The organism is Pseudomonadota bacterium (assembly GCA_016195085.1).
Lineage (GTDB): Bacteria > Pseudomonadota > Alphaproteobacteria > SHVZ01 > SHVZ01 > JACQAG01.
Window position 1 is genome coordinate 1 of the sequence record JACQAG010000038.1, and the last position, 55,102, is coordinate 55,102.

A 55,102-nucleotide genomic window follows, 5' to 3' on the forward strand; every position below is an offset into this window, starting at 1 on the left:
GCAGACCCGCAAAGATGCTATCGAGGTGGCGCATGCCCGGCTTCCCTTCTGAGTCTCGACAACCAGAAGGTACCCGGCAATCGCAGGGTTTGCCGGGCATGCGCCTGCGACCAATCGACTCATTCCCCGGACACCCGTGCACGCGTCGCGTGGGGGAGGGTCGGGGTGGGGGCAATCATCCCTTGGGCACGATCCCCTGCTGGATCAGCTTTGTCTTCATGCGCTCGCAGGCGCCGGTCAGCGCCGCCGCCAGCACCGGCTCGATGCTCTTGTGGCCGGCCTCGAGCACGCTCACGAACTCGGCCTCGGGCCACGCCTGAGAGAGCTTCCAGGCAATGAGCGGCCGGGTGGTCACATCGTAGCGGCCCTGTACGATGATGCCGGGAAGCGCTCTGAGCTTGTCGATGCCCGCCATGATCCAACCCGGGGGCACGAAGAACTTGTTGACGCCGTAATGGGTCCAGAAACGACCCAGCGGCATGCATGCGGCGGGCTCCAGCATGGCGGCGAGCGCGCTTGGATCCTCGCGGAAGGGGGTGGTGAAGCAGCTGTAGGTGGCGAGCGTGATTGCGGCCGGCATATGCACGGCCGGATCGGGAGAGATGAGCCGCTTGTGATAGGCCGTCAGCAGGTCGCCCTGCTCGGCTTGCGGAATGAAGGCAGCCAGCGCATGCCAGCGCTCGGGGAAGAAGTTCTTTTGCCCCCGCCACCACCAGTCGACCTCGTCATCGCCCCCGGTGAAGATGCCCCTGACAATGATGCCGTAGCAGCGCTCGGGGTGCGCCTGACCATAGGCGAGCGAGGTGAAGCTGCTCCAGGAGCCGCCGGTGATGAGCCATTTCTCGATGCCGAGATGGCGCCGCAAGGCCTCGTAGTCGGCCAGCACGTGCTGGGTGGTGTTGTTCTTGAGCTCGGCATTGGGCGTGGATTTGCCCGCGCCGCGCTGGTCGAACATGATGATGTCGAAAAACGCCGGATCGAAGGTGCGCCGATTGGCCGGGGCGGTTCGCCCGCCGGGCCCGCCATGGGTGTAGATGACCGGCACGCCCTTTGGATTGCCGGAGCGCTCCCAGTAGAGCGTGTGGATGTCGTCCACCTTCAGCATGCCGGTCGTGTGCGGTTCGATCTCGGGAAAGATCGACGGCGTGGTCATCTACTTCCTCACAGGCTGGTCATGCGCATATGAAAACCCTCACCCGCCTCGCTTTCGCTCGGCACCCTCTCCCGCATTGCGGGAGAGGGGTGGGGTGAGGGTCCTGGGTTCTCTGATCCTGCCGTCTAGCGTCAGTCCTTGGCGATGTTCCAGAGCACGAGCTTGCTGGTGGGGAGCACGCCGCTGATGTTCTTCCGCCAGGCATAGGGCGAGTCGAACATGCCGGTCGGCACGTAGGGAACGACGTCCCAAAGCCGCTTGTGCAAGACCTCCGCGACCTTGAGGCGGGTCGGCATGTCGGGGGCGCGGATGAATTCGTTGCGCAGCTTCTCCACCTCCTCGTCCGCCGCCCAGCCGCCCCAGGCGGACGCGTCGGTCGCCATGTTGGTGCCGAGATTGGTCAAGGGGTTGTGCCAGGTCGACCACGATCCGGTGGCACCCCACACGCTCCAGCCGCCCTCGGCGACCGGCTTCTTGTTTTGCAGCGCCTTCGTCAGCATGGTGCCCCAGTCGGTAGTCTCGAGCTCGGCGTTGACGCCGGCCAGCTTGAGCGCGGCCGCGGTCGCCAACATGATGGCGCCGATTTGCGGGACCTCGGTCGAATTGAGCACGACCACCTTCTCGCCGTTGTAGCCCGCCTCCTTGAAGAGCCGCTTCGCCTTCTCGATGTCGCGCTTCTGGTAGGCCTCCGAGCCCAACTCGGTGCCGTAGGTGGCGCCGCAGAGATAGAAGGCATAGCAGGGCTTGCCCCAGCTCGGATCCGGGCCGGCGAAGACCTGCAGGAACTCCTTCTGGTCGACCACCAGCGCCAAGGCCTGGCGCGCCTTGATGTTGTTGAAGGGCGGCTGCAGCGCGTTCGGGCGGATGAAGCCGAAATTGGCAACCGGCGGCACCTTGGCCACCACGATATCCGGCTGCTTCTGCAGAAGCGGAATGAGATCGCCCGAGAACATGTCGAGCATGTCGACCTCGCCGCGGATGATCGCCTGCATCTGCGTCTGCTGGTCGGTGATGATCTTGTATTCGAGGCGGTCGACCTTGACGATCTTGGCGCCGGCCATGCCGTTGGGCGGATCGGAGCGCGGCACATAGTCGGTGTTCTTGAGATAGACCACCTTCGAGCCCGGCTGCCATTCATCCTTCGCGAACTTGTACGGTCCGGAGCCGATGCTCTCAGTGAGGACGGTGAACGGATCGGTCGAGGCTTCCTTCTCGCGCATGATCGCCGGGAAGTTTCCGGCGTGATTGCCCAGCGAATATTCGACCCAGCTATAGGCCTCCTTCAGGCGGATGGTGAAGGTCTTGTCGTCGACCGGCTTCATCTCCTGGGTGAACTCGGCCAGCTTGCGGCCGATGAGGTCGCGCTTCATCCAGCGGTCGAGAGACTTGATCACGTCTTTGGTCGTCACCGCTTCGCCGGTGTGGAACTTGAGGCCGGGGCGAAGGGTGAAGGTGTAGGTGAGCTTGTCGCCGGAGATGGTGTAGCTCTCCACCATCTGCGGCTTCGGCGCCAAGGTGGGGTCCCATCCGAACAACGAGTCGTAGATGTTGGTGGAATGCATGATGGTGATGGTCGCTGCGGCCGCCAGCGGGTCGAGGAACTTCAGGTCCGCATGCGGCACCAGGATGAGCGTCTTCGGCTCGGCCGCCGCCGCACCTCCCGAGGCGAGACCGCCCAAGCCCATGCCCAGCAGCGGCAGCGCCGCCCAGAGCGTGCGTTTCCAACTCGATGCCAGCATCGGTTTCCTCCCGTTCGTGTCTTGGCCGACGATCGTCAGCTCTTGGAGATATTCCAGAACACCAGCACCGCCCCGCGCAGCACGCCCTCGACGTTCTTGCGCCAAGCGAAGGGAGGTTCGAACTGGCCGAGGAGCGTATAGGGCTGCATCTCCATCAGGCGCTTGTGCAGGACCTCCATCGCCGCCTTGCGGCCGGCGTCGTCGGACGCGGCGACGAAGGCGGCGCGCAGCTTCTCCGTCTCCTCATCGCAAGGCCAGCCGACCCAGTTGCTCTGGTCGCAAGACATGTTGGAGCCGATATTGGTCAGGGGATGATGGAAGGTCGTGCCCGTCCCCCAGCTGGTGAACATGTTCCAGCCGCCCTGCGCCGGCGGGTCCTTCTTGGTCATGCGGGTGACGACGCTGCCCCAATCGTTCACCTGCATGTCGACGTCGACGCCCATCTCCTTCAGGCGCCCGGCCGCCACCAGCGCCATTTGGCCGATCTGCGGAATCTCGTTGGTGGTGATCAGGAGGAGCTTCTCGCCCTTGTAGCCGGCCTCGGCCATCAGCTGCTTGGCCTTGGCCAGATCGGCATGCCGATAGGGCTCGGACCCGACCTCGGTCGCCCAGGGCGCGTCGCAGACGAAATAGGCGTAGCAGACCTTCCACCATTTCTGGTCCCCATAGGCCGTGCGCATGAAGTCGCGCTGGTCGAAGGCGACCGCGAGCGCTTGGCGCGCCTTCACGTTGTTGAACGGCGGATACAGGCTGTTGACCCGGAGAAAGCCGAAATTGCCGAAAGGCGGCAGGGTCTTCACCACGATGTCCGGATTCTTCTCCAAGGTGCCGAGCATGTCGTTCGAGGGCGAATCCCAGAGATCGACCTCGCCCTTGGCGAGGGCCGCTGCGACGGTGCCGGCATCGGGAATGACGTTGAACTCGACCCTGTCCACCTTCGCCACCTTGCCGCCGGCAAGCCCGTCGGGCGGCTCCGAGCGGGGCACGTAGTCGGTGTTCTTGTCGTAGATCACCTTGTCGCCGGGGCGCCATTCCGCCCGGTTGAACTTGAACGGTCCAGAGCCGATCGCCTCGGTGATCGGCTGGAACGGATCGGTCATCGCTACCCGCTCGGGATAGATGGCCGGCATCTGTCCGCCGCCGGAGCCGAGCGTGAACTCGACGAAGCCATAGGGCTGCTTCATGGTGATGGTGAAGGTCTTGTCGTCCACCGCCTCCATCGAGGCGATGCTTTTGCCCAGACTTGCACCCATGACATCGCGCTTCATCCAGCGCGTGAGCGAGGCGATCGCGTCCTTGGTGGTGACCGGTTGGCCGTCATGCCACTTCTGTCCGGGCCTGAGCGTCAACGTGTATTTGAGCTTGTCCGGCGAGACCGTGTAGTCGCTCACCATCTGCGGCTTGGCCGCGAGCTTGAAGTCCCAAGAGAAGAGCGTGTCGTAGATGAGCAGCGCGTGCATCTTGGTGATCTGCACCGAGACCACATGGGTATCCAGCACCTTGACGTCGGCCTGCGGGACGACGCGCAGCACCTTCTGCTGCGCGTCGGCTTGCGAGGGGCCAAGCGCCAGCGCGCCGGCGACGGGAAGGGCGGCGCTCAGCCGCAAGAAGGTCTTCGATCGGTTCGCCATGATGTCCCTCGTCTCCTCTGTCATTGTCGACCGGGCGCGCGGGCAACCGCGCCTTCCGACCCAGCCCAATTCCGAGAACCCGAACGCCGCTGTTCGATGGCGCGGGCTTCCCCGCGCTCCTTTGCATTTCCTATAGGGAGCATGGCAGAAAGCGTCGGGCTAGGGAAGCAGCCGGCGCTACCCTTGGCGGTTGTTTCGCATACGACAGGGCGGTAGTCTCGTAGGCATTGACGCCCGCCTTAGCTCCCCTCCCGCAACGTCCCCAGTCTTCCCATCGGCTGCAGCATGCGCGACCGCGACGGTAATCTCGCCCTCCGCCTCGATCCGACCCGGCTCGAGCTCGCTCGGGAATTCCGGAAGAAGCCGTTCGGCGGCCACACCCCGGCGCTGCAGGAGCTCTTGAACCTCATGCGCTCCGCCCCGATCGAAGGAAAGCACTTCCTCTATATGACCAAGGCGCACCGGGAATGGACCTTGGCCCGCATGTCCGAGACCCTGCCCTTGCGCCCGATCCTCCTCGGTCCGGTCTTCACCCGCATCGAAGACGCGGAATGGCACGTCTTCAAGCTGCGCTGGCACGCGATGACCGGCCAGGCGCTGGCGATCGACTGAGACGATGGCGGCCGTCCTTGGATATGCCGATCGTCAGAGCTTGCGCGCCGGCGAGGCCATCGCCTTCAAGGTCTGCTGCGATGGCGCCTCCACCTACCGCGCCGAGATCGTGCGCCTCATTGCGCCAGAGGTCTTGCCCGGCCCCGATGCGCCCGAGTTCCGCTTTGAGGCCATGGCGAGCCCGGCCGACGGCGAATACGAGGCACGCCATCAGGACACGCCGGTCGGCTCCTATGGGCTGATCCAAGCATCACCGAGCTTCGCCGCGATCGGCAGCTTCACGCTCGCGGCCTTTCTGTGGCCGACCACACCGGGCAAGGGCGAGCAGGCCGTTCTCGGCACCTGGTCGCGCGCGTCCGGCCGGGGCATCGGCCTCCATCTCGATGGCGACGGCGCGCCGATGCTGGTGCTGGGCGGCGGCGAGACGATCTCCTTGGGTGCCGCTCTGCCGGCGCGCCGCTGGTCCTTCATCGCCGCCACCTACCGAGCGCGCGACCGCACGGTCACCCTCTATCAGAGGCAGGTCGAGACCCACCACCTGGATGCTGCCGATCCCATGGGCCGCACCGTCACGGCGGCGAGCAAGCCCTTGCATGGGACGGGCCCCCTGCTCATCGCCGCCGCCGCCGGCGGACATTGGCCGGATGGGCGCATGCGCACGGTCCGCCACTACAACGGCAAGATCGAGCGCCCGACCCTGCTCGAGGGGGCGCTCACCCTCACCCAGCTTGAAGCCCTTGCCAAAGCCGGACCGGCCCGGCCGGCGCAGAGGGCGGCGATCAGCGACTGGGATTTTTCGCGCGGCATCGACGGCGAACGCCTCGTCGACCGCGGCCGCCATCGCCGCCATGGCAAGACCGTCAATCTTCCCACCCGTGCCGTCACCGGATCGAATTGGCAGGGAACCCGCCATGACTGGCAAGCCGCGCCGGAAGAATATGGCGCGATCCATTTCCACGACGACGACCTCTACGACGCAGGATGGCAGACCTCGTTCCGCCTGAGCGTGCCCAAGACCTGGAAGAGCGGCGCCTACGCCGCGAGGCTGACGGCCGGAGCGTCGGAATTCTGGGTGCCGTTCTTCTTGCGCCCGGCGCGCGGCGCCGCCAAGGCCAAGACGGCGTTCCTGGCACCCACCTGCACCTACGCCGCTTACGCGAATTTTCGCGCGCGCGTGAGCGGCCGTTGGAGCGAGCTCTACCACGGTCGGCTGACGGTGCTGGATTCGACCGACTGGCTGATGCAGGACTACCCGGAGATCGGCTCCTCTACCTACGACGTGCATTCCGACGGCAGCCTCGTCATCTATTCCTCGATGCTGCGCCCGGTCACCAACTTCCGTCCGACCGGCCGGATCTACAAGTTCAACCAGGATATGCTGATTTTGGCCTGGCTCGAACGTCAGGGCATCGCCTATGACGTGGTCGCCGACGACGATCTGCACCGCGAGGGTATCGCGGCCCTCGCCGACTACAGATGCATCATCACCGGATCCCACCCGGAGTACTACACGACGGCCATGCTGGATGGGCTGGAGGCATTCCTCGGCCAAGGCGGCAGGCTCATCTATCTCGGCGGCAACGGCTTCTATTGGCGGACCGCCTATCACAATACGCTGCGCGGCGTGGTCGAGGTACGCCGGGCCGGACAAGGCTTCCTCGGCAACAACACCGAAGCCGAGAGCCATATGAGCTTCACCGGCGAGGTCGCCGGCACCTGGACCCGGGTCGGCCGGCCGCCGCAGCTCATCGCCGGTGTGGGCTTCATCACCCAAGGCTTCGATGCCTGCGAAGGCTACCGGCTGAAACGGGCGAGCCGCGACCCCAGAGCCGCTTTCGTCTTCGCCGGCGTCGAAGGCGAGATCGTCGGCGATTTCGGCATGCTGCAGAACGGCGCCGCCGGCTACGAAGTCGACCGTGCCGATGCCGCTCTCGGCACGCCCGTCCATGCGCTGGTGCTGGCATCCTCCGAGAACCATTCGAACGTCTACGAGATCTCGGTGCCGTCCTTCATGGATCTGGTGCCGAAGCGGGCAGAGACCGCACCCGATCCGATCCGCGCCGATATGGTGTTCTTCGAGATCCCAGGAGGGGGGGCGGTGTTTTCCACCGGCTCGATCGCCTGGTGCGGTAGCCTGTCCGCCCGCGGCTACGATAACAATGTCGAGCGGATCACCCGCAACGTGCTCATGCGCTTCGTCGATGCCAAACCGTTCATCATGCCGAAACCGCCAAGCCCATAGAAGGAGAGGCACCATGGCACCGATCATCTTCGCCTTGCAGTACGCCGGCCCGGTCAAGCCGATCGCCAAGGTTCCCGGCGTCTTGCGCGTCAAGCTCACGGCATCGAGCTGCCGGATCGAGACCGCGATCGGCCCGAAGGGCGTTGCCTCGTCGATCGCGAAGATCCCGGGCGGCAAGGCCGTGCTGGATTCGATCGTCACCGTGACCGGAGAGGCGACCTTCATCGAGTCCGGCACGCTGACATTCGGCCGCGGCGGCACCACCCTCACCTTCTCTACCGTCGGCCAGGCGGCGATCGGGCCCAGCGCCGATCCGAAGCTGACGAGCGGTGCGGCCATCTGGAAGGTGACCGGCGGCACCGGACAGTTCAAAGGGGCGACCGGCTACGTCATCGGCAACTTCTTCGCCACCGACAAGGGGGAGGCGACCGACACCCAGGTGGCGGTGATCTTCCCGGCCAAGAAGTAGGCCTCCCAGGCGCGGCAGTCTCGTGGGCTGGGTCGCTTGAGGTCGCGTCTGGATTGAGGAAGGCTTCCAGATGATCGCCTACCAAGGCGATCGCTGGCTGTTGGGCGGCGCGCTCAAGGCTGGAATCGACGGCATGCGCGATGCCCGTCCGCGCCGTCGACGCATACAAGCTTGCGACAGGCAACGTTTAGTTGCAACAAGACCCTCGCAATGCGGCAATTTTCCGGGTAATTTACGCAAATGTCGACCAGGGCCAATCGCCTGTTGCTGGCCGCCCTCGAGGAAGTCCTCGGGCCGGGCACCGATGCGGCGCGCTATCTGGAAAAGGCGATCGCCTCCAACGACACCCTCGACCTCCTGCTGGCGCAGGCCTCCTTCGACGAGCTCACCGGCGAGGAGCGCCGGGAGATCGCCGAAGTCGTCGACCGGCTGGTCGGCCAAGAGCTGGTCAACACCCGCAACCGCCAGATCGCCTGACCCCGCCCTCCTCCTCCGGCCTCGTGTCGTATAAGAAAAATGTTAGCATCGCGGCCGGTCCCGTGGTCATCTCTTCGTCCGCAACCAAGCAGCCATAGAGGGAGCGCCATGAAGCTGAATCCAACCGCCGTCACCGGGCTCGCATCGATGTCGCTGGCGCTCGGGCTTGCGAGCGCTCCGGCCCTTTCAGAGACCCCGAAGAATACGCTGGTGGTGGTGCCGCACGCCGATCTGCGCATCCTCGATCCGCTGCAGGCGGCGGCGACGATCACCATCATGCACGCCTCCAACATCTATGACGAGCTGTTCGCCTGGGACAAGGAACTGCAGCCGAAGCCGCAGATGGTGGGCGACTACCAGGTCTCGGCCGACAAGCTCACCTACACCATGAGCTTGCGCCCCGGCCTCAAATTCCACGACGGCACGGCGGTCACCACCAAGGACGTGGTCGCCTCGGTCGATCGCTGGATGAAGCGCGATGGCGTCGGCAAGAAGCTGGCGGAGGTCACGGCCTCGTTCACAGCCACCGACGACAAGACCTTCGTCTTCAAGCTGAAGCAGCCCTATTCCTGGGTCGAATACTCGCTCGGCAACCACGCCGGCAACTATCCCGCGATCATGCGCGAGAAAGAGGCGAAGACCGACCCGATGACGGCGGTGACCGAGACCATCGGCTCCGGCCCGTACAAATTTTCCAAGGAAGAATGGAAGCCCGGCGCCGAGGTCGTCTACACCAAGAACACCGACTACGTGCCGCGCTCCGATCCGCCCGATGCGATGGCCGGCGCCAAGCTGGTCAAGGTCGACAAGATGATCTGGAAGATCATCCCCGACGCGCAGACCTCGGCCTCGGCGCTGATCGCCGGCGAAGTCGACCTGATCGATTCCGTCAACGCCGACGTCGTACCGCTCCTGGAGAAGAACAAGGACGTGGTGGTCTCGAAGATTCCGCCGGTCGGCGGCTTCGGCGCGATCCGGCCGAACGCGCTCAACCCGCCCTTCAACAATGCGAAGGCGCGCCAGGCGCTGTGGATCCTGACCGACCAGGAAGACTACATGCGCGCTTCCTTCGGCGAGCAGAAGTGGTGGAACAAGTGCTTCTCCTACTTCGTCTGCGGCTCGATCTACGGCACCACGGCCGGCTCGGAAGGCTTCCAGAAGGCCGACCCGGCCAGGGCGAAGAAGATGTTCGAGGAGGCCGGCTACAAGGGCGAGAAGATCATCATCACCTCGACCAAGGAGATTCAGAATATCGGGACCCAGGCCGAGGTGCTGGCCGGCGCCTTGCGCAACATCGGCGCCAATGTCGACATCGAATGGGCGGATTGGGGCACCACCTTGACCCGCTTCCTCACCAACAAGAACCCGGTCGGCCAGAGTGGCGGCTGGAGCATTTTCACCACCACCAACTCCTGGTCGACCTGGCACAATCCCCTGACCAATGTCGGCGTCATCCTGACGCCGGAGGGGAGCTGGGCCGGCTGGCCGAGCGACGAGCTGGGCGAGAAGCTCCGAACCGAGTTCATCCAGGCCCAAGACAAGGCGTCCCGCATGGCAGCGCTCGACAAGCTGTCCAAGCGCATGTGGGAAGTGGCCCCCTATGTGGTGACCGGACAGTTCGATGGACCTTATGCCTGGCGGAAGAACGTCGTGGGCGTGCTGCCGACCTCGAAGCTGGCGCTCTGGAACATCGGCAAGGAATAGTCCGCGGAGCCTTTTGACTACGCTACCGGCCAAAATACGACCCTCACCCCGCCCCTCTCCCGCGATGCGGGACAGGGAGTAAGACTCTTGCCGCGATTGCCCCCTCTCCCGCACCGCGGGAGAGGGATGGGGTGAGGATCTTCTCGTGGCGATCATTCAACCGTCGAGGAAGCCCACCCATGCCGCACTACGCGAAATCGGTCGCGCTCCATGAGCGGGCGCGCAAGGTCATGGCCGGCGGCGTCAGCAGCGGCTTTCGCGCCCAGGGCAAGCCGGTGCCGCTCTTCTTCGAGCGCGGCCAGGGCGCGGTTCTGACCGATGTCGACGGCAACACCTATATCGACTACGTGCTGGGCCTGGGGCCGGCGATCCTGGGCCACGCGCCCAAGCGGGTGCTGGAGCGGGTGGCATCCACCTTGGCCGAGGGGCAGGTCTACGCCGCCCAGAACTTGCATGAGCTGAAGCTCGCCGAGCGACTGACCAAGCTCATCCCGGCGGCCGAGATGGTGCGCTTTGCCTCCTCGGGCACCGAGGCGGTGCAGGCGGCCTTGCGGCTGGCGCGCGCCTATACCGGTCGAGCCAAGATCGTGAAGTTCGAGGGCCACTATCACGGCTGGCTCGACAACATCGCCATCAGCGTCAAGCCGGCCTTGAACGCCGCCGGCCCGGCGAGCCAGCCGGTCCCGGTGCCCGAAAGCGCCGGCCAGCCGGAGAGTGCCTTCGCCGAGGTGATCGTGCTGCCCTGGAACGACCTCGCCATGGTCAAGAAGACCATGGAGGAGCGCTGCGGCGAGATCGCCGGCGTCATCATGGAGCCGATCCTCTGCAACACCTCGGTCGTCACCCCGCGCGCGGGCTATCTCGAAGGCGTGCGCGCGCTGACCCAGCGCCATGGCAGCCTGCTCATCTTCGATGAGGTGATCACCGGCTTCCGGGTGGGCTTGGGCGGCGCCCAGAAGCGCCTCGGCATCACCCCCGACCTCGCCACCTTCGCCAAGGCGGTCGCCGCCGGCTTCCCCTTGAGCTGCCTCGTCGGACGAGCGGAGATCATGGAGCGGCTCTTTACCCATGGCGTGCTCCATGGCGGCACCTACAACGCCAATGTCGTCAGCACCAGCGCCGCGCTCGCGGCTCTAGATGAACTCGAGGCCGATGACGGTGCCGTCTACGCCGCCATGGAGAAGAAAGGTGCCCGCCTGATGGAGGGCTTGAAGCAGCTCGCACGCAAGCACGGGCTGCCGCTCCTGGTGCAGGGCCTGGGCGCAGTCTTCAACACGGCCTTCACCGATCAGCCCGCCATCAGCGACTACCGCAGCGCCGCGCGCGCCGACGCCGCGCTGCTGACCCGCTTCGTCGACCTCCTGCAGGAGGAGGGCGTCAGGATCACCACGCGCGGCACCTGGTTCCTTTCGACCGCCCACACCGACCAGCAGATCGAGGCGAGCATCGCCGCCACCGACAAGGCGCTGGCCAAGCTGAAGCCGTAGGGCCGTCGCCTTCTAACGACGCCGGCGATGATCACATCGGCTCGCCGCCGATCAGGGGATTGACCACCGAGAGCTCGGCGAAACGGCCCAAGTCGCGGTCCGCCGACCACAGTTCGCGCACGCCGTGCTGCCGGCATAGCGCGGCGACGCGAGCGTCATGGACCTGCGCGCCGGCAACACGGCCATCTACGATGAGCGCGCGCAACGTCGGCCAGTGCTCCGCTGACTCGGCCAAGAGCGCCAGCGTCGGCGACTCAAGCCAAGCATCCACCTGGTCTAGCGCTCGGGCCAACGGAGTGGGCGGCGCATATATGCGCGGATGCGTAACGATCGCCAGAAATTCATGCAGACATGGCCAGGGAATGGCCCAAGTCGCAGGCCCTTCTGCAAGTTCCGCGACGAGCCGGCTGGCGGCTTGGTAAAATGGCGAGTCCTCGCGATGCGCGTAGACGAGAATGTTGGTGTCGACGGCGATCAAGCGCCGCGACCCTCATAGGCTAGGTCGCGTAGCCGTTCCCACGTTGCCTCGCGGAGATCCGGTCGCAGCCCCTTACCCTTGAAGCTTGCGCGCCGCAGCTTGAACGGCACGCCATGCTTTGTCTCGGCCATGACGCGATGAAGCCCGCGCTCCACCAGCGTCCGCAGAGTGACGCCTTCGCGTGCCGCGAGCTTGCGGACTTCGCGCAGCAACGAATCGGAAATCTCAACTGTCGTCTTCACCCTGCCCATCCTTATGGGAACATGAATATGGGTACCCATATTCTAGGGTCAGGACCATCTTGAGACAAGCCCGCCATGCGCCGATGCCCTAGCTCGCGTAGTCCGGCTCTTCGCGGTCGAGGGTGCGCTTGATCGCGACGAGATAGGTGTCGGCGTATTCCGGCCAGGTCTGCACCTCCTTGACCACGCTTTCCGCGATCTTCGGCTGGATCGGCTTCATCGGCCGGTTGGCGGACATGGCGATGAGCTGCACCTTGCAGGCTTCCTCGAGGAAGTAGAGGTTGCCGAAGGCTTGGGCGATGCTGGGGCCGGACACCATCGGTCCGTGATTGCGCATCATCACGATGTCCTTGTCGCCGAGGATATTGCCGACGCGCACGCCCTCCTCCGGCTCCATCGCCAAGCCGAGATAGTTCTCGTCATAGGCGATGCGATCCCAGAAGACGACAGCGGTCTGGTTGGTGGGCTCGAGGCGACCGCCATCGAGGAGGCAGAGCGCGGTCGCATAGGGCATGTGCGTGTGCAGGAGTGCACGCGCCTTCGGGTTCATGCGATGGATCGGCGCATGCAGGCAATAGGCAGTGCGCTCGAGCTTGCCTTCGCCCTCGATCACCTTGCCGTCGAGATCGCACAAGAGGAGGCTGCTGGCGGTGATCTCCGACCAGAAGAGACCTTCGGGATTGACGAGGAAGCGATCATCACTGCCCGGCACCATCAGGCTGTAGTGGTTGCAGGTGCCGGTCTGGTAGCCGAGCCGCGCCGACCAGCGGAACACCGCCGCGAAATCGACTCGCGCCTGCCAAAGGTCGTTTCTCATGGACTCTCGCGCTCCTGGATTTGTCTGGGATGAATGTTAGCATGGGGCTCTGCCGTCGAGCCGCGCCGGTTCCTAGGGTTGACCCGCCCGGAGATTGCCGTAAGCTCTCCCTTTCTTATCCGAAAAACCGGCCATGTATCAAATCGACCCCTCCCGGCTGGAGCTGGCGCGCGAGTTCAAGAAGAAGCCCTTCGGCGAGCACAGTCCGGACCTGCAATATCTCTTGCACCGCATGCGCAGCTACGATGCGAGCGGGCACCACGTCCTGGTGATGACCCGGCCGCACGCGCAATGGACCCTGGCCCGCATGCAAGCGGGCGGCCGCCAGGCCCCCACTCTCACCAACACCACCTTCACCAGCCTGGAAGAGGCCGAATGGCATGTCTTCAAGCTCCGGTGGAAGGATCTGACCGGCCAGGACCTGCCGATCGACTGACGCCTCCAGGACCACTCCATTCATGACCCGATTGCTGGGATACGCCGACAAGAACGCGCGGGCGCCGGGCGAACCGCTCGCCGTCATGGTGAGCTGTGTGGGTGCGGAGCGCTACCAGGCCGATCTCGTGCGCCTGCTGAGCCCCAACGCCGGGCCGACCGCCCCGCCCTTTCGCGAGGCGGTGGTGCCGAGCCCGATCAACGGCGAGCATCGCGGACGCCGGCAAGACATGCATGGCGGCTCCTGGGCCGTCATCAGGGCGCATCGGCGCTTGGCCGCGATCCGAAGCTTCACGATCCAGGCGATGGTTTGGCCGACCACCCCCGAGAAAGGACCGCAGGCGATCCTCGGCACCTGGTCGGAGACGGCCCAATCCGGCTATGGGCTCGGCCTGGACGAGACCGGCCAGCTCGAGCTGACGCTCGGCGACGGCACCGGCACATTCCGGCTCAAATCCGGACAGAAGCTCTTCAGGCGGAAATGGTACTTGGTGGCGGCCAGCTTCGAAGCCGAGACCGGCGAGGCCGTCCTCTATCAGGAACCGCTCGCCGACAAGGGCTTCGCTCCGGGCGCGCCGATCCGCGTTGCCGCCAAGAGCAAGATCCGGCCCAGCACCGGCGCGGGCTCGTTCCTCTTCGCCGCCTGGCTGAAAGGCGAAGCCGACGCACCCACATCATGGGAAAAGATGCTGGTCGGCGGGCATTTCAACGGCAAGATCGATCGGCCGCGGCTCGCAAGCATTGCCCTTGATCGGGCCGGTATCGTCGCCCTTGCCGGCAATGTCATCCCCGCCGGACTTGGCGAGGCGGTGGTGGCCCTGTGGGATTTCTCCCGCGACATTCATGGGATCGCCATCCACGACATCTCGGCCAATCGCCTCTCCGGCGAGACCGTCAATCTGCCGGCCCGCGCCATGACCGGCTTCAACTGGGACGGCTCGGAGATGAACTGGCGGAATGCGCCGGAGCAATACGGCGCTATCCACTTCCACGACGACGATTTGTACGATGCGCGCTGGCAGCCGGACTTCACCCTCGACCTTCCCCAGGATCTCAAAAGCGGCGTCTACGCCATCCGCTTGACCCAGGATGAGGCCTATTTCCATATCCCGTTCTTCGTCACGTCCAAACGGGATCATGCCAAGGCCAAGATCGCTTACCTCGCCTCGACCGCCACATACACGGTCTATGCCAACAACCGCGGCCGCTTCAGCGCGCCCTTGACCGAGCTCTATCAGGGCCGGCTCACCGTCTTCGATGAAGTCGACATGCTGCAATACGAATTCCCCGATATGGGGCTCTCGACCTATGACCGGCATTCCGACGGCAGCGGCGTCTGCTATTCATCGCGGCTCCGGCCGATCACCAACATCAAGCCGGGCGGGCGGATGTGGAATTTCGGCTGCGATCTCTTCCTCGTCGATTGGCTGGAGCGAACCGGGCTCGGCTACGACGTCATCACCGACGATGATTTGCATCGCGAAGGCATCGATCTCTTGAAGCCCTATGCGGTCGTGGTGACCGGCAGCCACCCGGAATACGACTCCCTCGAGATGCTGGAGGCCCTCGACGGGTATCTGAGGCAGGGCGGCCGTTTCATGTATATGGGCGGCAACGGCTTCTATTGGCGCATCGCCTATCATCCGAGCTTGCCTGGCGTCATCGAGGTCCGGCGCAGCGAGGACGGGACGCGCGCATGGGATGCCGAGGTGGGCGAGTACTATCACAGCTTCACCGGCGAATATGGCGGGCTGTGGCGCCGCCAGCTACGGGCGCCGAACCTCTTGGCCGGCGTCGGCTTCATCAGCCAAGGCTTCGATGCCTGCTCCTACTACCGGCTGACCGAAGCGGCAACGGATTCCAGGGTTTCCTTCGCCTTCGCCGGCGTCGAAGGTCCGATCGTGGGCAATCACGGCGTGCTGCAAGGCGGGGCGGCGGGATTGGAGATCGACTCCTACGACCCGCTTCTTGGTTCGCCGCCGCATGCCTTGGTGGTGGCGCGCTCGGAGAACCACTCCAACACCTATGAGCTGGTGAACGAGGAGGTCCGCGTTGCCCACGGCATGACCGACGGCATCATCAGCCCGCTCATTCATGCCGACATGGTTTTCTTCGAGACCCCGAACGGAGGTGCGGTGTTCTCCACCGGCTCGATCGCCTTTGCCGGCAGCCTCGGCACCAACGGCTTCAAGAACGACGTCGCGATCCTGTCGACGAATGTGCTGAAGCGCTTCATCGACCCGACACCATTCAAGATGCCGACGCTCTAGATGCCCCCACCCCGGCCCTCCCCCGCCGAGGACGGCGAGGGAGGGAGCAAGAAATGTCCCTCTCTATTCCCTCCCCCACGCATGTGGGGGAGGGTTAGGGTGGGGGCACGCGACCAGATATGATTTCGATCTTGCACTGACTGCACTATCCTAGAGGCATCACCCCATGAAAGCCTTCATCGCCGGCATGGCGCATGAGACCAATAGCTTCTCGCCGCTGCCGACGAGTCGTCGCAGCTTCGAGGAGCTGCTGGTGCGCCCGAAGACCGGCGAGGACAAGGACCGTCTCGCCGATACCTGGGGTTATGGGCGCTTCATCAAATTGGCGACCGAGCATCAAATCGCCGTGGCGTCCAGCCTGTTTTGCGCGACACAGCCGAGCGCGCCCACGATCAAGGCCGACTACGAGAGCTTGCGCGACGAGATCCTGGCCGATCTTGAGGCCGCCATGCCGGTCGACATGGTGCTCTTGATGCTGCACGGCGCCCAGACCGCAGAGGGCTATGACGATTGCGAAGGCGATATTCTGGAGCGCATGCGCCGGATCGTCGGGCCGGACGTGCCGATCGGCGCCGAGCTCGATCTCCATGCCAATGTCACGAGCAAGATGCTGGCCAACGCCACCGTCCTCATGGCCTGCAAAGAATATCCCCATATCGATTTCGTCGAGCGCGCCGACGATCTGTTTTCGCTGATCCGGCGGGCGCGGCTGGGCGAGATCAAGCCGGTCATGGCCAAGTTCGACGTGCCGATGCTGGGAAGCTTTCCCACCACCCGCGAGCCGATGCGGAGCTTCGTCGATGAGACCCACGGGATGGAGGGCAAGGATGGCATCTTGTCGGTCTCGCTGGTGCACGGCTTCGCCTGGGCGGATTTTCCGGAGATGGGCGCCAGCGTCGTGGTGGTGACCGACGGCGACAAGGCCAAGGCCGGCAAGATCGCCGGCGCGCTCGGCCGGCGCTTCTTCAAGATGCGCAAGGAGATCGACAGTCCGCTCGTCTCCCTGGAGACCGCGCTCGACCGCGCGGTGGCGGCGCCGGCGGGGCCGATCGTGCTCGCCGATCGCTCGGACAATCCCGGCGGTGGCGCCCCGGGGGATTCGACCTACATGCTGCAGGCCATGCTCGATCGCGGCATCGCCGATGCGGCGTTGGCCATGATCTGGGACCCGGTCGCGGTCAAGATCGCGTTTGACGCCGGCGTCGGCGCCACCTTGGCGATGCGCATCGGCGGCAAGCTTGGCCCGTTCTCCGGACTGCCTGTCGACCTTGAGGCGACGGTGACGCAGGTCAGGCGCGATGGCAAGCAATGGGCCTTGGGCGGCTATGCGCCCCTGGGAGATGCCGCTTCCATTCGCGCTTCGGGCATCGACATCGTGCTAAACTCCATCCGCCAGCAGACCTTCAGCGAGCATTGCTTCACCGAGCTCGGCATCGATCCCAAAGAGAAGAAGATCCTCGTGGTGAAATCCACCCAGCACTTCCATGCGCGCTTCGCCCCGATCGCCAAGGAGATCATCTACGTCAGCGCGCCGGGAACGCTGTCGACCAACTATCTGCAATTCCCGTTCAAACGCATGCGCCGGCCGATGGCGCCGCTCGACCCGGTAGAACTCTAGGTACAAGATGACCGACCACGCTCGTATTCGCCCGGCCCGAGCCGAGGATCTGCCGGCGATCTTGGCGCTCAACGACGCCGCCATTCCCCATGTGAGCGCCATCAAACAGAGCCCGCTCGACGGACCCAAGGCCGGGGAGAACATCTTCTTGGCGGCGATCCGCGACGAGCGTCCCGTCGGCTTTCTCCTCGCCATGACGCCGGACGCCGACTACGACAGCCCGAATTTCCTGTGGTTTCGCGAACGGGGCCGCGACCTGCTCTATGTCGACCGCATCGTCGTCGAGCCGGGCCTGCGCGGCTCGGGCATCGGTCGACGGCTCTATGCGTGCGCTGCGGCGATGGCGCCCAAGCATCTCGTCAGGATCGGCTGCGAGGTCAATCTGCAGCCGCCCAACCCGGAGTCCCTGCGCTTTCATACGCGCATCGGCTTCCGCGAGGTCGGGCGCCAAGCCTTCGTGCCGGGCGAGAAGGAGGTGGTCTACCTCGCCTGCGAGGGCGAACGCCTCGTAGCCCTGAAGACGGCGGCGGATTCGACGCCCTGACGTCTCGCCGTCAGGGCGCTGACATCAGGCGGCCGCGTCGTCCTTGCTGCGATAGGCAACCGAGCAGTGCTCGATGCAGTAAGGTCGCCCCGCATCGGAGGGCTGGCCACAGAAGTGGAAGCCGTTCTCGCCGGGATGGCCGATGGGCCAGCGGCAGCCGCGCTCGGCGAAGATCGGCGCGCTTGCCGTCCTTGGCTTCATCCGGGTCGGGCTCGGCTGGGACAATCCCAGGCGATGGGCCTTGCCGATGACGGCATTGCGCGTGACCCCGCCGAGCTGCTCGGCGATCTGCCTTGCGCTGAGACCGGTAGCCCAAAGCCGCTTGAGCTCCGCGACCCGCTCCTCACTCCAGTCCATGGGACCCCCTACCACCGCTTGTGTAGTGAAAATGTAGCGCAGCAATATGGTGTGGTTCAATCCGCCCCCCCGCTTCGCCCGAGACTCCCTGGGTTCCAGGCCCCCGCCGGAGTCCGGGCAGGACCACCAGGAATGACCGAATCGCCTCAAAGGCATCGGCCCACCGGCGGGCCCCATCATGGATGGCCAGTGGTATCGCGCGCCGTGGGGACCGCGATCAAGGAGGCCATTCAGTGAACGGGCGCTTATGTCGTCGAGGTGTTGCCGGAACGCAATGAAAGGGACGCTTTACCGTAAAAGATCGAGCGCTTTTCCGGTTCCTCGGTCCTCGCCCTGGATCGCGCTCTTGAGGAAGCGCTCGAGATTGCCGCCGGCGAAGCGAAGGCTGCGCATGCCGCAGTATGCAGCCGCTTCGAGATCGCTCGTCTTGTCGCCGACCATGAAGCAGTCCTTCGCGTCGAGAGCGAAATGCGCCAGGGCGGCGCGCAGCATGCCCGGTGCCGGTTTCCTGCAGCCGCAGGCAACCCGGTAGGAGCCTTCTGCCTCGGTCGGGTGATGCGGGCAGAAGAACGTCGCATCCAGCCACGCGCCGTGCTCGCCGAGACGAGCCTCGATCCAGCGGGTGAAGCCGACGAACTCCGCCTCGCTGTAATAGCCGCGACCGATACCGGACTGGTTGGTGACGACGATCACCAGCCAGCCCGCGCGGTTGAGCCAAGCGACCGCCTCCGCGGCCCCGGGCATGAAGCTGAAGTCCTCGGGGCGGTGGGTATAGCCGCGGTCCTCATTGAGGACACCGTCGCGGTCGAGGAGCACCGCCCGGCGCGGCGGCGGCAAGGTCGGCGCGGTCTGCTCGGGAAAGACCGCCCCCGGCGTGGTGGCGCCCGATAGTCTCATCGCCTGAGCGCCCGGTGGTTCTTGACCCAATCCTCGGCGCGGCGGTTCGCCTCGGCCAGCTCTTCGGCATTGAGTTCGGAGCCGAGCTCGGCGATCAGCTCCGTGGCGGCGTCGAACCCGCCCCGGCGCGCCAGCGCCAGCCATTTGTAGGCCTCGACCGGATCGCGTGCGGTGCCCTCGCCGGCGAGGATGAGCGCTGCCAGGTTGAATTGCGCTTCCGGCAGTCCGGCGCCGGCCGCCACCTCATAGAGGCGCGCCGCCTCCCCGGTCTCGCGCGGACCGCCGATCCCGGTCTCCAGAAGATAGGCGAGGTTGTACTGGGCCTCGGCCAGGTTCTGGTCGGCGGCGCGACGGTACCAGCGGCGTGCTTCGATCGGATCCAACGCCAGGCCGCGGCCCTGCTGATAGGCGGTGCCGAGCTTGAACTGGGCGATGGCGAGGCCACCCTCGGCGGCGCGGCGAAACCAGAGGACCGCCTGGCCGTCGTTGACCTGGCCCAGAACGCCGGACTCGAGCTGGATGCCGAATAGGAACTGCGCCTGCGGGTCGCCCCGCTCGGCGGCGGCGCGATAGAAGCGCATCGCTCCGGCAAAGCCGTCGGAACTCGTCTGGCTCAGCGCCTCGCCGCCGCAACCAAGCGCCAAGAGCGCCAAGCCCAGGGCGAAGAGCGGGCGGACGACTAGAGCCAGGCCGTTTGCCTCAGGAGGGCGGCGGTGCCGGGGGGGTCCCGCCCCGGGGCAGCGGCTGCGCGTCCACCGGCGTGCGGGGCTGCGGCTGCGGCGGCATCGCCGGGCGGTTGGCCGGGGCCACGCCCATGGGCATGGGCTGCGGCGTGGCCGCATAGTAGGCGGCCGGCGGCTGGCCAACATAGCCAACGATGCGATCGTGCTGATTGGGCGGTAGAGGAACGGCATAGCACGTGGCTTCCGCCAGGCTTCGATAGCAGTAGATCGGTGGCGGCTCGAACTGCACGAGCCGATCGAAGTTCTCCACCTCGTGGCGATGACAGCCGGCGAGAGCAAGGCCTGCCAGCAGGATTGCCGGTGCGTGACGCATGGGTCGTGCCCCTTCTGGGCGGTTTTCCTATTCTGCTAAATAGTATACCGCCAAATTGGTTATGCTGCCAGGTGCCGGGCCGTGGCTGATTTCCCAGCAAGAACGGCGGTTTGGAGAGCCCCATGCTGATTGCCCAGATCACCGACCTGCATATCCGCCGACTGGGCGAGCGGGCCTATTCGGGCGAGATCGACACCGCCGAGCGTCTGGCAAGCACGGTTGTCTTCCTCAACGACTTCCAGCCTCGTCCGGACCTCGTGCTAGCGACCGGCGATCTCGTCGATTATGGGCGGGCCGAGGAATACGCCAATCTCAGGCGCGTGCTCGATCCGCTGCAGATGCCGCTCTACCTCATCCCCGGCAATCACGACGACCGCGCCGCTTTGCGCGCCGCCTTTCCCGATCACGGCTACCTGCCGCCGGAGGGCTTCCTCCACTACACCATCGAGGATCGGCCGCTGCGCCTCATTGGTCTCGATACCATCGATCCCGGCAAGGGCAGCGGCCTCATGTGCACCGAGCGGATCGCCTGGCTCGACGCCAGGCTCGCCGAAGCCCCGGGGCGCCCGACGCTCATCTTCATGCACCATCCGCCGTTCATGACCGGCATCAAGGAGATGGATGACCTCTGGTGCTTCGGCGGCGATCGCATGGGCGAAGTCGTCCAGCGCCATCCCCAGGTCGAGCGGGTGATTTGCGGCCATTTGCACCGGGCCACGCAGATGCGCTGGTACGGCACCATCGCCCTCTCGACGCCGGCGACCGCGCCCGAGGTGGCGCTCACGCTCCGAGGCCATGGCACCCATGGTTGGGAGCTGGCCCCACCCCATGTGGGATTTCATCTCTGGCAGGATAAGGCGGGGCTGGTGAGCCATGTCGCCGCCGTGCGCGAGGCGGCGGTCAGGCCTTTCCGCTATTGACCGGCTTCGCCGATGCCTGGCGAGTGAACCAGGCGAGCGCCACCAGGGTCACCGCATAGAACGCCAGCTGGATGCCTGAGGGCTGTGCCGTGTAGCCGATGAGGCCGTGCAGGAAGCGGCCGGCGAGGCTGTCTTCGGAGAGGAGCGCCGAGCTGTCCCAGACGGCATCGCCCAAGGCCGGCAGCAGGTCGGCCGCCACCAGGAACTGCGCCCCTTGCGCCGCCATGCCCGCCGCGAGGAAGGCGATCAGCCAGGTCGTCACCCGGAAAAACAGCCGTTGCGGCACGCGGGTGAGCCCGAAGAAGAGCGCAAAGCCGATCGCCGCTCCGGCGAGAACACCGATGGCGCTGCCAAGCACGATCGGCATCGCCTGGCCGCCTTCCGCAGCCGCCACGCCGAAGAGAAACAGCACAACCTCGGAGCCTTCGCGCATGACCGCGAGCCCGACGATGATCGCCAGCGCCGCCAGCGAGCGCCTGCCGGCGGCGACATCGCGTCCGACGAGGGAGAGACGCTGAGCGATCTCTTTGCCGTGGCGGCTCATCCAGATGTTGTGCCAGGCCAGCATGACGACCGCGGCGAACAGCACGCTCGCATTGAACAGCTCCTGGCCGACGCCGGCAAAGGACGCGGAGAGCTGGCCGGCGAAGAAGGCGAGCAGAACGGCAACGCCAAGTCCGCCTGCGACCCCGGCCGCGACGAAGCGACCCCTGAGCGCCAGCCCTCGGGTGCTCGCCATGACGATGCCGATCACCAAGGCCGCTTCCATCACCTCGCGGCAGACGATCAAGGCCGATGCGAACATGGGCGGGAATGTTTCCGGCGTATTGCCGCGAGATTGCTAGTCGCTCATCGGCACCGGCAGGCGACGACGGCTCGGCTCAATTCAGCGTCTTCAGCACGCTGGTGATGGTGCCGAAGATCTCGTCGATGTGCTTCTTCTCGACGATGAGCGGCGGCGACAAGGCCATGATGTCGCCGGTGGTGCGGGTCAAGACACCCTTCTCGTAGCATCTGAGGAAGGCATCGAAGGCACGCTGGCTGGGCTTGCCGGCCCTGGGCTCCAGCTCGATGCCGGCGATGATGCCGAGATTGCGCAGATCAATGACCGGGCCGACGCCCTTCAGGGAATGCACCGCATCCTCCCAGTAGCCGAGGAGGCCGTTGGCGCGCTCGAACAAGCCTTCGTCGCGGTAGATGTCGAGGGTGGCGAGAGCCGCCGCAGAGGCGACGGGGTGGCCCGAATAGGTATAGCCGTGGAACAGCTCGACGGAGTTGTCCGGCGCGTTCATGAACGCATCGTAGATGCCCTTGCGGGCAAACACCGCCCCCATGGGGATGGTGCCGTTGGTCAGCCCCTTGGCGGTGGTGATCAGGTCCGGCTTCACCTTGAAATACTCGGTGGCGAAGCTCTGGCCCAGCCGCCCGAAGCCGGTGATCACCTCGTCGAAGATGAGGAGGATGCCGTGCTTGTCGCAGATGGCGCGGAGCTTCTCCAGATAGCCCTTGGGCGGCACCAGCACGCCGGTCGAGCAGGCTACCGGCTCGACGATGACAGCGGCGATGGTGGAGGCATCGTGGAGGGCGACGATGCGCTCGAGCTCGTCCGCCAAATGCGCGCCCCATGCCGGCTGGCCGCGGGAGTAGGCGTTCTTCTCGAGATTGTGCGTGTGCGGCAGATGATCGACGCCGGGCAGCAACGGGCCGAAGGTACGGCGATTGACGCCGATGCCGCCCACCGAGATGCCGCCGAAGCCCACGCCGTGATAGCCGCGCTCGCGGCCGATCAGCCTGACCCGCGTGCCCTGGCCGACGGCGCGATGGTAGGCGATGGCGATCTTGAGCGCGGTGTCGACCGACTCGGAGCCGGAATTGGTGAAGAACACATGGTCGAAGCCCGGCAGCATGTGCGTGAGCCGCGCCGCCAGCTCGAAGGTCAAGGGATGGCCCATCTGGAAGGCGGGCGCATAGTCCATGGTCTCGACCTGCTTCGCCACCGCCTCGATGATCGGCTTGCGGCGGTGGCCGGCATTGACGCACCACAGGCCCGCGGTGCCGTCGATGATCCGCCGCCCGTCGCCGGTGGTGTAGTGCATGCCCTCGGCGGCGACCAGCATGCGCGGGTTCGCCTTGAATTGCCGATTGGCCGTGAACGGCATCCAATGCGGCTCGAGGTCATTGGGCATCTTGATGTCGGCGGAGGTGACGGCGGCCATGGGAACTCCTTCGATACAGGCGGCGATCATGCCGCGTAAGTCTCGTTGCCCGCAGCATAGCAGCCGCCCTTCCATTGCGGAACGCTCCCCTTCGACGCTACCTTGTGCACGGAACGGGATGGGCCGGCGGTCGGTCGGCACCCGGCATTGGCGAAGGAGCTAAAGGCGCATGACGACCGGCGAGCTCGTGGCGATCGGGATTGCAGTCCTCATCGTGATCGGGGCGATCATGATCTACAACGGCCTGGTCTCCGGCTATCAGCAGGTGAAGAACGCCTGGTCGCAGATCGACATCCAGCTGAAGCGTCGCCACGACCTCATCCCCAACCTGGTGAATACGGTCAAGGGTGCCATGCAGACGGAGCAGGCGCAGCTCACCGCAGTGATGCAGGCGCGCAATCAGGCGATGAGCGCCACCTCTCCGGCGCAAGCGATTCCAGCGGAGAACGCGCTGACCGGTGCCTTGCGCGGGCTGATGGCGGTGGTCGAGGCCTATCCGCAGCTCCGCTCCCAGGAGAACGTTCGCCCTCTCATGGAAGAGCTATCGAGCACCGAGAACAAGATCGCCTTCGCCCGCCAGCACTACAACGACTCCGTGCAGGCGCAGAACATCCGCGTCGCGACCTTTCCGAGCCTGATGTTCGCTAGGCTGTTCGGCTTCGCAGCGGAGACCATGTTCCAGGTTCCTGAATCCGAGCAGGCGGCCATCAACGCCGTTCCCGAGGTGAAGCTCTAAGACGGTTTCCTCGCCGATGAGCGCTGCCGAGCTCACCAACACCGATTTTGACCGCGCGATTGCGCGCAACAAGCGCAACACCATCATCCTGATCGGCGGGCTGGCGCTGATCTCGGGCGTGCTCGGCTACGTGCTGGGTTGGGCGTGGGGCGCCATCGACGATCTCATGAGCATGTCCAACGCCGATTACGTGAGGCTGACCGCCGCGGAAATCGCGCTCGACCTATTCCGGTTGCCGCCGCGCAGCCAAGCGCTGGTCGGGGCCGCCATCCTGATCGCCTTCGGCGTCGGCTGGGGCTTGATCACGCTCATTGCCGGGGCGTGGATGCTGGCGGCTTTCGTCGGCGCGCGGCCGGCCGATCCCAACAACCCGGCCGAGCGGCAATTCATCAATGTGGTCGAGGAGATGGCCATTGCCGCCGGCCTGCCCATGCCGCGCGCCATGATCGTCGATACGCCGGCGCTGAATGCCTTCGCATCCGGCGCTTCGCCGGCACGCGCCGTCATCACCGCGACCGCTGGGCTCATCACCGCCTTGACCCGCGAGGAGCTGCAAGGTGTGATCGGCCATGAGATGGGCCATGTCGCCGACTACGATGTGCGCTACAGCACGGTGACGGCGGCGATGGCGGGGATCGCCGTGCTGGTGCAGCACACCTTGCTTGACCTCATGCGCTGGTCGCCGGTGCCGTCGCGGCGCCGCGACCGCGACTCGCGCGGCGGCCTTATCTTGGTGGTGATGGCGATTGTGGTCGTGGTCGCGGTGCTGGCGGCACTCGCAGCCAAGCTGGTGCAGTTCGCGATCTCGCGGCAACGCGAGTATCTCGCCGATGCGACGTCGGTCAAGTTCACTCGCAATCCAGTGGGGCTGATCCACGCGCTCGAGCGGCTGCAGCAAAGCGATACCGCATTGGCGCGGCCGGACTCGCCGGTCGCGGCACTCTGCATCGCCGGGCCCAGCCGAATGGCCCTGGTCGAAGCGTTTGCCACGCATCCGCCCATCGAGGACCGGATCCAGCGCTTGAGGAATCTCGGCGGCGCCGCGGAGGTGCCGCCGCACGCGGGCGGCTCCGTGCCGCCGTCGCCGCCGCCCAGGCACGGTCCCTGGGGTTGACCGGGCGGCGCAAGGATCAGCGCGTGATCTCTCGGAAAAACGCCTGATAGCTCTGGACCACGGCGGCTTCGGTGAACTCGGCCCGGAAACGCCGGTAGCCGGCCTCGATGAGGCGCCGGCGCAGTTCGGGTTCGGCCAAAGTGCGACGGATCGCCGATGCCAGCGCCGCGGCGTCGTCAATGGGGACCAGGAGCCCGTCTTCGCCGTTGCGGATGAGGTCGGCCGGGCCGACGGATGCCGCGGCCACCAGCGCCACCCGGTTCGCCCAGGCCTCGATGGAGACGATGCCGAAGGGCTCGTAGCGCGAGGGAAATACGCAGAGATCGGCGGCGGCCAGCAGGCTCGCGCGGTCGTTGCGCCAACCGAGAAAGCGGACGCGATCGATCAGGCCGAGCGTGGCGGCGAGCTGCTCCAGCGCCCCCCGCAGCGGCCCCTCGCCGGCAATCCAGAGATAGACGCCGGGCAGATCGGTCAGCGCCGCCAGCAGCACATCGAATGCCTTAGCCTCGTGCAGCCGGCCGAGCGCCAGCAGGAGCGGCGCCTCCTCCGGTGTCGCGTGCGCGGCCCGCGGCACCGGCGGGGCGCTCTCCTCGCGCGCGAGCGCACGGAGCACATGGGCGTGCTCCGCAGGGATGCCGCCAGCCTGGATGTGCCGGCGCATGGCTTCGCTCATGCCGACGAGATGCTGGCAGCGCCGATAATGCTTGAGGTCATAGAAGCCACCGAGCCAGCCGACGGCGACGAAATCGCCCTTGGGCACGAAGGCGGCGGCGCGCTGCATCCAGGCCATGACGATGTCGGGCCGATAGTCGTGGATCAGGCGGGCGATGCCGCGCTTGGTGAGGAAGTCGAGCCAAAGGTTGCCGAAGCCGAGCTCGAGCGTCGGCACGCCGCCCAAACGAAGAGCGCTGGCACGCTCGCCCTGGGCGCGGATCGCTGCCTGCTGATCGAGACCGCAGCGGGCGAGCGCCAGCGCCGTGTCTTGAAAGCAGGTCTCGGCTCCACCATGGCGGGCGCCGGCCATGAGATGCAGCACCTTCATGGGATGAGCCTCTCAAATGCGGCGGCCGCCTCGTCCCAACCCCAATGGCGCTGGGTCAAGAGCGCGGCCACATGCTGGCGCCGCCACAGCTCATCATCCTGGAGAAGAGTCACGGCGGCTTCGGCGAAGCTGGTCTCGCGATCGGTGACGAAGCCGGTGGTGCCGTCGATGACCCGCTCCGGCACCGAGCCCAGGCGCCCGACCACGGCAGGCACGCCGGCGGCCTGGGCTTCGGCGACGGCCAGGCAGAAAGTCTCGCTGGGATCGCCGCGATAGAGCAGCACACGGGTGCTCCGCATCTCGTCGGCGAGCATCGTCTTCGACACCGGGGCGCGCAAGACCACGCCCCAGTTGCCGAGCTGGCGGGCGTATTCGAGGATCGGCTCCATCGCCTGCGCTTTCGCCAGGCCAAAGGATCCGTAGGTGGTCGGCCCGGAGAAGACATGCAGCTCGGCCAGCGGCATCACGGGATGGATGCGCTTGGCCCAGAGATGCAGGAGCCAGTCGAGGCCGCGGAGCGGATTGGAGACGAAGAGTGCCCGCGGTCCCGGCGCCAAGTCCAAGGGCTCGGCCTGGCGGAACATCTCGCCGACGCCGTAGGGGATGATCGCGCGCGGACCCGACGGCGCCCAGAGCGGATAGGTCGAGGCGTGATAGCGCCCGGAGAATACGACCGTAGGCTTCAGGCGAAACAGCGGCCAGAGATAGCGCCGCTTCATAAGATAGCTGGCGGGGTTGTGAATCCAAAAGACACGGCGGCGCGCCTCTGCCACCAGCGAGATCAGCTTATGGCTGCGGTTGGCGATATAGAGATCCGCCGCCTCGGGCACGCCGGCCGCCAGCGGCGCCCAGTCGATGCCGTCCGTGTCGGAGGCTTCGCTGCAATTGTTGCGGACCACGATCCGATGGCCGCGCCCGGCGAGCGCCGCGGCCAAGGAGGCAAACGCCGTCTCGGCGCCGCCGAGGGGACCCGTGGCCAGGCTGGCCGCATCGAAGCGGATGCCGTCATCGGTCATGACGATGACGGCCATCAGGCCCCGCCCCCGACGCGCTGCCAGAGATCGCGGCAGACTCGCTCCACCGCGGCCACGCTCAAGCCGTCCATCAGCGTATCGCTGGTCCGATGATCCCAGCCCGGCTGGGACATGAGCTCGGCCGGGCTCGCCGGTGTCAGCGCGACCGCGCTCCGCTCGCCCCAGGGGCGGTAATGCTCGACCGGGCTCGGGCCGAAGAGTCCGACGGTCGGCACGCCGGTCGCGGCCGCCAGATGCATGAGGCCGGAGTCGTTGCCGACGAAGAGCCGAGCCCGCCCGATCGCCGCCGCCGCGGTCATGAGATCGATCCGGCCGACGAGGTCGATGACGCGGGAGGCGGGCAATGCTGCCAGGACCGGCTCCGCCTGCCCCCGATCCTCTGCTCCGCCCAGCACCATGACGCTGGCGTCGGGCAACATGCCGTCGGCCGCGGTCAGGCTGCGGGCGAGTGCCGCGAAGCGCTCGGCTCGCCAGGTCTTCGCCCGCCAATTGGCGGCGGGCGCCAAGGCCAGCACCGTCCTCTCCCTTGGAATCACCGCCGCGGCGCGGGCCGCGTGCTCGGGCGCGATCCAGAGCCGGGGCGGCGGCGGCCGGTCGCCGAGGCCGAACAGCCGGGCGAGGCGCACCACCCGGTGCTCGGCGCTGGTGGATTTCAGCAAGACCCGCCGCTCCCGGGCCGCCAGGAGGTAGGCCAAGAGCGAGCCGCGGAGATCCACCACCAGCCGCCAGGGCCGACCCACGGTCCCGGCCCACAAGCCGAGCCAATGGCCGGCCCATCCCCGCTTTTCCAAGGTCAGCACCCGCTCCAGCCCCGGCACCGCCTGGAACAGCGGCGCCGCCAGGGGCCCGCAGGCGATGGTGATGCGCGCACCCGGATAGGCCTCGATGAGATAGCCCAGCACACCCGTCGACAGCACCGCATCGCCGATGCGGGTGGAGGTGACGAACAAGAGGTTCATCGAGAGCTTGCGGAACAGATGCGAACCGGCATCGAGCACGTTATAGGGTTGGGGGCCGGCCTTGCCAAGCAACGAGCCGGTCCCCGCCTCCGCCTTGCAATGAGGCGGGGACCGGACCAACTCATAGGCGGACGTCATCGGAGGGCAATCATGGTTGCTGCGTCGTTCTCCCTGCTCGAAGGCAGGGGCCTCATCCAGGTCGGCGGCGAGGATCGGGTCGCCTATCTGCAAGGCCTGGTCTCGAACGACGTGAGCAAGGTCGCCGAAACCCGTGCGCTCTATGCCGCCTTTTTGACGCCGCAGGGACGCTACCTGCACGACTTCTTTCTGGCCGAGCATGGCGGCAGCTTCCTCATCGACTGCGAGGCCGAGCGTGCCGCCGACCTCAAGCGGCGGCTCTCGCTCTACAAGCTGAGATCCAAGGTGGCGCTCGCGGATGCGACCGCCGACTGGCTGGTCGCGGTCGTCTGGGGCGACGGGGCGGCGATGCGTTTCGGGCTTGCCGATGCCGCCGGCGCGGCCGCTCCCTTCGCCGGGGGTGTGGCCTTCGTCGATCCGCGATTGAGCCGGCTGGGCACCCGCGCGCTGCTGCCGCGCCAGAGCGGCACGCAACCCCTGGAGGCGCTCGGCCTCTTATCCGGCGATGCCAAGGATTATCACCGACTCCGCATCGCCGAAGGCGTGCCGGACGGCAGCCGCGACCTCATCGTCGACCGCGCGATCTTGCTCGAGAACGGCTTCGACGAGCTGAATGGCGTCGATTGGCAGAAGGGCTGCTATATGGGCCAGGAGCTGACCGCGCGCACCAAGTATCGCGGCCTGGTGCGCAAGCGGCTGATGCCGGTCGAGGTCGAGGGGCCGATGCCCGAGCCAGGCACGCCGGTCACCCTCGATGGCGCCGAAGCCGGCGAGATGCGCTCGGGGCTCGACGGCAAGGCCTTGGCCATGATCCGGCTGGAAGCCTTCGAGAAGGTGCTGGCAGAAGGCAAGACGCTTGCCGCCGGTGCGGCCCTGCTCCGCCCGCGCAAGCCCGATTGGGCCAGCTTCTGATGGCCGACGACGACCGGAAGTTCTTCAACGACGGCGCCGCCTATGAGCAGTTGATGGGACGGTGGAGCCGGCGCGCCGGCGCCCTCTTCCTCGATTGGCTGGCGGTCGGCAAAGGCATGCGCTGGCTCGACGTCGGCTGCGGCAACGGCGCCTTCACCGAGGTGATGATCGCCAAGGCCGCGCCGGGCGAGGTCCGGGGCATCGACCCGTCCGAGGCCCAGATCGACTACGCCCGTGGCCGCGCCGAATCGAAGCCGGCGGAGTTCCAGGTCGGCGACGCCGAGGCGCTGCCATTCGCTGACGCCGCCTTCGATGTCGCCGTCATGGCGCTGGTCATCACCTTTGTGCCGAACCCCGGGAAGGCGGTCGGCGAGATGGTGCGGGTGGTGAAGCCGGGCGGACTCGTCGCAACCTATATGTGGGACATCCTCGGCGGCGCCTTTCCGCTCGAGCCGATGCGCGCGGGGTTGCTCGCGATCGGCATCGATGCGCCGCGATCGCCGGGCGCGGAAGTATCGCAAAAGGCCGAGCTCAACCGCCTGTGGACCGAGGCCGGGCTCGAAGCGGTCGAGACGCGCGAGATCGCGATCGAGGTCGCCTTCCGCGACTTCGACGAATTCTGGGACTCCAACATGGCGCTCGCCACGCCCATCGTGCAGAAGGTGCGCGCCTTGTCTCCGGCGGATCTCGAACGGCTCAAGGCGATCCTGCGGCAACGCCTGCTGAAGGGCGCTGACGGCCGGATCTCCTTCCCCGCGCGCGCCAATGCGGTGAAAGGTCGCGTGCCGCAGTAGCGCCTCGCCTCAAAGCGCCTTCCGAAACGTCAGATTGATCCGACTTGCGCCGGTGAGCGGATGCGCGCCCGCTGCCGGCGCGTCCACGCCGTGAAAGGCAAGGCGCGCCGGCCCGCCCCAAACCACGACGTCGCCATGCTGCAAGGGAATGCGCCGGGGCCTGTCGCTGCGCGTCTCGCCACCGAAGAGAAAGACCGCGGGCTGGCCCAAGGAAACGGAGACGATGGGTTGACGCATGTCGCGCTCGTTCCTGTCCTGATGCAATGACAGGCGCGCCGGACGCTCATAGCGATTGATCAGGCATGAGTCGGGAGTGTAGCCCTCGAAGCCGGCCCAGAGGGCGGCGCGCTCGGCGAAACCCCGCAAGATGTCGGGCATCGCCGGCCACGCCTGTGCCGCTTCCGGGTCAGTGGCCTGATAGCGGTATCCCTGTCGATCAGTGACCCATCCCACCTCGCCGCAATTGGTCATGGCGACCGACATCCGGAAACCACCGGGCGTCACCATATGGCGGAACGGCGCCAGCCTTTCGACCCCGGCGACAGCCGCGAGCAAGGCGGCCGCGTCGGGCTCGACGAAGCGCCGAAGCACAGTCGCGCCCCGGCAAATAGCGGCGATGCCTGCCGCGGCCTCGCTCGCTGGGCCGAACAGATCGCCTGCCGCAGCACCCTTGATCCTGCTCATGCGTCGGCCGATGCCATATGCCAGGGAATTGGGGCGTGCGGGCGCGACGTCAACTCCCTCCCCCGCCCAAGGCGCGAGGGAGGGAACCGGACTCTATCAGAGTTCACGCCCGAACGGGCTCGGCGGCCGGTGCCTTCGCCTTGCCCGCTTCGGTCTTTCCGTTGATCCAGCGTGCAGCGGCTTCGGCGACCCGCTTGCCGAAATGGATGGCGGTCTTGCGGTCGCCTTCAGGCGGGGTCAGCTCGGCGGGCTGATCGGAATTGGACTGGGTCATGAGCCCAATCCAGGAGCCCAGCCGATTCAAGTCGGCCGGGCTGCCCTTGGAGGAATTGTTGCCGGGAGGCAGGTCGAGCCCGACCCACAGCATCTGATGCTGCATCGCCAGGATATTGAAATACTGCAGCGAGTTGAGCTTGTCGCCATTCTGGGAGGCGGAGTTGGTGAAGCCGGCGGCGAGCTTGTCGCGCCAGGCGAGGCTCATCCAGCGCTTCGAGCTGGCGTCGGCGAAGACTTTGAACGGGCCGGACGGCCCGCCCATGTAGGTCGGCGCGCCGAAGATAATGGCGTCGGCCGCATCGAGCGTGCTCCAGTCGGCCTCATCGATCTTGTCCACGGCGATGACATTGACCTTGGCGCCGGCGACCTGGCCGGCCCCCTTGGCGACTTCCTCGGCCACGACCTTGGTGTGGCCGTAGCCCGAGTGATACGCGATCGCGACTTGAACCATGGATTTGCTTCCTTCTGTTGGTGAGATTTGTAAGCGTTAGTGTTACCAAAATGCACAAAAAAACAGGGCTTATCCCGTCGCCGCGCGCGCTCCGATCTCGCCGACGATGTCGGCGACGGTGATGTGCGACAGCTCGGCCTTCAGCGCCTGCTCGGTGCGCGAGCGTACCTGCGCCAGCACGCGCTGAATCTTGCGGCCGACCGGGCAAGCATCGTTCGGGTGCTGATGCACGGCGAAGGAGTCGTTGGCTTCCACCGCCTCATGGATATCCCAGAGCCGGATGCGATCGGGCTGCTTCGCCAAGGTCACGCCGCCGGCGGCACCGCGCTGGGCATGCACCAGCCCGGCCCTGCCGAGCGCGGCGATGAGCCGTCGCACCACGACGGGATTGGTGTTGATGCTGCCGGCCATGAACTCAGAGGTGGTCGGGCCATCGGCCTTGAGGGCCAAGATAGCCATGATGTGGGTCGCCATCGCGAAGCGGCAATTGCTGGACATCGATTTCGTCCTTCGTCGCCTACATGGTTACGAATTGCGAAGGCTGCAAGAGGGCGGGATGTGCCCATCCGTCGGCGCCCGCGATTCGGATGACTACACAGGGCGATCCGCCGGACGCGGCTTCGTGCGCTTCCCCGCTCGTTCCAGAATCGCCTTCGCTCGCCCCGGCTCGGCACGCGCACCCCGCGCCTTGAAATAACGCGCGGCCTCCGCCTGAGCACCGACTCGCGCGGCAATCGCGGTGGCAATGTACTGATTGAGGCTCACCCCGGCCGCTTCTGCCTGGGCGCTGGCCTCCTCCTTGAGATCGTCCGGAAGCCGAAGCGGAAATGGGCTCATGATCGAATTCTCCGTAACACGGCGGCGGGGCGTTCGACTGCAATGCCGAAGCGGGCGCCCGCGGCTGCCATATCCCTGATGTTGAAAGTCGCAATCGCGTCGGCGCCACCGTTGATCGCCGTTTCCAATACGAGATCGTCATCTGGATCGGCTGCTAGCGGCCGCCAACGATAGTCGAATGGCACCGGATCGCATATTTCCGCCAATTCGTCGAGCACAGCCAGTACCTCTTCGAGGCTCAGCCCAATCATGTCCAGCATCCTCGGTCGCGTCAGCACCTTCTCGTATTCAAGCAGCAGTGCGGTCGAAAGCAGCAGATGCGCTTGGCCGTCCAACAGGTCCAACAGAAGCTGGCGCGACGCACCACGCGGACTGTCAAAAGCCGCCACCATGACGTCGGTGTCTATGACAAGCCGGTGCACAGCGATATCTTATATGGCGTCGGTGGCCGCTTCAAGAACGTGATGTCACCCGCAACATCACCACCAGACTACTCCGCCGCCTGCTTCTGGGCGGCGATGGTCGCCTGGGCGGCGGCCAGCCTTGCGATCGGCACGCGGAAGGGCGAGCAGGAGACGTAGTCGAGGCCGATTTTCTCGCAGAAGCGGATCGAGGCGGGATCGCCGCCATGCTCGCCGCAGATGCCGAGCTTGATCTTGGGCCTGGTCCGGCGCCCGCGCTCGGCGGCGATCTCGACCAGCTGGCCCACGCCCTCGGTGTCGAGGGTGACGAAGGGATCGGCCTCGAGGATGCCGCGGTCCTGATAGGTCTTGAGAAATGAGCCGGCGTCGTCCCTGGACAGGCCGAAGGTCGTCTGGGTCAGATCGTTGGTGCCGAAGCTGAAGAACTCCGCCACCTCGGCGAGCTTATCGGCGGTGAGGGCGGCGCGCGGCAGCTCGATCATGGTGCCGACGAGATAGTCGAGCTTGACGCCGCTCTCGCGGATGACCTCGGCGGCGACCCGGTCGATCAAGGTCTTCAGGATGTCGAGCTCGCGCCTGGTGGCGGCGAGCGGGATCATCACCCCCGCGATCACCTTCTCGCCGGACTCCTTCGACACCTGGGCCGCCGCCTCGAAGATGGCGCGGGCCTGCATCTCGTAGATTTCGGGATAGGAGATGCCGAGCCGGCAGCCACGGTGGCCCAGCATCGGATTGGATTCGGTGAGCTCGAGCGCCCGGTGGCGAAGCGCCTCGGCATCCGCACCAGAAGCGGCCGCCACCTCGGCGATCTCCGCCTCCGTGTGCGGCAGGAATTCGTGCAAGGGCGGGTCGAGGAGCCGTACCGTCACCGGCAAGCCGTGCATGATCTGGAAGAGCTCGACGAAGTCGGCGCGCTGCATCGGCATGATCTTGGCGAGTGCGGCGCGGCGGCCCCTCTCGTCGGCGGCCATGATCATCTCGCGCACGGCCAGGATGCGCGAGGCATCGAAAAACATATGCTCGGTGCGGCAAAGCCCGATGCCTTCCGCCCCGAAGCGCCTGGCGGCGCGCGCATCGGCCGGGGTCTCGGCATTGGAGCGCACGCGCATGCGGCGAAGCTCGTCCGCCCATTCCATGATGGTGGCGAAATCGCCGGAGAGCTCCGGCTGGATGGTCGGCACCTCGCCCAGCATCACCTCGCCGGTGGCGCCGTCGATGGTGATGACATCGCCCTTATGGAGCGTGTTGCCGCGCACGAACATGGTCTGCTTGGCATAATCGATCCTAAGCTCGCCGGCGCCGGTCACGCAGGGCCGGCCCATGCCGCGGGCGACCACCGCGGCGTGGCTAGTCATGCCGCCGCGGGTGGTCAAGATGCCTTCGGCGGCGTGCATGCCGTGGATGTCCTCGGGGCTGGTTTCGACCCTAACGAGGATGATCGCCTCGCCCTTGGCGGCGCGCTCTTCGGCCTCGTCGGCGGAGAAGACGATGCGGCCGGATGCCGCACCCGGGGAGGCCGGCAGTCCGCGCACCAGGACCGTGCGCTTTGCCCTCGGATCCAGGGTCGGGTGCAGGAGCTGGTCCAAGGAGTTGGGATCGATGCGCCGGACCGCCTCGCGCCGGTCGATCAGCCCCTCGCCCACCATGTCGACGGCGATCTTGAGCGCGGCCCGGGCCGTGCGCTTGCCCGAACGGGTCTGCAACATCCACAGCTTGCCGCGCTGCACGGTGAACTCGACGTCCTGCATGTCGCGGTAATGCGCTTCCAGCCGGTGGCGCACACGGTCGAGCTCGACGAAGGTCTCCGGCAGCGCCTCTTCCATCGCCGGCAGGCGCGACAGATTGGCCATCTTGCCGGAGATGGTGAGCTGCTGGGGCGTGCGGATACCGGCGACCACGTCCTCGCCTTGGGCGTTCACCAGGAACTCGCCGTAGAAGCGGTTCTCGCCCGTGGACGGATCGCGGGTGAAGGCGACGCCGGTGGCGCAATCGGCACCCATATTGCCGAAGACCATCGCCTGCACGGTCACCGCCGTGCCCCAGTTCTCCGGGATCTCATGCAGACGGCGGTAGGTGATGGCGCGCTGGTTCATCCAGCTGCCGAAGACCGCGCCGATGGCGCCCCAGAGCTGCTCCTCCGGGTCCTGCGGGAACGGCTTGCCGAGCGCGTCTGCGACCCGGTCCTTATAGGCCTCAACCAGGCTCTTCAAATCGTCGGCATCGAGCTCGGTGTCGAGGGCCACACCCTTGTCTTCCTTGGCGGCCTCGAGGATCTCCTCGAAGCTGTGATGCTCCATGCCGAGCACGACGTCGCCATACATCTGGATGAAGCGGCGATAGCTGTCATAGGCGAAGCGCCGATCGCCCGAGGCCCGGGCGAGACCGCTCACGGTCGCATCGTTCAAGCCCAGATTAAGCACGGTGTCCATCATGCCCGGCATCGACACGCGCGCACCCGACCGAACGGAGACCAGGAGCGGCCGCTCGGGATCGCCGAAGCGGGCGCCGACCACGGCCTCGATGCGGCGCAAGGCCGCCTGCACCTCGGCCTTCAGATCCCCGGGATAGCGCCGGTCGTTGGCGTAGAAGGCGGTGCACACCTCGGTGGTGATGGTGAAGCCCGGCGGCACCGGCAGGCCGAGGCCGCACATCTCGCCGAGATTGGCGCCCTTGCCGCCCAGGAGGTCGCGCAGTGCGGCTCCGCCATCCGCCTTGCCGTCGCCGAAGCTGTAAACCCACTTGGTCATGGCCGTCCTTAGCCCTCGATCTTCGAGAAATCCGCGATCGCATCCATGCCGACGCGGATCTGCGACAAGAGTGACAGGCGATTGCGGCGGAGATCGGGCTCATCGGCGTTGACGGTCACCCGATCGAAGAAGGCGTCAACCGGCGTCCGGAGCCCCGCCAGCATGGCCATGGCGCCGGCAAAATCCCCCTCCGCCAGCATCGGATCGCTGCGGCTGGCGAGCTCGGCGATGCTCTGGAACAACCGCTCCTCCTCGCTCTGGCGAAAATGCCCGGGATCGGCCAGGCGGTCATAGCTGGTGCCGTCCTTCTTCTCCTCGATGCGGAGAATGTTGGCGGCGCGGCGATAGGCCACGAGCAGATTGGCGCCGTCATCGGTCTCCAGAAAGCGGGCGAGCGCCTCCGCGCGCTGGATCAGCCGCACCATGTCATCCTCGCCGCCGATGGCGCCGAAGGCGGCGTCAATGAGGTCGTGGCGGATGCCCTTCTCGCGCAAGATCACCTTGAGGCGATCGGCGAAGAAGGCGAGAAGCTCGTCATTCAAGGGACGTTCGCCGGTCGCCGCCGTTTGAGCATGGGCAAGGCGCTTGGCGGCTGCGTCGAAGGCGTCGTTCAGGCGAATGCGGATGCCGTTCTCCAGGATGAGGCGAATGGCCCCCAGCGCCGCGCGGCGGAGCGCGAACGGATCCTTGGAGCCGGTCGGCTTCTCGCCGACGGCGAAAAAGCCGACCAGCGTATCGAGCTTGTCGGCGAGGGCAACGGCGACCGAGACCGGCGCCACCGGGCAGCGTTCATTGGGCCCGAGCGGCGCATAATGCTCGGCGACGGCCTCGGCCACGGCCAAGGGCTCGCCGTCGGCGAGCGCGTAGTAGCGGCCCATGATTCCCTGCAGCTCGGGGAATTCACCGACCACCCCGGTGGTGAGATCGGCCTTGGCCAGGAGTGCCGCCCGATGCGCGAGCTCCGGTGCTGAGGCCGGAATCGATGTCGCAAGGAAGCGCGCGAGCTCGGCCACGCGCTCGACCTTGTCGTGGAGGCTGCCGAGCTTGGCGTGGAAGACGATGTCCTTCAGCGCCGGGACCCGGCTCGCCAAGGGTTGCTTCTTGTCCTGATCCCAGAAAAAGCGGGCATCGGCAAGCCGCGCGCGCAAGACCCGCTCGTTCCCAGCCACGATCGCTTGGCCGCCATCATCGGCCTCGGTGTTGGCGACGACGACGAAGCGCGGCGCCAAGCGCCCATCGGCGGTCTCCAGCGCCAGGTAGCGCTGGTGGGCGCGCATCGAGGTGGTCAGCACCTCCACCGGCAGATCCATGAAGCTCGGATCGATGGAAGCCAGCAGCACGACCGGCCACTCCACCAGCCCCGCCAGCTCATCGAGTAGGCCGTGATCGGGCCTGAGGCGCAGTCCCTCGGCCGCCGCCAGGCTATTGACCGCAGTCTCGATCCGGCTGCGCCGGTCGGCCGCATCGAGGAGGACGAAGCGCTTCGCCAGCTTTCGGCGATAATCGGCAAAGCCGCGCACCGAGAAGGGCTTCGGTGCGATAAAGCGGTGGCCCGCGGTCACGTTGCCGAAGCCGAGCCGCTCAGCCGGAGCCGATGTCGCGGAGCCGAAGTCGACCTCGCCCGCGACCGTCTTGCCGTCGAAGACGCAAACCACCGATTGCAGCGGCCGGACCCAGCGCTGCGCGGTGGTGGCCCAGCGCATCGATTTCGGCCATTCGAAGGCGCGGATGAGCTCGGCGATGGGATCCGCCAGCACGGAGTCGGTCGGCCGGCCCGGCTGCTTGAGGCGGTGAAAATAGAAGACGCCCTTGCCGGTATCCCTGCGCTCGCATTGCTCGACCGAGGCGAGGCCGTTGGCGCGGAGAAAGCCGTCGATCGCCTGAGGCGGGGCATCGATGCGCGGCCCCCGGCGCTCGACGACCACATCGGGCTGCTGCGCCGGCAGCTTGCGCACCACGCCGGCGATCCGCCGCGGCGTGGCAAAGGTGGCGATATCATCCTCGCCGATCTTGGCGAAGCCGAGACCATGGACGAGCGCTGCCAAGCGCCGGGCGAGCTGCTCGGCCGCCGCCTTCTGCATGCGCGCCGGAATTTCCTCCGATCTCAGCTCGATCAGCAGTTCAGCCATGACCTAGAGCCGTATCGTCTGAGCGATTTGACACGCCCTCACCCTCCCGCGAGGACGCGGGCCCCTCGTCGGGCCGCTTTTCGCGGCCCCGACCCCGCAATGCGGGGTCCGGAGCGCGAAGAGCGCTCGGACGGGCCGAGCGCAGCGAGGCGGGTGAGGGTCGGCGTGACGAGCACATTCTACTGGGCCGCCTCTCCGATGGAGGCCACCCACGCCTCGCAGCAACCCTTGGCGAGGCCGCGGATGCGGCCGAGATAGGCGGCACGCTCGGTCACGCTGATGACGCCGCGGGCATCCAAGAGATTGAACAGATGGCTCGCCTTCAGGCACTGGTCATAGGCGGGCAGCGGCAGCTTCACTGCCAACAGCGCCTGGCACTCCGCTTCGGCATCGGCGAAGTGGCGGAACAGTTTCTCCGGATCGGCCCGCTCGAAATTGTATTGGGAGAACTCGCGCTCGGCCTGCAGGAAGACGTCGCGGTAGGTCTTGCCGCCTTGATCCTTCGGCACGCCATCCCAATCCAGGTCGAAGATGCTGTCCACCCCCTGGAGATACATGGCCAGCCGCTCGAGCCCGTAGGTGAACTCGACCGGCACCGGGGCGCAGTCGAGGCCGCCCACCTGCTGCATGTAGGTGTACTGGCTCACCTCCATGCCGTCGCACCAAACCTCCCAGCCCAAGCCCCAGGCGCCGATCGCCGGGTTCTCCCAGTCGTCCTCGACGAAGCGGATGTCGTGGCGCTCCGCCGACAGCCCGATCCGCTCCAGGCTCCCCAGATACAGCTCCTGGCTGTCGGTGGGCGAGGGCTTCAGGATCACCTGGAACTGGTAGTAGTGCTGCAGCCGGTTGGGGTTCTCGCCATAGCGCCCGTCCTTGGGCCGGCGCGAGGGTTGCACATAGGCGCATTTCCAGGGCTGGGCCCCGAGGGCGCGGAGCGTGGTCGCGGGATGCAAGGTGCCGGCGCCGACCTCGACATCATAGGGCTGCAGGATGACGCAGCCCTGCTCCGCCCAGTAGGTCTGAAGCTGGAAAATCAGGCCTTGAAAGCTGGTCGCAGCAGCCGGACGGCTTCGCGCCATGCCGCGTCTCCCCGGCTCATATTGCGGTGCGGAAAATAGACATCGCCCGGCGGCTGGGTCAAGCATGGGGCGGCACTTGGGGGCGGTGTCCCATCCCGCGCGTGCCCGGGACCGGGACGACGGTACGGCCGTCAGCCTCGCTCGAAGCCTGTCCCTCCCAGCGCGTGCCCGGCGCGGGGACGCCGGGACTGGCCTCGCGCCCCCCACAGCGAGGCCCATGAGACTAGCCGTGCCGCTCCGAATTCGAAGCCTCGAATCGTGGTGGATAATGGGGATTCTTAGCGGCTGAAATCCACCGCCACCGTGTTGCCGCCGCTCACGCTGAGCGTTTCGTGGCCTGTCGTTCCAGGTACGTCTTTACGATCATCAGCCGATTTAGGATCCATGCCCAAAAGGCAGTACGCACGGACACGGATTGAGCCGTGAAGTGCCTGTCGAGGGTGTCTCGAAACCGAATACAGGCAACTTGGCGCCGTTCCCGTTCTTTTTTTCGGCTCGCGTATCGTAGAAAAACTCCCATTTGCGGGCTAACGGTGAGCTCACCAGCTCGCGCCTTCATCAAGAACATGTATTCTGCAATACAAAACATGATTGCTTCATCTTGCGTTGCTACAATCGAGTCAAGATCGACAAGCTCGTTCGCACTTTGCACGTGCTTCAACGGATTGGCCGTACGGTCATTGAACTCTCTCCAGAGTTTTTCGGGAGGATAGCCGCATTCTTTGCTGATCGCCGAGAAAGCAGTCGAAACCGACTTTGCATTCTCATTCTTGTTCAAGTCCCGCAATATCTGAGAGGCGGGAAACAGAAGCGAGGCGACTGCAATGGGATCATGGCCCAGTAGGTAACTGCGAATTGCAGCGTTGACCTGTCGACGAGCGATCTCGATTTTTTCAATCTTTGCCAAATTCACCTCGGCGGGGATACAGCCCGACTTAGCGACTGAAATCGACCGCGACCGTGTTGCCGCCGCTCACCATGACGCCGACGCGCTCCTTTGGCTTAGGCTGATAGCCGCCGGACAAGAGTGCGGCGAAGGCGGCCGCCCCGCCCGGCTCTGCCACCACCCGGAGGGTCTTCCACAAGGCTTCCTGGGACCGGCGGATGGCATCGTCGCCGACCAGCACCACCCGCTCGATATGGGCCTGGGCGATCGGGAACATGAGGGTGCCCACCCGGCGGGGTGCCAGCGAGTCGGCGGCGATTCCGCCCGCTTCGGCATCGACCGGCTTTCCCGCCGCCAAGGCCCGGGTCAGGGTCGGGGCGGCTTCCGGCTCGACGCCGATCACCTTGACCCGGCCCTGAAACCACGCAGCGATGCCGCCGATGAGCCCGCCGCCGCCGACCGCGACCAGGAGCGTGTCGAGCTCGGGAACTTGGCGGTCGAGTTCGACCCCGATCGTGCCTTGGCCCAAAAGCGTCTCTTCCTGATCGAAGGCATGCACCGCCATGGCGCCGGTCTTGGCCATCCAGCGCTCGCTCTCGGCCAGCGCATCGGCATAGCGCTCGCCGCCGACCACGAGGTCGGCGCCGTAGTCGCGGATCCGCTGCACCTTGGCGAGCGAGGCGATGCTGGGCACGAAGATCTTGGCCGGCACGCCCAATTTCATCGCCGCATAGGCAACGGCGGCGCCGTGGTTGCCGCCCGAGGCCGCCACCACGCCCGGCTCCGGCACCTGGCGCGACAACAGGCCGGTGAAGGCGCCCCGCGCCTTGAACGAGCCGGAATGCTGCATCAGCTCCAGCTTCAGATGGAGCGAGCCCGGGGCCAGGCCGAAATCGGCGGCATCGAGCTGGATGACCGGCGTCAGGCGGATATGCGGCCGGATGAGCGTCTCGGTCCGGGCGATCCGTTCCGGGCTGATCGTGGCCACGCGCGTCTCGGTCATGCCTCACTCCCAGGGAACGGTATTTTTGCTGGCCGGCTCAACCGGGATAGGGACAATCGGACCGGCCGCAGGAGCGCGCCGCGCGCGGCGCCACATAGGTGCCGCAGGTAGAGCAGGCGACCATGGTCTCGCTGGGGGCGGATGGACGCTTCCCCATCGCAGGCTCTCCCCGCGCCGCCGCCTGGCGCCGCAGCAGCTCCACGCGGTTGATCCATCGGTAGCCATACCAGACCGCGGCGATGATCGCGGCCAAGACCAAGAGCTTGGTCATGCTGAAGCCGAACATGGGGTCCTTCTTAACGAGCCGCCGGAGCTGGGGTCAAGGCAAGTGAAGCCTCATTCACTTCGGCACGACGACCTCGCCCCGTGACCGCCTCATCCTTCGACAGGCTCAGGATGAGGCAAACCTAACCATGCCCTCATGCTGAACTTGTCGAAGCATGAGGCTCCAGGGAACTCGCGTGCGCCTCACAGGCCGAAGCGGGCCCAGAGGGCTCGCTCTTCGAGCGCGTCGACGGCTTGGCTGAGCCAGAGCTGGTCGCCGCTGCCGCCGATCCCGAGGCGGCGCGACAACCAGGAACGCTCGCGCGCGACCGGCCGCAAGCGCACATCCTCGCCAAAGCGGGCGCGCATGACCCCGCGCACGTCACCAATGCCGTCGATGAGGCCGAGCGCCACGGCTTCGCTGCCGGTCCACACGCTGCCGTCGAACAGCGCCTCGTGCGGCTGGACCAGCTTGCCGGCGCGCCGCTCGCTGACCAGGTCCTTGAAGCGCTCATGGATCTCGACCTGGATCTGCTGCAGGCGCTCGACATCCTCTCGGCGCTCGGGGCGATAGGGATCGAGCATCGATTTCTTCACCCCGGACGTGTAGAGCCGCCGCTCGACCCCGACCCAGCGCATGAGCTCGGGGAAGCCGAAGCCGGCATAGATGACGCCGATCGAGCCGACGATCGAGGCTTCGTTCGCGTAAAGCTCGTCGGCCGCGGTCATGAGCCAATAGCCGCCGCTCGCCGCCACGTCCTCGGCGAAGGCGAAGACCGGCACCTTCTTCTCCTGGGCCAAGTCGCGGATGCGCTTGTGGATGAGGGCCGCCTGCACGGCCGAGCCGCCCGGCGAGTTCACCACCAGCGCCACCGCCTTGAGGCGCGGCAGCTCGAAGGCGCGCTCGATGGTCTCCGCCATGCTCTCAAGGCTCATGCCCCGGAACGGCCTCGTCGCCATGATCGGACCCGAGAGCCGCAAGACCGCCACCGTCGGCGGCGGCGAGCGCCACTGCCGGAGACGCTTGGCGAGGCGACCGGACCAGCTCATGGCTGAGCTTACCCGCGCGGGTCAGGCGAGGGAAAGCGGGTGGGCGTCGCGGAGGATCGCCTCGGCGGCGGCGGTGAAGCGCCCATCTGCCTGGTGCAGCACGATCCCCGGCAACAGCCGGAGGGCCGCCCGGCTGCCGCGCCGGGCCGACACGATCACCCGCTTGGCCGGGCGACCCGCTTTCGGCCACAGCGGCATGACCGCGATGGCGCCGGCGCCACGCTCGAGGCCGGCAAGCAGATCGGCCAGGCGATCGGCCCGGTGAATGACGGTGAGCGAGGCCTTGGGTGCGGCAAGGGCGAGCGCAAAGGCGAGCCATTCCTCGAGGCTCGCCCCTTCGACCGTCGCGGCTCTCTTGCCCGGGCTCGGTCCTTCGCTCGCCCGCTCGGCCTCGAGATAGGGCGGATTGGCGATGACATGATCGAAGCGCTGCCCGGCCAGGGCCGGCGGCGGGTCCCTGAGCGAGCCGTCGAAGACGGTGAGGTCGTCGATCCCGTTCAAGGCCGCATTCAGCCGCGCCAAGCGCGCGAGCTCGCTCTGCACCTCGAGACCGACGATGCGCAAACCGGGAACCCGCGCGGCGAGGCAGAGTGCCGCGGCACCGGCACCGATGCCGAGATCGAGCACGCTCTCCCCCGGCTCGGCCTCGACGGCGGCGGCCAGCAGCACCGGATCGATCGCGGCGCGATAGCCCGCTTTTGGCTGGGTCAGCCGAACGCGCCCGCCCAGGAGACGGTCCTCGCTCTCCGCCTCAGGCATCGGCGGAAAGCTCGCCCGCCTCCACGAGCAACCGCCGCGCGGACTGGAAGTCCTCGGTCGCGACCATGAGCCGGCGCTGGATCGCGCCGACGCTGCCTTCGAGCAGGCTCATATGGGTGTCCAGCACCACGGCCTCGATCTTGGCATCGGATAACAGGGCCATCAGCCAGGAGAGCCGAACGGGATCGTTGGTGCGCAAGAGTTCCCGCATCGACGGCGCTCCCCTCCGGCCGCACTTGACCCCACGGTCAGCGGACTTATGCTCGCGGACTGCGTACCCCACAGTCAAGTCGATGGGACCGACCAATGGCGGTCGCGGCCAGCCTCAAGCATGATCACCCGGCCCTCAGGCCGTCGCTCGACCGCCTGGCGAGCCTGGTCGAGGCCGATATGGGGCGGGTCAACGAGCTCATCGTCAAGCGCATGCACAGCCAGGTCGGGCTCATTCCCGAGCTGGCCGGGCACATCATCGCCGCCGGCGGCAAGCGGCTCCGGCCGATGCTGACCCTGGCGGCATCCCGGCTCTGCGGCTATGAGGGATTCAAGCATATCGGGCTCGCCGCGGCGGTCGAGTTCATCCATACCGCGACCCTGCTGCACGACGATGTGGTGGATGAGAGCGATCTCCGCCGCGGGCTCGCCAGCGCCAATTCCTTGTGGGGCAACAAGGCGAGCGTGCTGGTCGGCGACTTCCTCTTCAGCCGCGCCTTCGAGCTGATGGTCGAGGCGGGCTCGCTCGAGGTCCTGGGCATCCTCGCGCATGCCGCCGCCGTGATCGCCGAGGGCGAGGTGCAGCAGCTCACCACCAGCAACGACACGGCGACGACGGAAGCCGCCTATCTCGACGTGATCCGCGGCAAGACGGCGCAGCTCTTCGCCGCCGCGGCCAGGGTCGGCGCCATCGTCGCCGACCGGCCGGTCGGCGAGGCCGACGCCCTCGAGCGCTACGGCATGAACGTCGGCATCGCCTTCCAGCTGGTCGACGACGTGCTCGACTATTCCGCCCGGCAAGCCGAGCTCGGCAAGACCGTCGGCGACGATTTCCGCGAAGGCAAGCTGACCCTGCCGGTCATCCTCGCCTTCGAGCGGGGCGACGAGGCCGAACGCGCCTTCTGGCGGCGCACTCTCGAGGAGCTGGAGCAGCGCGAGAGCGATCTGGCCGAGGCGGTGCAGCTCATGGAGCGCCACCAGGCCTTGGGCGACGCGATGAACCGCGCCCGGCACTATGCCGAGCTCGCCCGCGCCGCGCTCGCCCCCTTCGCCGATCAGCCGATCAAGCGGGCGCTCTTGGACGCCGTCGACTTCACCGTCGAGCGCGCTTACTGATCCAGGCTTCCTGAGAGAGAGAGAGACGGAGACGAGCGATGACCAGCTTGCGGGGCGGTCTCATCCAGATGAGCCTCAAGGGCGATGCCTCGATGTCGCCCGAAGAGATCCGCCGACGGATGATCGAGGCGCACCTGCCGCTGATCGATGCCGCCGGCAAAGAGGGCGTCAAGGTGCTGTGCATGCAGGAGGTATTCACCCAGCCCTATTTCTGCCCGAGCCAGGACGCCAAATGGTACGCGGCGGCGGAGAAGATTCCCGATGGGCCGACCACCAAGCTCCTGCAGGAGCTGGCGGCCAAGCACGCCATGGTGATCGTGGCGCCGATCTACGAGGAGGACATCACCGGGGTCTACTACAACACCGCCGCCGTCATCGACGCCGACGGCAAGTATCTCGGCAAGTACCGCAAGACCCATATCCCGCATGTTGCCGGATTCTACGAGAAGTTCTTCTTCAAGCCGGGCAACAGCGGCTATCCCGTCTTCACCACCGCCTATTGCCGGCTCGGCGTCTATATCTGCTACGACCGCCACTTCCCGGAAGGATGGCGGGCGCTGTCCTTGAATGGCGCGGAGTACATCGTCAACCCCTCGGCAACGGTCGCGGGCTTGAGCCAGTACCTGTGGGAGCTGGAGCAGCCGGCCTCGGCGGTCGCCAATGGCTGCTATATCGGCGCGGTCAACCGGGTCGGCACCGAGGCGCCCTGGAGCATCGGCCGCTTCTACGGCTCCTCCTACTTCGTCAATCCACGCGGCAAGATCATCGCCAAGGCGAGCGAGGACAAGGACGAGCTCATCACCGCCGACATGGACTGGGACATGGTCCGCGAGGTGAGGAACCTCTGGCAGTTCTTCCGCGATCGGCGCCCCGAGACCTATGCCGGTCTCACCCAGATCTGATCCCTAGATCTGATCCGGGGGGCCGAGACCGGAATGGCTCAGCCCCGCAACCGGCGGGCTTTAGCTAACCTTCGCACCCTTGAGCATATCGGCGCAGGCGGAGGCCAGCGCACGGTCCGGCGAGGTCATGCCCAGCATCGTCGCCCAACCGGCTTCCTGGACCACCTGGCTGCGGTTGTAGGATTCCGTCGTATTGAACTTGAGGAGCTTGGTGCCGTCGACGTCCTGTTGAGCCTTAGCGACACAGAACGGGACGAGCGCCGCCACGACCGCGGTATTGGCGCGGTCAGCAGCCATACGCTCCGCGCTGCTGGAGGTGGTCCAGCCAAATTGCCAAAAACCGATAATCATCATTGCAATGGCACCTAGAATAACGCCCCAGACTCCCGGCTTCACGTAAGGAGGAATGGTCATCGTGAGACTCCCTGAATTACGAATGTAGTTTTCTTGTCCCACAATACATGGTGGCTGCCTCGTCAACATACTACAGGCGACCGCATCTTTAGCCCGGGCTCGGGCCATCTCCCGGCATTCGCAAGCGCCTCATCCGGCGGTGCCAGTCGGCACCGGGACGGACCATTCCAGGCCATGGCGGCGGCGGGCGATCAGACAGGCCTCGTCACCCGGCTGACAAGCGCGGCAAACATCGGGCCTGACGGAATAGATCGAGCAGGACGTCGATACACCGACCTCTCCGATGAGCGCCGCGCAGCGATCGCCCTGGCATCGCATCCGCCCCAGCCCTTCGTCGACCAATGTCGGCGGAATTCGAGCCAGTGCGGCGTCGTCTTCCAAGGTGAAGCGCGGCCATTCGCTGGAATAGGCGCAGCATGCCCCGCAGGTCTGGCAATCGAACCCTTCCAGGTCTTCGGCGGCGGGAGCAAGCGTCATGGGTCGCATCTCGAGAGGCAGCAGGTAACGGGCGCGGGCGCATCCTCTCATCCGAGGGCGGGTTTCGCCTAATGGCTTTCGGTCATTCCAGTGGCTGTGGTACTGAGGGGCTAGCATAGGAGATGCCATGGCGATGAAGCCGAACTACGGCCAGCAGCGGTTCGAACGCGAGCGAGCCAAGCGCGCAAAGAAGGCCGAGAAGCTCCGCGAGCAGCAAGAGGAGGTCGCCAGGCGCAAGGCCGGCGGCGAGGCGCCGGCTCCCGAGCTCGCCGAGGAAAAGCAGGATAAGTGAGCGGGAACAAAGGGTCTGGCGCTCATCGACGATGGCGGGCGCCAACCTTGCCGGGTGTGCGTCGGGGGACGCGAGGCTTCGCCGGGTCGCGCGGGTTTTCGGCCTCGATGACGTGCATTCCGGGGCGAGTCCGCATTGGGCCGGCGCCGTCCGGCGCATGGTTCTCGCGCAAGATTCGCATTTAGTGTAGTCTTGCCCTGCGCAGAGTTTGATCTCTGCCTTGCTTGCGGTGACTAGGACGCCATCTTTCGTCGTCGCCGCGCTACTCGCTCGTCTCAATCGAGACCGTCAGATCGACGGAAGCCTTGCTGCCGATCGCGCCACCTTATTTGGCCGCGATCGTGTCGTAAGCGCGTTTCAGGCTCCCAGCGCGCGCTCTGGGATGCGGCGTCCGCCGTTCGGGCGGGGCGCCGGGCGCTTTCGATGCCAGAAAGGAGCGTCGGGCCATGCGGGTTCGGGAGGACTATCGGGCCCTCAGCGGCCCGGAGAAGGCCGCCATGCTGCTGATGAGCCTGGGCGAGGACCATGCGTCCAAGCTGTTCGCGCTGATGAGCGACGACGAGATCAAAGAGATCTCGCAAGTCATGGCCAATCTCGGCACGGTGTCCTCCAACATCGTCGAACGGCTGTTCGTGGAGTTCGCCGAGCAGATCTCCTCCACCGGGTCGCTCACCGGCACCTTCGATTCGACCGAGCGGCTGCTGATCAAGGCGCTCGGCGACGACCGGGTCAAGGACATCATGGACGAGATCCGTGGTCCGGCCGGCCGCACCATGTGGGACAAGCTCGGCAACGTGAACGAGGTGGTGCTTGCCAACTTCCTCAAGAACGAATACCCGCAGACCGTCGGCGTGGTGCTCTCCAAGGTCAGAGGCGAGCACGCAGCAAAGGTGCTGGGTCTCTTGCCCGAGAACTTCGCCATGGAAGTGGTGATGCGCATGCTGCGCATGGAGGCGGTGCAGAAGGAGGTGCTCTCCGACATCGAGCGGACGCTCCGAACCGAGTTCATGAGCAACCTTGCGCGCACCAGCCGCCGCGACACCCACGAGATGATGGCCGACATCTTCAACAATCTGGATCGCGCCACCGAGTCGCGCTTCATCGAGGCCTTGGGAGAGCGCAACAAGGATTCCGCCGAAAAGATCAAGGCGCTGATGTTCACCTTCGATGATCTGTCGCGGCTCGACCCGAGCGGCGTACAGACGCTGCTGCGCACCGTGGACAAGAGCAAGCTGGCGATCGCGCTCAAGGGCGCCTCCGAGCAGCTCCGCGACATGTTCTTCTCCAACATGTCCGAACGGGCAGGAAAGCTGCTCCGCGAGGACATGGCCTCCATGGGCCCGATCCGCTTGAAGGAGGTGGACGAGGCGCAGACGACGATGGTTACCCTCGCCAAGGATCTCGCCTCGCGCGGCGAGATCGTGCTGTCCGACAATCAGGGCGGCGACGAGCTCGTATACTGAGCGCACCCGCTCGCACCCTGACCCACGGATAGGCCCACCATGGCAAAGCCAATAAAGAAACCGCCGCACGCCCCGACCCCGAGCAGGCCGAGCGGCATTCAGCGGCTGCGCACTCACATTCCGACCATGACCGATGCGGAGCTGGTGACGCTCCGAGAGAATGCGGAGCGGCTGGCGAAGCCGGTCGAGAATGCGAACGCGGAAAAGGACAAGCAGGTGGCGACCGCCTGGGAAGTCATTTCCCTGGTCGATGTCGAAGTCGGCAATCGCAAGCACCAAAAGCCCCCGGCGCCGGCGCGGCGCAGCGCCAAGAGCCCGGCGCCGTAGGACGGCGCAGGGGCGTCCCGGCGCCCGCCTCTCTCACTGCTCAGAGTCTTTGCGCCCCACCTCCGGCGGTCGCTAGAGCCTTGCGCGTGCCGCACGCTCCCAGCGCTGGGAATCGCAAGTGCGCAAGACACCCCCCTCCCTATCCCTCCCCCGCAAGGGGGGAGGGACTACAATAGCGACGCAGCAGCGTACCCCCTCCCCCTCGACGGGGGAGGGTTGGGGAGGGGGTGGCTCCCGAGTCTGCAAAAGTTGGTACCAGGCGACGAAACTCGCGTTCGTCCGCACCTATTCCGCATATCGCTGCCGCACGGCGACGGCGGCTGGCCGCGCGTAGCAGCGCGTCAGCCAGTCGTGAACATGGCGATGGCGGGCCACATCGAGCTGCTTTGACCGAGAGGGCGAAAGCACCGCCGCGACATTGAGGTCGCCCACGGTGAAATGCCCGCCCACCAGCCAGGCGCGTTCCGCGAGAGCGCGGTCGAGGGTTGCGAGCGCGGCACGAATGACCGGCTCGGCCCGATCGCCGATGGCGGTGCGCACATCCGAGAGAAGCACGTCGCGCTGCACCCATGGCTCGAGATGGGCGTTCGCCCAAAGGCTCCAGCGCCAGGCATCCGCCTCCCCTTCGAGCGCGCTTGGATAGAGCGGCTCCGTGCCACCGGCTCCATACCTCTTCGCTAGGTAGAGATTGATCGCGAGCGACTCAGATAGCGGGAAGTCGCCATCGCAAATCGCCGGAATGGCGCCCGCAGGATTGATGTTGAGGAAATCCGGCTGCTTCAGCGCCGGATCATCATGGGCATATGGAATATGCGTGTAGCGGAGGCCAAGCTCTTCCGCCATCCACAAGACCCGCATGGTGCGGGAACGGGGTGAGCCGTAGATGACCAGCGCCATTGGGCTTTCTGCCATCTGCAATCCCAGTCGTCAATGCGAACGAGCTGGTTCGGATGGCGCTTCGAGCTTTGGGCTCCGACTCGTCCGCCACTATCCCGATCGTCCTCGCCGAGGCAGGCACCCCCGCAGCACCAGCCTGGTGATGGTCTCCGTCGCCTGCTCGAAGTCGGCGTCGTCGAGACGCTCGCGGCCGAGCACGGCGCGGACCTGCACCTCGAAGTCGGCATAGTGCTGGGTCATGGCCCAGAGCTGGAAGATGAGGTGCGTCGGATCGATCGGCGCCATTCGGCCGCCTCTGATCCAGTCCCGCATGACCGCCGCCTTCGCCTCCACTCGCCGGCGGAGCTCGCCCGCGAGGTAGCCGTCGAGGAAGCGGGCGCCATGCAGGATCTCGTTCGCGAACACCTTGGAGGCGTTCGGACGCAGCCTCGACCAGCGCATCTTCGCTTCGACGTATTCACCGAGCGCCTCTTCCGGATCGCGGCCGGGCTCGATGCGGTCGAGCTCGTCCAGCCAGAGCGCCAGCACGTTCCTCAAGACGGCGCGATAGAGATCCGCCTTGGTGCGGAAATAGTAGTGCAAATTCGCCTTCGGCAGCTTCGCGCTCGCGGCGATCGCCTGGGTGGTGGCGCCGGCGAAGCCGCGCTCGGCGAATACCGTCTCCGCCGCTTCCAAGAGCTTGGCGATGTTCGCCTCACGGATTTCCCCACCCTTTCCCGCACTTCTGCCGGGGCGCCCTTGGCGCGCGATGGGCCGTCCGGCCGGTTTGCCCAAGTTACGGGCGTGTTGCCGCTTCAACATGCAGTCAGGTCTCGCGGTCTGCGACGCAAAATCTCTCGCGTCCGATCTTGACCATTTGGTCAGATTTTCGCTACGCTGTCATCAAGAAGAGCCCGCCGGCGATGAGTCCGAGCGTGACCCAAGCCCAAACCAGGGATGTGCCGATGGCTGACGCGGGAGACATCGCGGCGGGTCGCCTCCCCGCCGACGAGATCGACAGGAATTTCGCGGACGTCCATCCGCCGCTCGACCGCAAGCGGGCGCTGGTGGAGGCGAGCCGCTGCTATTTCTGCTACGACGCGCCCTGCGCCAGCGCCTGCCCCACGGGCATCGACATCCCCGGCTTCATCCGCAAGATCGCCACTGACAACCTCAAGGGGGCGGCGGTCACCATCCTCGAAGAGAACATCATGGGCGGGGCCTGCGCGCGCGTGTGCCCGGTCGAGATCCTGTGCGAGGCGGCCTGCGTGCGCGAGGCGCAGGAGGCGAAGCCGGTCAGCATCGGCGCCTTGCAGCGCTACGCAACCGATGCGCTCTTTGAGCGGGGCGAGCAGCCGTTCCGGCGGAAACCGCCCTCGGGCAAGCGCGTGGCCGTGGTCGGCGCCGGGCCGGCCGGCATGGCCTGCGCCCACCGCCTGGCGATGCTGGGCCACGACGTCACCGTGTTCGAGGCCAAGGCGAAGGCGGGCGGGCTCAACGAGCATGGCGTCGCCGCCTACAAGGTGCCGGAAGACTTTGCCCAGAAGGAGATCGCCTTCATCCTCGCTCTCGGCGGCATTCGCATCGAGCACGGCAAGGCGCTGGGGCGCGAGGTCACGCTGGCCCAGCTCCGCCGCGAGTTCGCCGCGGTGTTCCTCGGCATCGGGCTCGCCGGGACGAACGCGCTCGGGCTCGAAGACGAGACGATGACCGGCGTTATCGACGCGGTCGCCTATATCGAAGGCTTGCGCCAGGCACCCGCCAAGAGCCGGCTCGAGATCGGCCGCCGCGTGGTCGTCATCGGCGGCGGCAACACCGCCATCGACATCGCCGTCCAGGCGAAGCGCCTCGGCGCCGAGGAGGTGACCATCGTCTATCGCCGCGGCGCCGACAAGATGAGCGCCACCCACCACGAGCAGGATTTCGCCCAGGTGAACGGTGTTTCGATCAAGCACTGGGCCCGGCCGGTCAGGCTGGTGGGCTACCGCGGCTCTCTCAAGGAGGTCGAGTTCGAGTACACCCAGCTCGATGGTGAAGGCCGGCTCATGGGCACCGGCGACCGCTTCCTCTTGCTGGCGGACCAGCTGTTCAAAGCGATCGGGCAGAGCTTCGTGCCGGGCCCGCTTGGCAACGGCACGGCCGAGCCGCTCGAGCTCAAGGACGGGCGGCTCCAGGTCAACGCCGACCGGCAGACCTCGCTCGCCAATGTCTGGGCCGGCGGGGATGCCGTGCCCGGCCCGGATCTGACGGTGAGCGCCGTCCAGGACGGCAAGATCGCCGCCCATGCGATCGATCGTTTCCTCGGCTCCGCCTAGAGGAGAACGCACATGGCCGACCTCCGCACTCGCTTCGCCGGTATTGCCTCGCCCAACCCGTTCTGGCTGGCCTCGGCTCCGCCCACGGACAAGGAGTACAACGTGGTGCGCGCGTTCAAGGCCGGCTGGGGCGGGGCGGTGTGGAAGACGCTGGGCGAGGATCCGCCGATCGTCAACACCGCGTCGCGCTACGGCACCCTCGAAGTGGGCGGCATGCGCATGGTGGGGTTCAACAACATCGAGCTCATCACCGATCGGCCGCTCGAGGTCAATCTCCGCGAGATCGCCCAAGTGAAGCGCGCCTGGCCGGACCGGGCGCTCATCATCTCGCTCATGGTGCCGTGCGAGGAGGAGAGCTGGAAGCAGATCCTGAAGCGCGTCGAGGCGACCGGTGCCGACGGGGTCGAGCTGAATTTCGGCTGTCCCCACGGCATGTCCGAGCGCGGCATGGGCTCGGCGGTGGGACAGGTGCCGGACTATGTCGAGATGGTGACGCGCTGGTGCAAGGCGCATTCGCGCATGCCGGTCCTGGTCAAGCTCACTCCCAACATCACCAGCATCCTCGGGCCCGCCCGCGCCGCCAAGCGCGGCGGCGCCGACGGCGTCTCCTTGATCAACACCCTCAACTCGGTGATCGGCGTCGATCTCGACCAGATGGCGCCGATGCCGACGGTCGCCGGCAAGGGCACCCATGGCGGCTATTGCGGGCCGGCGGTAAAGCCGATCGCCCTTCACATGGTGGCGGAGATCGCCCGCGATCCCGAATGCGCCGGGCTGCCCATCTCCGGCATCGGCGGTATCGCCACCTGGCGGGACGCAGCCGAGTTCCTGGCGCTCGGCGCCTCCACCGTGCAGGTCTGCACCGCGGCCATGCATTACGGCTTCAAGATCGCCGACGATCTCGTCGACGGGCTCGGCAATTGGATGGACGAGAAAGGCTACGCCGACCTGGGCGGGCTGGTCGCGCGCGCGGTCCCCAACGTGACCGATTGGCAGCATCTCGATCTCAACTACAAGACCGTGGCGCGCATCGACCAGGACCTCTGCATCAAATGCGGCCTCTGCCACATCGCCTGCGAGGACACCTCCCACCAGGCGGTCGCCCAGCACAAGAACGGCGCCGGGCGCCGCTACGAGGTGATCGACCAGGAATGCGTCGGCTGCAATCTCTGCATGCATGCCTGCCCGGTGACCGGCTGCATCAGCATGGTGGAGATCGAAACCGGTCTCCCGACGGTCACCTGGAAGGAGCACCCCAACAACCCGATGCGGCGCGCATGAAATGCCCCCACCCCGGCCCTCCCCCGCCTTCGGCGAGGGAGGGGGTGACGATGCGTTTTCACTCCCTCCCCCATGCGTCAGCGTGGGGGAGGGCTGGGGTGGGGGCATCCGTCGATATCGGGGAATCATTCGTCACGAGAGGTAAGCGATGACAGCGGCCAGCGCCGGCAAGAATCTCAGGATCAACGGCGAGCGCCTGTGGGCGAGCCTGATGGAGATGGCAAAGATCGGCGCCACCGAGAAGGGCGGGGTTTGCCGTCTGGCCCTGACCGATCTCGACCGGGAAGGCCGCGATCTCTTCGTCAAATGGGCGAAGGAGGCGGGCTGCTCGATCGCCATCGACCGCATCGGCAACATCTTCGCCCGCCGGCCCGGCCGCCAGGCGGATCTTCCGCCGGTCGGCACCGGCAGCCATCTGGATAGCCAGCCGACCGGCGGCAAGTTCGACGGGGTCTATGGCGTGCTGGCCGGGCTCGAGGTGATCCGCACCTTGAACGACCTCAACTACACCACCAACGCGCCGATCGAGGTGGTGGTGTGGACCAACGAAGAAGGCTCGCGCTTCGCCCCCGCCATGGTGGCCTCCGGCGTGTTCGCCGGGGTTTTCACCGAGGAATACGGCTTGAGCCGCAAGGACCTCGACGGCAAGACCATGGGCGAGGAGCTGCAGCGCATCGGCTATGCGGGCGACCTCAAGGTCGGCGGCCGCGGCTTCGGCGCCTTCTTCGAGGCCCATATCGAGCAGGGCCCGATCCTGGAGGCGGAGAAGAAGACCATCGGCGTGGTCCAGGGCGCCCAGGGTCAGCGCTGGTACGAGGCGAATGTCACCGGCCAGGAGGCCCATGCCGGTCCGACGCCGATGCGCCGCCGCAAGGACGCGCTGCTGGGGGCCTCGCGCATGGTGCAAGAGGTGAACCGCATCGGCCTCGCCTACCAGCCCTTCGCCTGCGCTACGGTCGGCTTGATGCAGGTGAGCCCGAACTCGCGCAACACCATCCCGGGCAAGGTGTTCTTCACCATCGACTTCCGCCATCCCGACGACGCCACGCTCGGAAAGATGGACGGCGAGATGAGAGCGGCGACCAAGCGCATCGCCGACGAGATCGGCCTCGCCCTCGAGCTCGAGCAGATCTGGTATTCGCCGCCGGTCGCCTTCGACCAGAAATGCGTCGAGGCCGTCAGCAAGGGTGCGGCCACCCTGGGCCTTCCCAGCATGCAGATCGTGTCGGGCGCCGGGCACGACTCCTGCTACATCGCGCGGGTCGCCCCCACCGGCATGATCTTCGTGCCCTGCGAGGACGGCATTTCCCACAACGAGGTGGAGAACGCCGAGCCGGCGGACATCGCGGCCGGGTGCGATGTGCTGCTGCACGCCATGGTCGACCGTGCCAACGCGCTCTGAGCCGGCCGGCTGAGGTGCAGACCGGGCGCATGGCGGCCGCTTCAAGGATCGACCCCGCAGACGCATCGGCGCCGCTCGCCATCGACATGCACGGGTTGTCGCTCACCTACGATGCGGGCGGCAGCGCGGTGGCCGCACTCGCCGACATCGATCTTGCGGTTCGCGCCGGCGAGTTCGTCACGCTGATTGGACCGTCGGGATGCGGCAAGACCACCTTGATGCGGGTGATCGCCGATCTGACGCAGCCGACCGAGGGTCGGATCAGCGTCAACGGCATGAGCCCGGCCGAGGCGCGGCTGGCGCGCGCCTATGGCTATGTGTTCCAGGCTCCGGCGCTCTACCCCTGGCGGACCGCGCGCGCCAACGTGATGCTGCCCTTGGAGATCCTGGGCATCACCCGCGAGGAGCGTCAGGCGCGCGCAGGGCGCTATCTGGCCATGGTCGGACTCGACGGCTTCGAGGACAAGTTCCCCTGGCAGCTCTCCGGCGGCATGCAGCAGCGGGTCTCGATCGCGCGCGCGCTCAGCTTCGAGCCGAAGCTCTTGCTGATGGACGAGCCCTTCGGCGCCTTGGACGAGATCACCCGCGACCATCTGAACGAGCAGCTCCTCCGGCTCTGGGAGCGCACGGGCAAGACCGTCATCTTCGTCACCCACTCGATCCAGGAGGCGGTGTTCCTGTCGAACCGCATCGTGGTGATGTCGCCGAGGCCCGGGCGCATCGTCGATATCATCGACAGCCATTTGCCGCCGGACCGGCTTCTGGACGTGCGCGAGACCGGCGAGTTCCTCGAGATCGCCCATCGCGTGCGCTTGGCGCTGCGCGCCGGCCACAGCTATGACTAGCCCGGCGCTTGCCACACGTCCGGATCCGGCGGGCTCGGCTCTGTTGCCGCGCTGGGCCCAAGAGCGGGCGCTGCCGCTCACGACCGTATTGGCCGCCCTCACCCTCCTCTGGTATCTCGCCGCCATCTGGCTGAACGCAGACTTGGCCGAGCAGAAGCTGTCGCGATCGGCACCGACTTGGACGACTGCCGAGCTCATCGACACGGCCTGGTCGCTCGATCGTCCGGTGCTGCCCACACCCGATCAGATCTGGGCGGAGTTCGCCGACTCCGTCTTCAATCGCGAGGTGACTTCGCGCCGCAGCCTCGTCTATCACGCCACGGTGACGGCCTCGGCCTCGATCATCGGCTTCGGCCTCGGCATCGCCTTGGGCGTGCTGCTGGCGGTCGGGATCGTGCACCAGCGCACGCTCGATCGCAGCCTCCTGCCCTGGATCATTGCTTCGCAGACCGTGCCGATCCTCGCCATCGCGCCGATGATCATCGTCGTGCTCGCCAGCCTC

58 protein-coding genes (1 of these 58 cut by a window edge) are annotated in these 55,102 nt (G+C 66.4%); 25 read left to right on the forward strand and 33 right to left on the reverse strand.

From position 1 onward, the window contains the following. Positions 1 to 175: 175 nt before the first annotated feature. The 3 genes from pip to HY058_11165 all read right to left on the reverse strand — a co-directional run bounded on the left by pip (position 176) and on the right by HY058_11165 (position 4,523). Entirely contained in the window at positions 176 to 1,153 is a 978-nt protein-coding gene (gene pip / locus HY058_11155) for a prolyl aminopeptidase (protein ID MBI3497850.1), read from the reverse strand. 131 nt (positions 1,154 to 1,284) lie between these two features. After that, positions 1,285 to 2,892, reverse strand: a complete 1,608-nt coding sequence (locus HY058_11160; GenBank protein ID MBI3497851.1) for an ABC transporter substrate-binding protein — start codon at positions 2,890 to 2,892, stop codon at positions 1,285 to 1,287. A gap of 35 nt (positions 2,893 to 2,927) precedes the next feature. Continuing rightward, the gene (locus tag HY058_11165) at positions 2,928 to 4,523 is read right to left on the reverse strand and encodes an ABC transporter substrate-binding protein (GenBank protein MBI3497852.1); all 1,596 of its coding nucleotides are present in this window, start codon (positions 4,521 to 4,523) and stop codon (positions 2,928 to 2,930) included. Positions 4,524 to 4,808: 285 nt separating this feature from the next. Between HY058_11165 and HY058_11170 the strand changes: the two genes are divergently transcribed. The 6 genes from HY058_11170 (at position 4,809) to HY058_11195 (ending at position 11,514) form a co-directional block, all read left to right on the forward strand. Then, a complete protein-coding gene (locus tag HY058_11170; protein ID MBI3497853.1) occupies positions 4,809 to 5,135 on the forward strand; it encodes a hypothetical protein in 327 nt (108 codons plus the stop codon). 4 nt (positions 5,136 to 5,139) lie between these two features. Continuing rightward, positions 5,140 to 7,377, forward strand: coding sequence for a LamG domain-containing protein (locus tag HY058_11175; protein MBI3497854.1), 2,238 nt, complete (start codon positions 5,140 to 5,142; stop codon positions 7,375 to 7,377). Positions 7,378 to 7,390: 13 nt separating this feature from the next. Further along, positions 7,391 to 7,846: a hypothetical protein gene (locus tag HY058_11180; protein MBI3497855.1), complete on the forward strand. Its 456-nt coding sequence runs from the start codon at positions 7,391 to 7,393 to the stop codon at positions 7,844 to 7,846. Between the two features lie 240 nt (positions 7,847 to 8,086). Then, positions 8,087 to 8,323 carry a hypothetical protein gene (locus HY058_11185; protein MBI3497856.1) on the forward strand — a complete coding sequence of 79 codons (237 nt, stop codon included), beginning with the start codon at positions 8,087 to 8,089 and terminating at the stop codon, positions 8,321 to 8,323. A gap of 108 nt (positions 8,324 to 8,431) precedes the next feature. Next, positions 8,432 to 10,027, forward strand: a complete 1,596-nt coding sequence (locus HY058_11190; GenBank protein MBI3497857.1) for an ABC transporter substrate-binding protein — start codon at positions 8,432 to 8,434, stop codon at positions 10,025 to 10,027. A 179-nt stretch (positions 10,028 to 10,206) separates the two neighbouring features. Continuing rightward, positions 10,207 to 11,514 carry an aspartate aminotransferase family protein gene (locus tag HY058_11195; GenBank protein ID MBI3497858.1) on the forward strand — a complete coding sequence of 436 codons (1,308 nt, stop codon included), beginning with the start codon at positions 10,207 to 10,209 and terminating at the stop codon, positions 11,512 to 11,514. A gap of 31 nt (positions 11,515 to 11,545) precedes the next feature. On the opposite strand, the gene HY058_11200 is transcribed toward HY058_11195, so the two are convergent. The 3 genes from HY058_11200 to HY058_11210 form a co-directional block, all read right to left on the reverse strand. Further along, positions 11,546 to 11,992: a PIN domain-containing protein gene (locus tag HY058_11200; GenBank protein ID MBI3497859.1), complete on the reverse strand. Its 447-nt coding sequence runs from the start codon at positions 11,990 to 11,992 to the stop codon at positions 11,546 to 11,548. Continuing rightward, positions 11,989 to 12,243, reverse strand: a complete 255-nt coding sequence (locus HY058_11205; protein MBI3497860.1) for a DUF2191 domain-containing protein — start codon at positions 12,241 to 12,243, stop codon at positions 11,989 to 11,991. Before HY058_11205 ends, HY058_11200 begins: the two co-directional genes overlap by 4 nt. A 79-nt stretch (positions 12,244 to 12,322) precedes the next feature. Then, the gene (locus HY058_11210) at positions 12,323 to 13,051 is read right to left on the reverse strand and encodes an aldolase (protein MBI3497861.1); all 729 of its coding nucleotides are present in this window, start codon (positions 13,049 to 13,051) and stop codon (positions 12,323 to 12,325) included. A gap of 133 nt (positions 13,052 to 13,184) precedes the next feature. On the opposite strand from HY058_11210, the gene HY058_11215 reads away from it, so the two are divergent. From HY058_11215 to HY058_11230, 4 genes are all read left to right on the forward strand, one after another. Beyond that, complete coding sequence (locus HY058_11215; protein MBI3497862.1) at positions 13,185 to 13,487, forward strand: hypothetical protein; 303 nt, start codon at positions 13,185 to 13,187, stop codon at positions 13,485 to 13,487. A 22-nt stretch (positions 13,488 to 13,509) separates the two neighbouring features. Continuing rightward, positions 13,510 to 15,756: a N,N-dimethylformamidase gene (locus HY058_11220; GenBank protein MBI3497863.1), complete on the forward strand. Its 2,247-nt coding sequence runs from the start codon at positions 13,510 to 13,512 to the stop codon at positions 15,754 to 15,756. Between the two features lie 166 nt (positions 15,757 to 15,922). Beyond that, a complete protein-coding gene (locus HY058_11225; GenBank protein ID MBI3497864.1) occupies positions 15,923 to 17,374 on the forward strand; it encodes a M81 family metallopeptidase in 1,452 nt (483 codons plus the stop codon). Between the two features lie 7 nt (positions 17,375 to 17,381). Next, entirely contained in the window at positions 17,382 to 17,918 is a 537-nt protein-coding gene (locus tag HY058_11230; protein ID MBI3497865.1) for a GNAT family N-acetyltransferase, read from the forward strand. Positions 17,919 to 17,942: 24 nt separating this feature from the next. Here HY058_11230 and HY058_11235 read toward each other — a convergent pair whose 3' ends face one another. The 4 genes from HY058_11235 to HY058_11250 form a co-directional block, all read right to left on the reverse strand. After that, positions 17,943 to 18,275, reverse strand: a complete 333-nt coding sequence (locus HY058_11235; protein MBI3497866.1) for a global cell cycle regulator GcrA-like protein — start codon at positions 18,273 to 18,275, stop codon at positions 17,943 to 17,945. Positions 18,276 to 18,563: 288 nt separating this feature from the next. After that, positions 18,564 to 19,172, reverse strand: coding sequence for an HAD family hydrolase (locus tag HY058_11240; protein ID MBI3497867.1), 609 nt, complete (start codon positions 19,170 to 19,172; stop codon positions 18,564 to 18,566). Next, positions 19,169 to 19,816, reverse strand: a complete 648-nt coding sequence (locus HY058_11245; protein MBI3497868.1) for a sel1 repeat family protein — start codon at positions 19,814 to 19,816, stop codon at positions 19,169 to 19,171. Before HY058_11245 ends, HY058_11240 begins: the two co-directional genes overlap by 4 nt. A gap of 55 nt (positions 19,817 to 19,871) precedes the next feature. Further along, a complete protein-coding gene (locus tag HY058_11250) occupies positions 19,872 to 20,228 on the reverse strand; it encodes a hypothetical protein (GenBank protein MBI3497869.1) in 357 nt (118 codons plus the stop codon). Positions 20,229 to 20,350: 122 nt separating this feature from the next. Here HY058_11250 and HY058_11255 point away from each other — a divergent pair, with 122 nt between their 5' ends. Next, the gene (locus HY058_11255; GenBank protein ID MBI3497870.1) at positions 20,351 to 21,148 is read left to right on the forward strand and encodes a phosphodiesterase; all 798 of its coding nucleotides are present in this window, start codon (positions 20,351 to 20,353) and stop codon (positions 21,146 to 21,148) included. Here HY058_11255 and HY058_11260 read toward each other — a convergent pair. Both HY058_11260 and HY058_11265 read right to left on the reverse strand, forming a co-directional pair. After that, positions 21,129 to 21,953: an FTR1 family protein gene (locus HY058_11260; protein ID MBI3497871.1), complete on the reverse strand. Its 825-nt coding sequence runs from the start codon at positions 21,951 to 21,953 to the stop codon at positions 21,129 to 21,131. The genes HY058_11255 and HY058_11260 overlap by 20 nt on opposite strands. A 76-nt stretch (positions 21,954 to 22,029) precedes the next feature. Beyond that, the gene (locus tag HY058_11265; protein ID MBI3497872.1) at positions 22,030 to 23,364 is read right to left on the reverse strand and encodes an aspartate aminotransferase family protein; all 1,335 of its coding nucleotides are present in this window, start codon (positions 23,362 to 23,364) and stop codon (positions 22,030 to 22,032) included. 169 nt (positions 23,365 to 23,533) lie between these two features. Between HY058_11265 and HY058_11270 the strand changes: the two genes are divergently transcribed. Both HY058_11270 and HY058_11275 read left to right on the forward strand, forming a co-directional pair. Beyond that, a complete protein-coding gene (locus tag HY058_11270) occupies positions 23,534 to 24,100 on the forward strand; it encodes a LemA family protein (GenBank protein MBI3497873.1) in 567 nt (188 codons plus the stop codon). Positions 24,101 to 24,116: 16 nt separating this feature from the next. Continuing rightward, entirely contained in the window at positions 24,117 to 25,214 is a 1,098-nt protein-coding gene (locus HY058_11275) for a M48 family metalloprotease (protein MBI3497874.1), read from the forward strand. Positions 25,215 to 25,230: 16 nt separating this feature from the next. Here the strand turns inward: HY058_11275 and HY058_11280 are convergent, their stop codons facing one another. From HY058_11280 to HY058_11290, 3 genes are read right to left on the reverse strand one after another with little or no spacing between them, the layout of a single operon-like run. Then, a complete protein-coding gene (locus tag HY058_11280) occupies positions 25,231 to 26,256 on the reverse strand; it encodes a glycosyltransferase (GenBank protein ID MBI3497875.1) in 1,026 nt (341 codons plus the stop codon). Next, entirely contained in the window at positions 26,253 to 27,287 is a 1,035-nt protein-coding gene (locus HY058_11285; protein ID MBI3497876.1) for a glycosyltransferase, read from the reverse strand. The genes HY058_11280 and HY058_11285 overlap by 4 nt, the downstream gene beginning before the upstream one ends. Beyond that, on the reverse strand, positions 27,287 to 28,249 hold the full coding sequence (locus tag HY058_11290; protein ID MBI3497877.1) for a glycosyltransferase family 9 protein: 963 nt from the start codon (positions 28,247 to 28,249) through the stop codon (positions 27,287 to 27,289). Before HY058_11290 ends, HY058_11285 begins: the two co-directional genes overlap by 1 nt. 150 nt (positions 28,250 to 28,399) lie before the next feature. On the opposite strand from HY058_11290, the gene HY058_11295 reads away from it, so the two are divergent. Further along, positions 28,400 to 29,299 carry a folate-binding protein YgfZ gene (locus HY058_11295; GenBank protein MBI3497878.1) on the forward strand — a complete coding sequence of 300 codons (900 nt, stop codon included), beginning with the start codon at positions 28,400 to 28,402 and terminating at the stop codon, positions 29,297 to 29,299. Then, entirely contained in the window at positions 29,299 to 30,093 is a 795-nt protein-coding gene (locus tag HY058_11300) for a methyltransferase domain-containing protein (GenBank protein ID MBI3497879.1), read from the forward strand. The genes HY058_11295 and HY058_11300 overlap by 1 nt, the downstream gene beginning before the upstream one ends. Positions 30,094 to 30,102: 9 nt before the next feature. On the opposite strand, the gene alkB is transcribed toward HY058_11300, so the two are convergent. From alkB to HY058_11370, 14 genes are all read right to left on the reverse strand, one after another. Then, complete coding sequence (gene alkB, locus HY058_11305; GenBank protein MBI3497880.1) at positions 30,103 to 30,777, reverse strand: DNA oxidative demethylase AlkB; 675 nt, start codon at positions 30,775 to 30,777, stop codon at positions 30,103 to 30,105. 103 nt (positions 30,778 to 30,880) lie between these two features. Then, complete coding sequence (locus HY058_11310) at positions 30,881 to 31,504, reverse strand: flavodoxin family protein (protein ID MBI3497881.1); 624 nt, start codon at positions 31,502 to 31,504, stop codon at positions 30,881 to 30,883. Positions 31,505 to 31,573: 69 nt separating this feature from the next. After that, complete coding sequence (locus HY058_11315; GenBank protein MBI3497882.1) at positions 31,574 to 32,002, reverse strand: Rrf2 family transcriptional regulator; 429 nt, start codon at positions 32,000 to 32,002, stop codon at positions 31,574 to 31,576. A 93-nt stretch (positions 32,003 to 32,095) separates the two neighbouring features. Beyond that, complete coding sequence (locus tag HY058_11320) at positions 32,096 to 32,341, reverse strand: toxin-antitoxin system HicB family antitoxin (GenBank protein ID MBI3497883.1); 246 nt, start codon at positions 32,339 to 32,341, stop codon at positions 32,096 to 32,098. Continuing rightward, the gene (locus HY058_11325; GenBank protein MBI3497884.1) at positions 32,338 to 32,733 is read right to left on the reverse strand and encodes a putative toxin-antitoxin system toxin component, PIN family; all 396 of its coding nucleotides are present in this window, start codon (positions 32,731 to 32,733) and stop codon (positions 32,338 to 32,340) included. Before HY058_11325 ends, HY058_11320 begins: the two co-directional genes overlap by 4 nt. 98 nt (positions 32,734 to 32,831) lie before the next feature. Further along, positions 32,832 to 35,510 carry a pyruvate, phosphate dikinase gene (locus tag HY058_11330; protein MBI3497885.1) on the reverse strand — a complete coding sequence of 893 codons (2,679 nt, stop codon included), beginning with the start codon at positions 35,508 to 35,510 and terminating at the stop codon, positions 32,832 to 32,834. A gap of 8 nt (positions 35,511 to 35,518) precedes the next feature. Next, complete coding sequence (locus tag HY058_11335; GenBank protein ID MBI3497886.1) at positions 35,519 to 37,639, reverse strand: glycine--tRNA ligase subunit beta; 2,121 nt, start codon at positions 37,637 to 37,639, stop codon at positions 35,519 to 35,521. A gap of 179 nt (positions 37,640 to 37,818) precedes the next feature. Next, on the reverse strand, positions 37,819 to 38,718 hold the full coding sequence (locus HY058_11340; GenBank protein ID MBI3497887.1) for a glycine--tRNA ligase subunit alpha: 900 nt from the start codon (positions 38,716 to 38,718) through the stop codon (positions 37,819 to 37,821). A gap of 316 nt (positions 38,719 to 39,034) precedes the next feature. After that, a complete protein-coding gene (locus HY058_11345) occupies positions 39,035 to 39,625 on the reverse strand; it encodes a hypothetical protein (GenBank protein ID MBI3497888.1) in 591 nt (196 codons plus the stop codon). 28 nt (positions 39,626 to 39,653) lie between these two features. Beyond that, complete coding sequence (locus tag HY058_11350) at positions 39,654 to 40,607, reverse strand: threonine/serine dehydratase (protein ID MBI3497889.1); 954 nt, start codon at positions 40,605 to 40,607, stop codon at positions 39,654 to 39,656. Positions 40,608 to 40,644: 37 nt separating this feature from the next. Continuing rightward, entirely contained in the window at positions 40,645 to 40,893 is a 249-nt protein-coding gene (locus HY058_11355; protein ID MBI3497890.1) for a hypothetical protein, read from the reverse strand. 182 nt (positions 40,894 to 41,075) lie between these two features. Further along, positions 41,076 to 41,921: a S49 family peptidase gene (locus HY058_11360; GenBank protein ID MBI3497891.1), complete on the reverse strand. Its 846-nt coding sequence runs from the start codon at positions 41,919 to 41,921 to the stop codon at positions 41,076 to 41,078. Positions 41,922 to 41,942: 21 nt separating this feature from the next. Continuing rightward, positions 41,943 to 42,680, reverse strand: coding sequence for a methyltransferase (locus HY058_11365; GenBank protein ID MBI3497892.1), 738 nt, complete (start codon positions 42,678 to 42,680; stop codon positions 41,943 to 41,945). Continuing rightward, on the reverse strand, positions 42,673 to 42,891 hold the full coding sequence (locus tag HY058_11370; protein ID MBI3497893.1) for a DUF2007 domain-containing protein: 219 nt from the start codon (positions 42,889 to 42,891) through the stop codon (positions 42,673 to 42,675). Before HY058_11370 ends, HY058_11365 begins: the two co-directional genes overlap by 8 nt. Before the next feature lie 95 nt (positions 42,892 to 42,986). Here HY058_11370 and HY058_11375 point away from each other — a divergent pair, with 95 nt between their 5' ends. Next, positions 42,987 to 44,006 (forward strand): polyprenyl synthetase family protein, encoded by a 1,020-nt coding sequence (locus HY058_11375; GenBank protein MBI3497894.1) that lies wholly within the window; start codon positions 42,987 to 42,989, stop codon positions 44,004 to 44,006. A 38-nt stretch (positions 44,007 to 44,044) separates the two neighbouring features. Continuing rightward, on the forward strand, positions 44,045 to 44,908 hold the full coding sequence (locus HY058_11380; protein MBI3497895.1) for an acyltransferase: 864 nt from the start codon (positions 44,045 to 44,047) through the stop codon (positions 44,906 to 44,908). Between the two features lie 60 nt (positions 44,909 to 44,968). Here the strand turns inward: HY058_11380 and HY058_11385 are convergent, their stop codons facing one another. Both HY058_11385 and HY058_11390 read right to left on the reverse strand, forming a co-directional pair. Further along, on the reverse strand, positions 44,969 to 45,322 hold the full coding sequence (locus tag HY058_11385) for a hypothetical protein (protein MBI3497896.1): 354 nt from the start codon (positions 45,320 to 45,322) through the stop codon (positions 44,969 to 44,971). Positions 45,323 to 45,451: 129 nt separating this feature from the next. Then, entirely contained in the window at positions 45,452 to 45,799 is a 348-nt protein-coding gene (locus HY058_11390; GenBank protein ID MBI3497897.1) for a YkgJ family cysteine cluster protein, read from the reverse strand. Between the two features lie 127 nt (positions 45,800 to 45,926). On the opposite strand from HY058_11390, the gene HY058_11395 reads away from it, so the two are divergent. The 3 genes from HY058_11395 (at position 45,927) to HY058_11405 (ending at position 47,881) form a co-directional block, all read left to right on the forward strand. Further along, the gene (locus HY058_11395; GenBank protein ID MBI3497898.1) at positions 45,927 to 46,091 is read left to right on the forward strand and encodes a hypothetical protein; all 165 of its coding nucleotides are present in this window, start codon (positions 45,927 to 45,929) and stop codon (positions 46,089 to 46,091) included. A gap of 446 nt (positions 46,092 to 46,537) precedes the next feature. Then, positions 46,538 to 47,554: a flagellar motor switch protein FliG gene (fliG, locus tag HY058_11400; protein ID MBI3497899.1), complete on the forward strand. Its 1,017-nt coding sequence runs from the start codon at positions 46,538 to 46,540 to the stop codon at positions 47,552 to 47,554. A 39-nt stretch (positions 47,555 to 47,593) separates the two neighbouring features. Continuing rightward, the gene (locus HY058_11405; protein MBI3497900.1) at positions 47,594 to 47,881 is read left to right on the forward strand and encodes a hypothetical protein; all 288 of its coding nucleotides are present in this window, start codon (positions 47,594 to 47,596) and stop codon (positions 47,879 to 47,881) included. Positions 47,882 to 48,166: 285 nt separating this feature from the next. Here HY058_11405 and HY058_11410 read toward each other — a convergent pair whose 3' ends face one another. Beyond that, positions 48,167 to 48,793, reverse strand: coding sequence for a glutathione S-transferase family protein (locus HY058_11410; protein ID MBI3497901.1), 627 nt, complete (start codon positions 48,791 to 48,793; stop codon positions 48,167 to 48,169). 75 nt (positions 48,794 to 48,868) lie between these two features. Next, the gene (locus HY058_11415; GenBank protein ID MBI3497902.1) at positions 48,869 to 49,579 is read right to left on the reverse strand and encodes a TetR family transcriptional regulator C-terminal domain-containing protein; all 711 of its coding nucleotides are present in this window, start codon (positions 49,577 to 49,579) and stop codon (positions 48,869 to 48,871) included. Between the two features lie 143 nt (positions 49,580 to 49,722). Here HY058_11415 and HY058_11420 point away from each other — a divergent pair, with 143 nt between their 5' ends. The 5 genes from HY058_11420 to HY058_11440 form a co-directional block, all read left to right on the forward strand. After that, complete coding sequence (locus HY058_11420) at positions 49,723 to 51,072, forward strand: NAD(P)-dependent oxidoreductase (protein MBI3497903.1); 1,350 nt, start codon at positions 49,723 to 49,725, stop codon at positions 51,070 to 51,072. A 12-nt stretch (positions 51,073 to 51,084) separates the two neighbouring features. Then, complete coding sequence (gene preA, locus HY058_11425) at positions 51,085 to 52,353, forward strand: NAD-dependent dihydropyrimidine dehydrogenase subunit PreA (protein ID MBI3497904.1); 1,269 nt, start codon at positions 51,085 to 51,087, stop codon at positions 52,351 to 52,353. 148 nt (positions 52,354 to 52,501) lie between these two features. Then, positions 52,502 to 53,755 (forward strand): Zn-dependent hydrolase, encoded by a 1,254-nt coding sequence (locus HY058_11430; GenBank protein ID MBI3497905.1) that lies wholly within the window; start codon positions 52,502 to 52,504, stop codon positions 53,753 to 53,755. A gap of 29 nt (positions 53,756 to 53,784) precedes the next feature. Continuing rightward, the gene (locus HY058_11435) at positions 53,785 to 54,600 is read left to right on the forward strand and encodes an ABC transporter ATP-binding protein (protein MBI3497906.1); all 816 of its coding nucleotides are present in this window, start codon (positions 53,785 to 53,787) and stop codon (positions 54,598 to 54,600) included. Further along, on the forward strand, positions 54,593 to 55,102 hold the 5' portion of the coding sequence (locus HY058_11440) for an ABC transporter permease (GenBank protein ID MBI3497907.1). Its footprint extends 420 nt past the window's final position; only the first 510 of its 930 coding nucleotides appear in the window; its start codon is at positions 54,593 to 54,595; its stop codon lies beyond the right edge, outside the window. Before HY058_11435 ends, HY058_11440 begins: the two co-directional genes overlap by 8 nt.

Bases quoted from the DNA above. Each gene is read 5' to 3' on its own strand.
- HY058_11260 (MBI3497871.1), bottom strand. From the start codon at position 21,953: ATGTTCGCATCGGCCTTGATCGTCTGCCGCGAGGTGATGGAAGCGGCC.
- HY058_11420 (MBI3497903.1), top strand. From the start codon at position 49,723: ATGGCTGACGCGGGAGACATCGCGGCGGGTCGCCTCCCCGCCGACGAG.
- HY058_11210 (MBI3497861.1), bottom strand. From the start codon at position 13,051: ATGAGAAACGACCTTTGGCAGGCGCGAGTCGATTTCGCGGCGGTGTTC.
- HY058_11195 (MBI3497858.1), top strand. From the start codon at position 10,207: ATGCCGCACTACGCGAAATCGGTCGCGCTCCATGAGCGGGCGCGCAAG.
- HY058_11175 (MBI3497854.1), top strand. From the start codon at position 5,140: ATGGCGGCCGTCCTTGGATATGCCGATCGTCAGAGCTTGCGCGCCGGC.
- HY058_11285 (MBI3497876.1), bottom strand. From the start codon at position 27,287: ATGGCCGTCATCGTCATGACCGATGACGGCATCCGCTTCGATGCGGCC.
- HY058_11295 (MBI3497878.1), top strand. From the start codon at position 28,400: ATGGTTGCTGCGTCGTTCTCCCTGCTCGAAGGCAGGGGCCTCATCCAG.
- HY058_11290 (MBI3497877.1), bottom strand. From the start codon at position 28,249: ATGAACCTCTTGTTCGTCACCTCCACCCGCATCGGCGATGCGGTGCTG.
- HY058_11320 (MBI3497883.1), bottom strand. From the start codon at position 32,341: ATGAGCCCATTTCCGCTTCGGCTTCCGGACGATCTCAAGGAGGAGGCC.
- HY058_11340 (MBI3497887.1), bottom strand. From the start codon at position 38,718: ATGGCGCGAAGCCGTCCGGCTGCTGCGACCAGCTTTCAAGGCCTGATT.
- HY058_11410 (MBI3497901.1), bottom strand. From the start codon at position 48,793: ATGGCAGAAAGCCCAATGGCGCTGGTCATCTACGGCTCACCCCGTTCC.
- HY058_11435 (MBI3497906.1), top strand. From the start codon at position 53,785: ATGGCGGCCGCTTCAAGGATCGACCCCGCAGACGCATCGGCGCCGCTC.
- HY058_11220 (MBI3497863.1), top strand. From the start codon at position 13,510: ATGACCCGATTGCTGGGATACGCCGACAAGAACGCGCGGGCGCCGGGC.
- pip (MBI3497850.1), bottom strand. From the start codon at position 1,153: ATGACCACGCCGTCGATCTTTCCCGAGATCGAACCGCACACGACCGGC.
- HY058_11170 (MBI3497853.1), top strand. From the start codon at position 4,809: ATGCGCGACCGCGACGGTAATCTCGCCCTCCGCCTCGATCCGACCCGG.
- HY058_11160 (MBI3497851.1), bottom strand. From the start codon at position 2,892: ATGCTGGCATCGAGTTGGAAACGCACGCTCTGGGCGGCGCTGCCGCTG.
- HY058_11325 (MBI3497884.1), bottom strand. From the start codon at position 32,733: ATGGTGGCGGCTTTTGACAGTCCGCGTGGTGCGTCGCGCCAGCTTCTG.
- fliG (MBI3497899.1), top strand. From the start codon at position 46,538: ATGCGGGTTCGGGAGGACTATCGGGCCCTCAGCGGCCCGGAGAAGGCC.
- HY058_11335 (MBI3497886.1), bottom strand. From the start codon at position 37,639: ATGGCTGAACTGCTGATCGAGCTGAGATCGGAGGAAATTCCGGCGCGC.
- preA (MBI3497904.1), top strand. From the start codon at position 51,085: ATGGCCGACCTCCGCACTCGCTTCGCCGGTATTGCCTCGCCCAACCCG.
- HY058_11265 (MBI3497872.1), bottom strand. From the start codon at position 23,364: ATGGCCGCCGTCACCTCCGCCGACATCAAGATGCCCAATGACCTCGAG.
- HY058_11310 (MBI3497881.1), bottom strand. From the start codon at position 31,504: ATGGTTCAAGTCGCGATCGCGTATCACTCGGGCTACGGCCACACCAAG.
- HY058_11300 (MBI3497879.1), top strand. From the start codon at position 29,299: ATGGCCGACGACGACCGGAAGTTCTTCAACGACGGCGCCGCCTATGAG.
- HY058_11235 (MBI3497866.1), bottom strand. From the start codon at position 18,275: ATGGACTGGAGTGAGGAGCGGGTCGCGGAGCTCAAGCGGCTTTGGGCT.
- HY058_11280 (MBI3497875.1), bottom strand. From the start codon at position 26,256: ATGAAGGTGCTGCATCTCATGGCCGGCGCCCGCCATGGTGGAGCCGAG.
- HY058_11375 (MBI3497894.1), top strand. From the start codon at position 42,987: ATGGCGGTCGCGGCCAGCCTCAAGCATGATCACCCGGCCCTCAGGCCG.
- HY058_11355 (MBI3497890.1), bottom strand. From the start codon at position 40,893: ATGTTCGGCTTCAGCATGACCAAGCTCTTGGTCTTGGCCGCGATCATC.
- HY058_11330 (MBI3497885.1), bottom strand. From the start codon at position 35,510: ATGACCAAGTGGGTTTACAGCTTCGGCGACGGCAAGGCGGATGGCGGA.
- HY058_11270 (MBI3497873.1), top strand. From the start codon at position 23,534: ATGACGACCGGCGAGCTCGTGGCGATCGGGATTGCAGTCCTCATCGTG.
- HY058_11390 (MBI3497897.1), bottom strand. From the start codon at position 45,799: ATGACGCTTGCTCCCGCCGCCGAAGACCTGGAAGGGTTCGATTGCCAG.
- HY058_11430 (MBI3497905.1), top strand. From the start codon at position 52,502: ATGACAGCGGCCAGCGCCGGCAAGAATCTCAGGATCAACGGCGAGCGC.
- HY058_11365 (MBI3497892.1), bottom strand. From the start codon at position 42,680: ATGCCTGAGGCGGAGAGCGAGGACCGTCTCCTGGGCGGGCGCGTTCGG.
- HY058_11405 (MBI3497900.1), top strand. From the start codon at position 47,594: ATGGCAAAGCCAATAAAGAAACCGCCGCACGCCCCGACCCCGAGCAGG.
- HY058_11395 (MBI3497898.1), top strand. From the start codon at position 45,927: ATGGCGATGAAGCCGAACTACGGCCAGCAGCGGTTCGAACGCGAGCGA.
- HY058_11240 (MBI3497867.1), bottom strand. From the start codon at position 19,172: ATGAGACTATCGGGCGCCACCACGCCGGGGGCGGTCTTTCCCGAGCAG.
- HY058_11275 (MBI3497874.1), top strand. From the start codon at position 24,117: ATGAGCGCTGCCGAGCTCACCAACACCGATTTTGACCGCGCGATTGCG.
- HY058_11225 (MBI3497864.1), top strand. From the start codon at position 15,923: ATGAAAGCCTTCATCGCCGGCATGGCGCATGAGACCAATAGCTTCTCG.
- HY058_11165 (MBI3497852.1), bottom strand. From the start codon at position 4,523: ATGGCGAACCGATCGAAGACCTTCTTGCGGCTGAGCGCCGCCCTTCCC.
- HY058_11380 (MBI3497895.1), top strand. From the start codon at position 44,045: ATGACCAGCTTGCGGGGCGGTCTCATCCAGATGAGCCTCAAGGGCGAT.
- HY058_11315 (MBI3497882.1), bottom strand. From the start codon at position 32,002: ATGTCCAGCAATTGCCGCTTCGCGATGGCGACCCACATCATGGCTATC.
- HY058_11415 (MBI3497902.1), bottom strand. From the start codon at position 49,579: ATGTTGAAGCGGCAACACGCCCGTAACTTGGGCAAACCGGCCGGACGG.
- HY058_11360 (MBI3497891.1), bottom strand. From the start codon at position 41,921: ATGAGCTGGTCCGGTCGCCTCGCCAAGCGTCTCCGGCAGTGGCGCTCG.
- HY058_11370 (MBI3497893.1), bottom strand. From the start codon at position 42,891: ATGCGGGAACTCTTGCGCACCAACGATCCCGTTCGGCTCTCCTGGCTG.
- HY058_11350 (MBI3497889.1), bottom strand. From the start codon at position 40,607: ATGACCGAGACGCGCGTGGCCACGATCAGCCCGGAACGGATCGCCCGG.
- HY058_11230 (MBI3497865.1), top strand. From the start codon at position 17,382: ATGACCGACCACGCTCGTATTCGCCCGGCCCGAGCCGAGGATCTGCCG.
- HY058_11180 (MBI3497855.1), top strand. From the start codon at position 7,391: ATGGCACCGATCATCTTCGCCTTGCAGTACGCCGGCCCGGTCAAGCCG.
- HY058_11255 (MBI3497870.1), top strand. From the start codon at position 20,351: ATGCTGATTGCCCAGATCACCGACCTGCATATCCGCCGACTGGGCGAG.
- HY058_11190 (MBI3497857.1), top strand. From the start codon at position 8,432: ATGAAGCTGAATCCAACCGCCGTCACCGGGCTCGCATCGATGTCGCTG.
- HY058_11215 (MBI3497862.1), top strand. From the start codon at position 13,185: ATGTATCAAATCGACCCCTCCCGGCTGGAGCTGGCGCGCGAGTTCAAG.
- HY058_11185 (MBI3497856.1), top strand. From the start codon at position 8,087: ATGTCGACCAGGGCCAATCGCCTGTTGCTGGCCGCCCTCGAGGAAGTC.
- alkB (MBI3497880.1), bottom strand. From the start codon at position 30,777: ATGAGCAGGATCAAGGGTGCTGCGGCAGGCGATCTGTTCGGCCCAGCG.
- HY058_11385 (MBI3497896.1), bottom strand. From the start codon at position 45,322: ATGACCATTCCTCCTTACGTGAAGCCGGGAGTCTGGGGCGTTATTCTA.
- HY058_11205 (MBI3497860.1), bottom strand. From the start codon at position 12,243: ATGGGCAGGGTGAAGACGACAGTTGAGATTTCCGATTCGTTGCTGCGC.
- HY058_11250 (MBI3497869.1), bottom strand. From the start codon at position 20,228: ATGCGTCACGCACCGGCAATCCTGCTGGCAGGCCTTGCTCTCGCCGGC.